Raw genomic sequence first — 52,548 nt, 5'->3', positions numbered from 1 at the left:
TTACAAGCAGCGTGATAGTCTAGTTATTTTTGCTACTTGAAATGGGGGGATTACATAACGACGATAAAACAAGTCGTTCAAGGCATGCCTGCTTCTGATGGTGCAGGTGTGAAACTCAAACGAGTCCTAGGCCAGCCTTTATTAAAACGTTTAGATCCTTTTTTGATGTTGGATGAATTTGGCTCAGAAGATGCCCAAGATTACATTGCTGGCTTTCCTGCTCACCCGCATCGTGGCTTCCAAACCGTTACATACATGCTAAATGGTAAAATGGGCCACAAAGACTCAGTGGGTAATGAGGGGATCATTGAGGATGGTGGCTTGCAGTGGATGAATGCTGGCAAAGGCATTATCCATGAAGAAATGCCAAAACAAACCGAAGGGAAGATGAGGGGCTTTCAGCTTTGGGTAAACTTGCCAGCCAGTGAAAAAATGTCTGAACCAGGTTACGAGGACATCAAAAGCGCACAAATCAACGAGACAAAACTGACAAAACATGCACATGCACGTGTGTTAGCTGGTGAACTCAATGGAGTAGCCGGGGCGGTCACTACCAAAGCCGTACAACCGCAGTTTTATGATATTCATGTCCAGCAAAATGATGATATTGCGTTATCTGTTGATCATGAACACAATGGATTTTTATATGTCTATGAGGGGCAAATTGAATTCGGTAAACATACCATAAAAAAAGGCCAGTTAGCCGTTTTGGACTTGGTGGATACGTTGGCATTTTCAGCAGCTGCTCAAACCAAATTGATTTTTATCAGTGGCAAACCTATTGGTGAGCCGGTTGTGCAATATGGCCCATTTGTCATGAATACCCAAGCAGAAATCAACCAGGCTGTACAGGATTACCAGCAGAACCGTTTGACCAGCTAAGCTGTGAGGCAAACTCACTAGTATAGTGTCAAAAATAGAGCCTAAATGGACGAATCGAGGGTTTAGCGCTTAGCTCGTGTAGTCCATTTTAGCGCTTTGTGCTTATCATTTCTTTTTTAATAATTCGCACAAACTCGCTATATGTGTGGGTCCTACTTCACAACACCCACCAATAATACTTGCGCCTTGCTTTGCCCAGTCAGCGCAGATCTGCGCATAAGCCGATGGACCTAAGTCATCTCGCGCAGCCAAGCTTGCGACAGTGGTTCCAGGATACAGACTATCAATACTCGTAAAACCGTTGGCATAAACACCTACGGGCACCTCTAGGTTTTGTAATTCAGGCCAAACTGCATTAATAGACTCAGGACGACTACAATTTAATAAAATAGCATCGGGGGCGAAGGTGAGTATTTCAGCAACAGCGTCTTGCAAAGATTCGCCACCACGTAAATTTTTTGGTTCATCATCAGACACGCTAAACGCAACCCACACCGGGACTTTTGCTTCTTTAGCGGCTAAACATGCGGCTTTGGCTTCGATGGTTGAAGACATGGTTTCACAAATAAATAAATCTGCATCTGAACGTTGTAGTGCTACGAGCTTACGGTAACTCTCGACACAATCAGCAAACTCAGGTGAAACTTCAGGGTGATAGCTCGCAACTAACGGGGGTAAACAGCCTGCGATTTGAATATTCCGCGCAGGTCCTTCACTGGCATAATGATAATCACTGATCGCATCGACAGCAGCTTGTTTAGCTGATTCGTGTAATTGTTCCATGAGATGCAACGCGTTATTGTTGGCTAAACGCTCTGGAGTCGCAGTATAGGTATTCAGAGTAATAATATCCGCACCTGCACAAATAAATTCACAATGCAGCTCCCGTACTAGCTCAGGCTCGTGGAGCATAACGTCTGCAGACCACATAGTGGTGACTTCGCGTTGGCTACGAGCGAGTAACTCTTGGCCCATGCCTCCATCTAAAATAATTATTTTGTTATGCATTAATTTAAGCCTTTATGTGCTGGCAAAAAGCAGTTTTCTAAAACAGTACGATGCACTAGAAAATTTGCTTTTACAACAAGTGTTCTTTTTTACATATTTTCACATATATAAAAGGGTGTGACGAGGATTATAAATATGCCAAGAAGAACGAACTTGCAAGATGCACAAAAAATTGAAGTTGCGAGTGATGTAGATGAAATAGTAACTGACAAACGTGAACAATGGCGGGCAAATTCAGCCAAAGCTAGACGTCGCCAACGCCGCTATAAAAAGCGTATGACAGACCAATTAATACATTACTCTAGTATTGCCGATGGCGGTGATGACTTTTCTGCTGATGGATATGACGATGAGTAGGTATTGGTCTTTGGATGTTTGTCATACGTTGTCCACAAGTCCTTAATATTTTCAAATCTGCCACTGTAAATTATTGACAAAAATTGTTACTTTAACTTGGTGTTAACAAATAGTTTCTTAACGAATAGTTTCGACAGAAAATATGTATATAACAATAACTAAAGGAGTTTCGTATGCAACTAAAACGTTTAGTCATGGGCTTAGCTATGGCCGGTGTTTGTATGACTGGGAGTTATGCGCTAGCAGATGGGCATGGTGATCACAGTCACGCCGCTAAAGACAACCATTTTTCCATAGAGCATTTACCTCATGTAAAACATGCTGGAAATATCACAGTCGCCCCTAATGGCGATGTATCCGCTTATACTTTGTCAGTGCCAAGAAATATGCTCGATGGCGATAAGGATGGTCGAGCGGATACTCACCTATATGTCATTAATGACAAAGGTCAGAACCAAAGTTTTATCGCACGTGATGGCAGTATTTCTGCTTTACAATTTGCCTCTGATAGCAACACTTTATATTTCAAAACCAAACGAGATAATGACAAAAATACCAGTTTGTACAGTATTTCGATGACGGGTGGTGAAGCGACCAAAGTCTTTGAGTACGAGACAAGTATTGGCGATTACGTGGTACAAGGCTCACATCTGTATTTTGTGGCAAAGCCAAAAGATGATGCAGAAGATCTAAAAGATAAAGGTTTTAAAGCACATGTATATGAAGAAGATACCCGCTTAGCAAATATATATAAAGTCGATTTAGCACAAGCAGAGCCAGAGGCCGAAGTCTTTTTTAGTCAAGGACATACCTCAGCCATTGAGCTCGCATCGGATGGTTCCTTTATTGTTGCTGCAGTGGCACCGACTAATCTGATTGATGATTTTTATATGTTACGTGATTTACATGTTATCTCTACTGAGACCGCAGAAGTCACAAACACGATTGATATGCCAGGTAAGCTAGGCACATTCGTTATCTCGGACAATAACAAGCATATTGCTATGCATGCCGGTACAGATAAGCATGATTCTTCTGATGGTGTGTTGATGGTTGCCAAAGTCGATAGCCCTGAACTCACTCAGCTAACTGCAGATAAAATTCAACATATCCAAGATGTAGATTGGTATAAAGGAGATATTTTGGCGGTGGCTCATCGCGGTGTAGAAAGTGCCTTGGTCTTGTATTCACCTAAAGGTAAGGTTGAGAAAACATTTAAGACACCTGATGATATTGTGGTACGTAGTGCGGATGTAGGTAAAAGCACCATTCATTTGATTGCAGATAGCCCAAAGCATCCTAGAGAAGTCTTCACCGTACGTCGCGGTAAAGCCCAAAAAGTCACCAATAATAATGCTTGGTTAGCTGATATAGACTTGGCAGCGCAAACAACATTTACCTATACCGCTCGTGATAATGCTTCGATTGAAGGCTTATTATTAACACCAAATGGAACAGCGCCTGAGAAGGGTTGGCCACTGATTCTGATGGTACACGGTGGCCCTGAAGCACATTATAGTGATGGCTGGAATACTGCTTACTCAGTACCTGGACAATACGCTGCAGCCGCTGGTTATGCCGTATATTATCCGAATTATCGTGGCTCAACAGGTCGTGGGGTTGCGTTTGCTAAACAGCACCAAAACGATTACGCAGGTAAAGAATTCAATGATTTAGTTGATGGCGTACAAGCACTTGCCGCTGCCGGGATCATTGATAAAGACAGAGTAGGGATCACTGGTGGTTCGTATGGTGGTTATGCTTCTATGTGGGGAGCGACAGCACTGACTGAGCATTTTAAAGCCGCCGTGGCTTTTGTTGGTATCTCTAACCAAGTATCCAAGTTCGGTACTTCTGATATACCTAATGAAATGCACTTAGTCCATTCATTGAAATGGCCTTGGGAAGACAATTGGATGAATTTAATTGAGCGTTCTCCGATATTCCATGCGGGTAAAGCGAACACGCCTATTCTGATCATGCACGGTGAAGAAGATACACGCGTGCATCCTAGTCAATCTATGGAGCTATACCGCTCGATTAAAGTACGGACTGAAACACCCGTGCGTTTAGTCTTTTATCCTGGCGAAGGACATGGTAATCGTAAGGCTGCTGCCCAATATGATTATGCACTTCGTTTATTAAGATGGATGGATACATATTTAGCTGAAGATGCAACGCGTCAAACTGAAAAACCCCCATTTAGCTTAGATATGAAAGCGCGTTTAGATGCAGCCAAAGAAAAAGGCGACACATCAGATAATTAACGGTTAAGTAAATAACGGTTAAGACCAAAAAAATAAAGCCCCATTGTCTCTTAACAGTGGGGCTTTTTCGTTTATTTAGCTCATCGTTGATATGGCATGTCATTGGTATGGCATATCGTTTGTATTAACGTTGAGATGTTGCTATACCAATAGTGCAATAAGACCTATTCAAACCCTATTTAAACGCATACATAAAGCGTACCATGAAATCATGTTTTGGCGCAGCACGACCTACACCAGCCAGATAACGTGCATGATATTTAAACTCACCAATTTTCCCTGAAATACCTGGACCTACTTGGTGCTTCATTTGCCCTGAATTATCAAGGTTACTCAAACGGCCATATGAATTAAACATCTCTAACCCCAGACGATAACCTGCCATTTTTTTGCTCAACCCCATATTCGAGGATAATTTCAACTGACCCGTTGGTGCGCCATTAAAATCACTGGCTCCTTTTAATGCTGCACGTAAACGGTATTGTTCAGGCAGTTTCCATTCATTTGCCCAGACAACCGCAAACTCTTCCGCTTTGGAACCGCGACGTTGGCGCAGATCAAAGCGCAGTGCAGTTGACCACAAACCTTGAGTTTTATCACGCAGGTTAACCAGCATTTCTAAGCGTGAAAAATTATATTCAAAGCTATTTGTATCCTTGAACGCAGTGACGATACGCCCACGTACACTATCCGTGAAAGCATGTTGATACATCAAAGCATATGCATAAGTATCTTCTTCCATTGAGTTGTCACCCGGTGCCAGAGCCATGCGCACCTGCATGGAGCGATCGCCTGGTGTAATATTAGGACCCGTTGGCGCACCTAAATTACCCGCTTTTACTGTGCTCACAAAGAGTAGTGTACTCGCGACTGCTAATGGTATCATTTTGCAAAATATGGTAGATAAAAAACGCATGGTGTCCTTCCCTGATGTGTTGTGATTGTCAAACTGGTGAGAATGTTGTGTAGAACAAGCAACCAGCAGAACATCACTATTTGGATTATTAATAGCTATAAGGCTTTATCGACCGAGGGAATTAAATTTTAATACCAATAAATAGTAGGGTGTCAAAATGGCAGCTTGTTGTATAAACTGCCATTTGGGCTTTACAAATTAGCGACGATTTTACTCACACCGTGACGCAATGGATCGACGCAAGGTAAGCCTGTTTCAATGGCGATCATTTGGCACGTTTCTAAGGCTGTTTGTTCGTCTACCGCACTGGTATTGACACAGATCCCTACTACCTTACATTCCGGATTAGTGCGTCTAGCATGCAGTAAGTTGACTGTCAGAGTTTCATCAATACTCGGTAATCTATAACCGGGCATACCGCGCATAAATTCACGGCGAAGCGTATGACAAATAACTAAAGCATCTGGCTGGGCGCCATGGATCAAACCGATAGTAACTCCAGCATAAGCCGGTTGAAACAGTGAACCTTGGCCTTCAATCACATCCCAATGTTCAGCATTGTTATCTGGGGTTAACTGTTCTACTGAGCCTGAGATAAAATCAGCCACTACACAGTCTACAGCAACACCTTCACCGGCGACTAAAATGCCGCACTGGCCGGTAGCTCGAAATGTAGCCGACATACCTTGTTCTTGCATTTCTTTATGGATGGCAAGTGTTGAATACATTTTGCCGACAGAACAGTCTGTCCCCACCGTTAATAAACGTTTGCCGCTACGTTTTTGTCCATTGCCAGTTTTAAAACGCGTCGTTGGATGACGAATATCTATTAAACGTACGCCATACTGTTCCGCTAAATTCACCAGCTCTGGTATGTCTGTCAGTTTATCATGCAAGCCATTGATGATATCTAAACCAGCAGCAACGGCGGCTTTAATTTCTGGAAGGTATTTTTCATCTATATGACCACCCGCATTGTTAAAACCTAGCACAAAAGACTTCGCTCCTTGGTTCACTGCCTCCTCTAACGAAACCTTGGGTAAACCTACTGTTGTTGAGCAACTGGGTAACGCAATTTCCCCGACACACAATTCAGGGCGCCAATAAGCAATACTACAAGCCATTTTCAAGCCTAGCGGATCGGTAGCATCACCGATAAAAACGGCGTAAGGGGGAGTTAAAAGCATAATAAAAAGTCTTTTATGAGTTAATGAGATTCGTAGTGCATGTTAGCAAATATTAGGCAAAAAAAAAGGCGCTAAGCATGTGCATTAGCGCCACAACTAGGGAAAGTGTTTAAAAAAGTTCGATATCTGGAGTGTTTTTCTTGTTTCCTGTGCCACCATTTGCGACTTTGCTATGGATTTGACGCTGCTCTTCCATTACATAATTTTCTTTTAAGGTATTTGCATCAAATGGTTTGATGCGTTGTAACTCGTGGTAATCGGGTAAAGCATTTTCTACCCCTTGTTGATACTTTTCTAAATGCTCAAAGGCCTGTTGAATCTGTTCTAGACGCTGTCTTGTGATATCTTGGAACTGTACAGCTGAGAAGGTTTCTAACACTTTATCTTTGGCGATTGCGGAACTGTTTTCCATCTCATTTAGGATCGTAGAGTTTAAGTTTTCTAGATCTGTATACGTTTCAGAAAGTTTTGTCAGTTCATTAGCATATTTCTGTAAACGCACATTTTCACTTTCAATCTTGTTTTGATCGAGCATATGCGCCATCTGTGCTTCGACCATATTAATCGCTTTATCGATCCCCATATCAATCTGATTTGCTGCGTTTTCTGATTGACCAGATAAGGTTCGGACTTCATCAGCAACTACCGCAAACCCTCGGCCATGTTCACCGGCACGAGCTGCTTCAATTGCCGCATTCAAAGCTAACAAATTAGTTTGTGCTGCAATGTTTTTGACTAATCCTGTTAATTCTGTCAATTGATTAATTTCAGCAAGGACCTGTTGCACACGTTGCGAATGTTCTACACCTTCTTCTTTGCGATCATCAATATAGCGTTGTAACTCTACAATTTGGTCTTTTACACCATCGACACGAGCAGATGAGCTAGATTTTAGAGAATCCGTTTCAGCTATAGAGGAATGAATGGTATTCATAGTGTTTTCGATAGCGGCTTCGATAGATTGTAATTTATCTAAAATATTGACAGCGGCCTCTTGAGTCACATTATTGATACCAGATACTTGGTCATTGAGAATACTGTGTACATTTGCAACATCATGTTGAGCAATGATGAGCTTATTGATGGCCGTCGCAATATAAGGTAAACCATGGTCATCATATGCATTCGAGATTTCAGCGGAACAATCTATACCAGAAAGTTTTTGTTGGTCATTTTGTGCAACTAATTTATTGACTCGCCAAATAAATAAGCCCAGTGTCGATACCACGGTAGTCGTGGTAAATAAACCGACGGTTAATACCGTACCAAGTGCTCCAAAAGTTTGTGTTAGCCAACTTGCTATTGGACTTGCTATAGCCGCTGTTACAGCAATAACACCCACCAAACTCAATACAGAAAACTTCACAATGAGGGGTTTCATTTTTACTAAATCAATAGTAAAAAACTTTTTATTATCATTATTGCCTTGGGCAATCATAATTGCATCCTTTCTCGTTTTATCCTAATACTAGTAACGGCAAAACTTCCTAACTCAATAGAAAAAAATTAGAAAAATTTGCCAAACTAGCCACACTGAAAATATCCTAAAAATAAAAAAAGAATACTGTTAAGCGGGTAAGACTTTTTTCACAACACCCGTCAGTTCATCGGGTTGCACTGGTTTCACTAACCAACCCGTTGCACCGGCACGTTTGGCTTCGTCACGTTTGGCTTGTTGTGATTCTGTCGTCAACATCAGCATAGGTTTAAAGCGCATAGCGGGTGTGCGTTTGAGTTCTTTGATTAATTCAATACCGTTCATTTCTGGCATGTTTAAATCTGTAATCATAAGGTCAGGTTTGAAATTAGGTGCTTTAGAAATAGCTTGTTTAGCACTTGTAGCCGTTTCGACTGCGTAGCCATTGCGTTTTAATACACCTTCCATGCTCATTAACATAGTTGGAGAGTCATCAACGATTAATATTCTTTTCATAGTTTGTTTTCCTTAATTCAAATGCTGTCGTAAAAGTTGGACTAACGGTCCTGATTGTGGCCAGTTGGTCACGGTTGGTTTAAAAGCTAATAATAATTGGATGACAGCCGTATGCGCGTGTTCTAATCCTTTTAGATTCACCTTTGCTTTTGGTTTATCAATAAGCCATGTTAACAAGCTCTCAGCGTCCTCAATCGAGCAGCTATCGGTAAATACCGCTACGGTCTTTTTATATTCAATACTCATACGAGTAACTCCTCCGTGTTTAAAACTAATAGTACTCGACCATCACCGAGTAACGCTGTCCCAGAGTAGAATGGGTAACTTGCCATAATCCCCTCGAGTGGTTTTTGGATCGTGTCAATTCCTTCGTGGAATTCATCTACTACTAAGCCTATTTCCTCACCATGGTGCATCACGACTAGCACGCATAATTCATCACTTTCTTTGCGTTCACTATGGGTTTGGAGTAAATCATGTAAGTGAAAAATCGGTACAACACGACCTCGTAAAATCAACGTTTCAGACTGTTTGATACGATGGATTGTGTTGCTAGGTACTTTGACCGTCTCGACAATACTTTGCATGTTGATGCCATAACACTGTGTCCCTGACTCAATCATCATAATGCGGGTCACTGCCATCGATAACGGTAAAGACAAACGAATAGTGGTGCCTTTACCTAATTCAGACTCAATCCCTACAGTACCACCAGCTTCTTGGATAACAGTGCGTACAACATCCATACCGACACCGCGACCTGAGAGGTCAGATATGGCTTCTGCCGTTGAAAACCCTGCCGCAAAAATTAAATTGAGTGACTCATTATCGGTGATCGTATCTAGGCGTTGTTCGTCAATAATCCCTTTTTCATAGGCTTTACGTTTAATTACATCTGGATCAATGCCTTTGCCATCATCCACAATCTCAATCAGCACTTGATCATCATGCGGTATAGCTCGTAAAGTTAATGTACCTTGTTCCGATTTTCCCTTGGCAACCCGTTCTTCTGGTGTCTCTAAACCATGATCTAAACTATTGCGGACCAAGTGTATGAGAGGGTCAGACAGTTCCTCTACCACGTTTTTATCTGCTTCGGTTTCTTCACCTTCCAACACCAAATTAATATTTTTTCCTAATTTGCGTGAAAGATCACGTACGAGGCGAGGGAAGCGTTGGAATACCGTCGATAAGGGCACCATCCGAACTTGCATCATAGCGGATTGCATTTCGTCACTCAGTCGGTTAATGACGGAGTATTGACTTTGGATTTCTTTTGCTAGCGCTTTGACACCAAACTCTTCCTCAGCTTTTTTCGCTAAAAACGGCAGAGCGTTTTTAGCGACGACTAATTCACCTACTAAATCCATCAGCGCATCAATACGATATTGGTCAACGCGGAGTGTTTTTTGCATCGACGAGGTATCTTTTTTCGCTTTTTTCTCAGCGACTTTTTCTGGCTGTGCAGGGTTAGCTTCTTGCGCATTGGTATTGGCGGCCAAGGTCTGTGCAATATCGGGATTTGTCTGGCGTTTGGGGGCTTTTTGCTTTTCGCTATCGTTAGCACAAACCGCAACGGTTTTATCAAGTACTGGCTTAAACATACCATCTAATAATACCAATAAAACCGATACATCATTTTGCTTGATTGCATTTTGTGCAATCGCATCAATATCGCCAACGTCTTTGTTTAACACCGCACAAACATTTTTAATCGTTTGTACAGTGGATAAAATTTTGCCGGCAAAAACTTGTTCGGGATATTCTTGATTTAAAATCAAACTTTGCACTTGGATAATGGCATCGGCCCAATGTAAATCTGGATTTTGCACCGTGGTATTTTCAGTCACCATGTCATGCGCAATATCATTATTCCAGTCTGCATCACTAGCTTGAGTATCCGAGCCGAATTCGGAGCTTGGAGCATTTGGCAAGCTATCTAGTGAATTATTATGTACATTCACATGATTCGTTGTGTGACCGGATTGGGTCGCATTATTAGCTGCATCTGCAGTTTCCAACACACCGGACTCCTGACCTGCAAAAATCAGATCATCCATGGCTGCTTGTATGGGGGTAAATTGATCTGCAGCGACTTTCTGTGCAACGGTTTGGGAGTTTTCTAAAACAAACTGACCATCTTTGAGTGCATTCAAAAGTGCTTTAATCACCCGTGCATTCGGCTCTAGTTCGGTCGCCAAGAATGCTAACCATTCAATCAAGTTTTGTTGATAAGGTGCATTAGCTTTAATACTGGCCATTTCATTGACTTGTCGAGACAGTTTATCCCAATCAGCGTTAATCGCACTAAAGTTAACGTCATCAATGAATAATTTATATGCATCAGTAGGGGCGTAATCACCCTCTGGAACAGCTAAAAATGAGCGGTCCATGGTAAAAAATTCACACTGGTCAGACACATATTTTAAATGATTGTGACACGTATCGTAATCACCAGAAGATAACGCATGGCACTTTAATTGGCACAAAAATGGGTCAAGTGTAGAAAGGTCATCGGGTAAATCCGACGTCGTCTCCAGTACCAGTGTTTCCATACCTGGCATTAATTGCATTAGGCGAATGGGGTCATCACCGTTAAAGAAACAGCTTTCGTCAGGTGTATAAGCAACGACTAATAAATGCTGATCTGCCTGCTGTAACTGACGAAATAGACCAATTCGTGCTTCATGACTCAGTTGCATTAACCAGTTTGGAGCGGCTGTTAATTCAACCACAGTAACCATGTCTTCTTCAGCAGTCATTGGTGCACCAGTGCTACCTATAATGGCGCGTAGTTGACTACTGAGCTGATCAGAAATACTAGAAGCATTCGTCTCTAATTCTGCATCCTCTTCCAGGGCATCGAGCCATGCTGATACTTGGTCCATACTGTCTAAAAACAAATCGATATGCTCTGAAGTCAAGGTGACTTCACCATCACGAACTTGGTCAAGCACATCCTCGGCAGCGTGCACTACTTTAGTAAACGGGACAATGTCAAATAGACCAGAAGAACCCTTCATGGTGTGAACTGAACGAAATAACTCATCCAAGGTATTGGCATTTTGCGGGTCGTTTTCCAAAGCAAGAAAACAGTTCGAAATCACCTCTAAGCTATCACGTGACTCTGTGATAAACGCATTTAACATACTATCCATGTTATGCTGCTCCTGCGATCAAACGGCTGATATTTTGTAACTCATCAACCTTTGCTGGTTTTACAATATAAAAATTCGCTCCGGCGGCATACGCCTTTTCTTTGTCATGCTGTTCAGCTTCCGTGCTGATCATGATACAAGGAATATGTCGTAATGCTTCATCGTTACGCAACTCCTTGATAAAGCGATAGCCGTCCATTTTGGGCATGTTGACATCTACTAGGCATGCATCAGGCTGGAAATCTTGAATCTTTTCCAATGCTTCTAGACCATTTACGGCTTCTTCAACTACAAAGCCTAATTGTTCCATTAATTGTTTGTGATACATGCGCACTGTGAGTGCGTCATCTATGATTAATATTTTCTTCATCCTTGACTCCATCATGCCGGCTTTTGGTAAACCATCGCTTTGGGAAATTTTCTTACTTTGTACAGTGATGAGATTCTACTCATCGACTCCGAATGCCCCAAAAACACAAATCCGTTGGGTAATAAGGCATCATAAAATACATCTGCCGCATTGCGCCGAGAAGCATCGTCAAAGTAGATCAATAAATTACGGCAAAACACGACATCAAAACCGCGATATGCTCGGGTCTGAGTCGGTTGTGCTAAGTTTACTTGGGTAAATTTAACGGCTTCGCGTAAATCAATAGAGATTTGGTATTTCCCAACACCAATCTGAGTGAAGTATTTCTTTAATACTCGCGCCGGTAAGCCACTTACTGAGCGCTCGTTATAAATACCTTGTGCGCACTTATCGAGTACATTGCTATCAATATCTGAAGAGACAATCTCTACCTCAAAGTTATCGAGCTGTGGCCATTTTTCTAGCAGGTATAGACCAATTGAATAGGGCTCTTCACCTGTACTTGAAGGAATAGACCATATGCGAATAGTATCTCCTGGACGTTTGCTAGCTGCGATCTCGTTCATGACATTTTCGACTAGACACTCAAATTGATACTCTTCTCGATAAAAGTACGTCTCATTGACGGTCATTGCATTAATCAAGGCCTGTTGTTCATGGCCGCTAGCTTGAAAACGCATAAACGAAAAGTATTGACGAAAAGACTCAGTTTCGGTCGCGGTAATTCGGTCAATTAATCGCTTATCAACGAAATAGCGTTTCGAATTTTCGAATTTAATACCCGTTTTACGATAAAAAAAGTCTCTAAACTTTTCAAAGTCGCTATCTGTAATGACCAGCTTATCAGCAACAGCTGACTTCTGATCCAGTTCACTAAGCATAAGTATCTTCCTTGATTCTTTCGATAGCGGTATTCACGGCAAATTGAATATAGTCGTGCTGTGCAAAACGCTGAGCAACTCTCTCTAATGTTGGTAAGATAGAGCTGTCACCAATTTCGACGATGCGATCAACTGCTGTGGCAACGACATTCACATGGGTTTCGTCTAATAAAACAGACTTCAACCACTCAGGTGCATTTTGGTGGACAAGCTGCTGTAAAATATCAATCGCAAAGATACGTACGTCAGAGTCTGGATGGTTTAACAAACTCAATATATGCGTTTCTAGTGCATTGGGCATAGATTGTAAGACTTCTATAGCATTGTTGCGAACAGATGCATCCTCGCTACTTAAAAAGCGAATCAGTCCATTGACACATTCATGTGTCGGATGTTTTTGTAAACTGGTAAAAATAGCATCTAATACCGGAACAACCGTTTCTGTTTCTAACGTTTCTAATAAAATCGGCACGCCCTCAGGATGATTACCGAGGTCACGAGCAGCCCAACGACGTTCACTTGGTTCAAGACTAAGAATTTGAAATTTTAATTGAGTAAAATCTCGTGGGACTTCTCGATTTTCATTTTCAACATTTTCGTCCGGTAATGCTATATTGGTACTGGTTTTCCGTAACCCCATGATCTTCCCTTATTTTTTCATTGACCAATTGCGTAACGTTTTCGCAATTTCGGTGTTGGGTAGCACTTTATCGGCTCCCCCTAATTGCACAAGTTCTCTTGGCATACCATAGACAACCGCAGTGGATTCGGCTTCTGCGATGGTTTTGGCTCCTGCTTGGTTGAGTGCCGCCATGGTTTTCGCTCCATCATTACCCATGCCTGTAAGCTGCACACAAATGATCTGAGATGCGGGCAATAGTTCTTGTGCAGATGCTGCTAATTTTTCTACACTTGGATGCCACAAATAATTTGGATCGGCTGGTATATTGGTTAACATAAGTCGACCAGCGCGACGGATAATCTTGATATCCGCATCACCACGAGCTATGTAAACATTACCAGCTTGTAAATCACATGGTTTACTCACTTCCAAGACGTTCAAATCACATTCTTTGTTTAAGCGCTCAGCAAATACCTGCGTAAAGCGTGAGGGCATATGTTGTGCAACCACAATGGGGATCGGGAAATCGGCAGGAAGTTCAGATAATACTGTCTGCAAAGTCCCCGGTCCGCCTGTTGATACCCCGACAACGACAACTTTGTAAGCTGACTCTGCAGAGATATTAACGATGTTATCTTTCATAACTTTAGGTGTCGCAATCGATTTTTCACGTTGGACGCGTAAACGATTGCGTAAACCTAATTTGTTACCCATGCGAACCCGGCAAGCTGCTTTTACTTTTTCGATTAAGTCGAGTTCGATATCTCGAATATTTATCGATACAGTACCGCCGGGTTTGGCTACATAATCAACGGCACCTAGTTCAAGTGCTTCAAATGTTGCCATAGCGCCTTTCTCGGTTAATGATGAAACCATCACAACCGGAGTAGGGCGCTTTTGCATGATTAAACTCAGACAGGTAATGCCATCCATTACGGGCATATTAATGTCTAACGTAATTGCATCGGGTTCAAATGAAACTGTTTTTTCAACACCTTCTTCGCCGTTTCTTGCTGTTTCTACGGTATAACCTTGACCCTCTAAAATACTGCGTATATGTTTACGCATGAGTGCGGAGTCTTCGATAATAAGAACCTTTTTGCTCATATTTATGCAGCCTCTTCCAATAAGTTTTCTATTTCGTCTTCACTCAATAAAGCCGGCACGTTCAATACCTGAATCATGCGTTTTTCTTCTTTGAGGTTAACCACATTACCCATGACCTTACTTTGGTCATCAGATAAGTGCGGTGATTGCTCAATTTGGCTTTGTGGAATACGGATGACTTGCGCCACTGAATCAACAATAAATCCAGTGCGATTATTGTTCACGTTCATCACGATAATACGTTGACGGTCACTTCCTTCACATTTTGCAATGTTAAAACGTGTACGCATATCAATGACTGGCATGACAGTACCGCGAAGATTCACCATACCTTCGATAAACTCAGGTGTTTTAGGTACACGGTCAAGTTTCTCTGGGATACGAGTAATCTCTTGGACGTCGTCAATGGTGACGGCAAATTCTTGATTGTTTAGATGAAAGACGACCAATTGGGCAATATCATCATCTGAAGTCTGATTTTGAAGGTCATTATCCACATCATTCTCCTGTTGTTCATTGGCTTTTTCCAACGCTTGTCTGATTTCACTTTGATTAAACAGCGCACAAGCAGATAGCACTGAAACTAAGCGTTTACCGTCTTCTAGGCGGCACACATGCTCAATCTCACCATTGTTATCTTGCTGTAAAATACTCGGTACTTCATCTTTGACGTTTGAATTAACGCGTAATACTTCGCGCACTTGGTCTACGACTAAACCCACAAATGATTTGGGGGCATTGGGTTGTTTAATACTGACGACTAAGATGCGAGTATTATCATTGACTTCTGTTTCGTTCAGTGCAAACAAACGACGCAGGTCAACCAAAGGAAGTAGGCGATTGCGCAACTCAATCAATCCTAAGATATGTTGTGCTGTTTTCGGTACCGCTGATACACGTTCTGGCATGCGCACGATTTCTTCAACATCCATGAGATCAAATGCATACTCTTGGTTGTCTAACAAAAAACTCACCAGTTGGTTATCATCATCTTGCTCATCTTCATTAAATTCATGCATTGCATGTACATTGCTAGATTGACTAGTAGCACGCGCTAAGACTTGTTTAAAATCATGATTAATGATTTGTGCAACATTTAATAACTGGGTCATTGCACGACCACTGTGTTCTTTGATAACACCATCTAACAAAGCCGTATCAACCGAACCTGTCACATGCGAATTCTTATCAATCAGTGATTCGTCTGCTTGCATGACTTGGAGTACTTTATCGACAATTAAGCCAACAGGAGTACCAATATCTGTGACGATAACACGCTGTGCTTCTGATGCTTCAGCCGCAGGCAAACCCAAAATCGTCCGCAGATCTAAAATAGGCAACACAGCACCACGGAGGTTAGCTAGTCCCACTAACGCACTTGGCGTTAATGGCACATCTACCGTGTTCGGTATGCGAATAATTTCACGTACCGATTGCATCGTAAAACCGAAGGCTTCATCACCTACAGCAAACGTAACGTATTGACTATTTACTTCGTCATCCACTACATCTGTGTTTGTATCTTCCACTATTTGTATATTACTCATATACAAACCTCCTTGTTTTACAGGGCTTATGCTGATTGTAATTCGTCTGCAATAGAGGCGATTTCTTCAATAGCCGCTGCTAATTCTTCAGCACTTGATGCTTGTTGACGTGACGCTGTTGCTGCTTCTTGACTGTTGCTTGATGCTTGTTCATTAGCTGCAGCAATTTGTTCCATACCACGTTTAGCTTGTGTTACAGCTGTCACAACTTCTTGTGCTGCTTCACGGATCTCGTTGTTACCTGAGACCAACGCAACAGTTTCAGATTCCACTTTCACAAGGCTTTCCGTAGTCGCCGTTGCTTTGCGTGCTTCTGTTTCAGCCATGTTAGCTACATCTGATAAGTCATTGCGTACTAATAGCGCTTGGTCTTGGATAGACTTAACAAGATCTTTAATTTGCTCAACATTCTCAGCTGCATCATCTGCTAAATTTTGGATATCATCGGACACAACTGCGAAACCTTTGCCATATTCACCAGCTCGAGCCGCTTCAACCGCGCCATTGACGGCTAACATTGCTGTTTTGATTGCGACGGTACCAATCGCTTCTGATACTTTGTCAATTTGACGAGCCACACTGACTACTTCATCAATAGCATTTAAATTTTTGCGACCTACTTCAACGGATTCAGAAATACCGGCAATCATCTCATCTACACCTGTTTTGTTTGCTGCAAGATTAGCTTGTAACTTTTGACCTAGTTCAACGGCTTTTGATGCACGACTTTCGGCAACATTTACACCTTGTTCGATTTGGGTAATACCAGAAACTGCTTGCTCAACCGCGGTTGATGCTTGTTCTGCACCTAGCGAAATTTGATCAATCGCAGTCATAATTTCTGTCGCAGAGCGGTTGATTTCTTCAACACTTGCCGATAATTCTTCTGCAGTCGCAGCCACTTCTTCTGAAGACTTAGCAATATCGGTACTGTTTTTAAGCTCATCCGTAAGAAGCTCTAAACCTTGTGATGCTTCTTCCGCACCGTTTAGTGCAATTTCTTGTTGCTCCAAACTTTTCATGACCTGCTCAACAGCAGCAGATTGTTCTTCAGCCGCCGCAGCAATTGCTTCAGAACCTTTTTGTGCATCACCAGCAGCAACGTTCATTTGGTTCGCAGCAACGCCTAACTCTTTGGCTCCGTCATAGATTTCTTCCATGTCGGTTTTCATACCTTCAAGTTGTTTAGAAATATCACGGCCTTTTGCCGCTTCTTCTAAAGCGGCTTGAGCAGATGTTTTAACAGAGTCTGTTAACGTCTTGGCTCTTGCTTGGATTTGTTCAATTTGCTGGGCAATATTCGTAGCATTGCGCTCTGATGATTCCGCTAAGGTGCGCACAGTATCAGCTACCACGGCAAAACCTTTACCATGCTTACCAGCACGGCCAGCTTCAATTGCTGCATTTAATGCAAGTAAGTTGGTTTGGTCAGCGATACGCATGACTTGTTTAACCGCTTCATTGATGCGGTCAGCTTGTTCACTCAACGAGTTAACCATCGAGATAGAGGCGCTTTGACGTTCTGACGCGGTACTAACGTTTTCCACAAGTGCATTGATGTCAGAACTAACCGTTCCCACCATATCTTGTAATTCCAGAGTTTTGTTCGTAGAAAGTTCTGCAATTTCACCCTGGCGCGCGATACGGCCAGAGATTTGAGTCATCGCTGCCAAACTTTCTTGACTAGCGCCACTTGATTGTTCGGCACCAGTTGCAATTTCGTTCGTAGCGGTTGCAAGTTGGTCTCGAGCGGTTGAAGCTTCGGTAATTCCACTTGCCAGCTGTACGGCTGCAGATGCAATTTTTTCAGCAGCTTGTTGCTGCTTAGCTAACGTTCTAGCGCGACGTCGATGCTCTTCGGCTTCGCGTTTAGCACGGGCATCATTTTTTGATGACAATGCTGTGATGTTGTCCTGTTCACTTGGTGCGTTCTTCTTTAAAGCCATGATCCGATCTCCTTGAAATGGCGGTGCACATCGAAAATAACGTACTTGCTGTTAAGTTTGTCCTTAGTGTTATCCCCAATGTGAAAATACATTTGTGGGCAAGTATTTATGTATCGGAACGCTTTTGTGGAAAATTAAATGAAAGGTGTGTAGTTTTTTTTTCATACCGTTGTCCCCTTTGTGATATCAAGGGTGTAGGAAAAAGCGGATTGGCAGTATATATATATTTTGTATCACCAATTTTTATTGTTTAGTAATGGAAAAATTAATGACGTTATTGCGATGATATGTCTGCTAAGAGGATGCGCTTAGCAGAATGAAAGGGAACAACAACTCATAAAAAAGTCCCCCTAGGCTCCAGCTGTAAACTAGGGGGACTGTTGCTGTTGTGCTTTTATGCTTTTTGCAAAGCTTTCACTTTGTCTGCTATTTATGAGTTTTGAGTAATGGCTCGTTTCTTATTCATTAGTCCTGAGACAAATTTTGTCGTAACTGAGAAGGGGACTTTTAGATCCAACAATATCAGATACAAACAAGGTACCAAGACTAACGTGACGAGTGTGGCATACAAAACAGCAAAACCTAGAGCGACTGCCATTGGAATGACAAATGAGGCCTGTAAACTCGTTTCAAACATGATGGGTAGGACACCAGCAAAAGTGGTAATCGATGTTAGTGTGATAGCTCTGAAACGTGCACAACCGGCCTCAACAACTGCATCTTTGATGGCATAGCCTTGTTGTATGCGCTGATTGATAAAGTCGGTCATGACCAGCGAGTCGTTGATCACAACCCCAGCGGCCGCAATAAGCCCAAACGTTGACATCATGGATAAATCAATACCTAGGAAGAAGTGTCCCCATATCGCCCCAGTTAAACTAAATGGAATAACTGACATGATGATAAGTGGCTGGCCGTAACTTTTTAATGGCACTGCCAACAAGATAAAGACCATCAGCATACCTGCAATAAAGAACATAATCTGTTCGTTTTGCTGCGCTTGTTGTTCTTCAATCGTACCACCTAATTGCGTTCTCACATCAGGGAAGCGCTCTTTCATTTTTGGCATTAACTCGTCTTTGATTTGTTCAATGACAGTGTTTGGTTCGACAGCTTCTTCATCAATTGCCCCCCAAACATATACACTGCGATACCCACCTTCGCGACGGATATAGGAAATACCTGGCTCTTCGGATAGCGTCACAACATCCCCTAGTAAAACTTCATCACCGCTAGGCGTTTGGATTGTAGTGTATTTTAAGTCAGAAAAGCGCTCACGGGTTAATTTGGGGTAACGCACCATGACCTTTACTTCTTCGCCATTGCGAATAAACCGTTGTGCTTCACCGCCATAGAAACTGGCACCTACTTGACGTGCTATGGTTGATAAATTGAGTCCCAACGAATCCGCGACAGGTAATAATTCCATGCGGATTTCTTTGCTCGCTGGGTCGATGGTTGAGCTGACATCAAACAAGCCATCTGTTTGTTGTAATAGCGAGATTAGGTAACGACCCGCTGCATTTAATGTTTCTAAGTCGCTGCCAAATATGGCATAACCAAACTCACCGTTGTCGCCACCACCGTTAACATCATCTTGGATGGTGATAGATTTCATACCGGCAATTTCTGGCATTCTCTCGCGCCATTTACGCGCCAGTTCAAAGGTATCGAAGTGACGTAGTTCTTCATCCACCAAAGGAATCACGATCCGCGCATTCGTGCGACCTTGATTAAATGCCAAGATGTCACGGATCATACCTGAACCATATTCATCAATCGTTTCTTGTTCTACATCCAAGATGACTTTTTCAACTGTTTTGAGCGCAGTGATGGTGGCCATATCAGATACCGCCTCACTCATTTCTATACGTACAGAAGGGAAGTCATGTGGGACTTTTGGGTTGGGTACGGTGCGCACATAATCAGCTTGGATCAGACCAATACTGAGCATTAGCATTGCTATAAATGTTGCAAATACCGCCCAACGCCATTCTGTACAACGTGCGATAAAACGCTTGTATTTGCCGTTAACGAAACCGAAGAAAGCTTTGTTAAAACGATCACGCCAGCTATTTTCCTTGATCGGCGTCATTTTGATATGGGCAATATGGGACGGTAAAATCAGTTTTGATTCAACCAAACTAAAAGCCAAACACAGAATAACGACCATCGCAATATTAAAGAAAAATGCACCTTCTGGACCACTAGATAGGGTAAATGGTGCAAAGACCGCAATCGTCGTTAAAACACCAAAAGTAGCTGGTGTGGCAACTCGTTTTGCCCCTCGGATAACGTTATTGACACTCATTCCTTTTTGTTCGACTTCGGTGTAGGCCGCCTCCCCAATCACAATGGCATCGTCGACCACGATCCCTAGTACCATGATGAATGCAAATAAGGACATGATATTAATGGTCACACCAAAAACAGGCATCATCATAATTGCCCCAAGGAAGCTCACAAAAAGTCCCACCACGACCCATGCCGCTAAACGGAAGCGTAAAAACAAGGTAAGCATCAATGCGACCAATACGGCACCTTGTGCTAAATTACTCAGCATCATGTTCAGGCGAGCGTTCAAATAATAGGTCATATCAACCAAAATTTTTATTTGTAGGCCATCGGGTAAGGTTTGGTTTTTTTGTTCGATATACGCTTTAACGGATTCAGCAACGGGCACAGTATCTTGTGTTTTAGTTGCTTTTACATTCATGAAAATAGCGTTTTGCCCAGAATATTTGAAATAACGTTCGCCTTCGGTAAATCCGTCTTTTATGTTAGCGACTTCTTTAAGTAAAACACGTGCACCACCGGCACCGATAATCACTGGAATATTCCGAAATTCTTCACCATCGTAATACTGATTTTCAACACGCACAGCAATCGTACCGGAATCGGTTCTAAGCTGACCGGCAGAGTAGTTTGCTGAGTAGCGTCGGATCGCACTGGAGATATCACTGATGGTTAAATTGTATTGTTTTAACGTTTCAGGACGTACCTCAATAGCGATTTCATCACCAGGTGCTTGTTGATTTGCTAGCGAGACATTATTGAGTTGCAGTAACTCGTTTTCGATTTGTTGTGCAATCGGTTTGAGTTGTTCTAATGGCACATCACCCACTAAAGACATTTCTATGACGTCTTGTTGAAACTCCGCTTGGGTGACTTGGATAGGTTCCATATCAGCAGGGAAGGTACCGATAGAATCGACACGTTGTTTGACTTTATCTAAGGTTTCTTGGATATCGGCATCTGCATGTAAACGCAAAGAAATACGTCCACCGTTGCGAAAAGAACGAGAAATACTTTGTTTGATTTCAGTAATATCTTTGATGTTTTCTTCAATTTTCACCAAGATACTTTCTTCAATTTCTCTGGGTGCAGCACCAGGATAAGACGCTTGGATGTTGATAAAATTAATTTCAATATTGGGAAACATTTGGCGTTGGATAGTCAAGGCGCTGACAATACCCATAGCAATAATGAAAAACATCATTAAGTTCGCAGCGACAGGGTTACGTGCAAAATAGGCAATAATCCCAGTTTCTTGTTTTTCAGCTATATTTTGCGCTGCTGAGTTGGATAATAACTCGGCATCATTTGAGTTAACCGAATTAGGATTTGTTGGTTCAGTCATACTGGGCAATCCTTACTCTGATTCGTTCGCAATGACATCAATGTCATCTTTAATTAATTTTACTTCCATACCGTTTTGCGGGTACTCAGGTAGGCTTGTGACAATGCGGTCGGTTGGTAAAATCCCCTCATTGACCAAGAAAAATTTACCTTCTTCACGGATGACTGAAACAGGTCTTGAGCGCATTTTATTTTCATCATCTAGCGTCCAAATGATGCGGCGGTTAATCAACGCTTGAGGGATCTTATACACGTTTTGTAAAGTAATACCCGTAAATTGGACGTCGACATACTCCCCAAATTTCACTTCAGGTCCTGCGGTATTCATACTGTATGGGTCATTAATTTCTACCACGATATGGGACATGCGTGTCCGTTGGTCGACGACCCCTAAGTCACGTGTGATAGTACCCTGACGCGTAACAGGCGTTTGACCACTCGTTTTAATAGTGGCGCGTAACCCCGCTATTTCTTCAGGTAAAAACGGTGTATCAAAACCCGCAATAGGGATGATCACCTCGGCCGTTTCGATGTTGTTTATCATCCCAATTTTGACCCCCCGGTTCACGAACTGGCCTACACCGATGTCACGAGACACTATTAATGCATCATAAGGGGCTTTCACAGTCGTATCACGTAAGTTCTTTTGAGCGATCTTTAGACTAGATTGGGCTGATTTAAGATTCGCTTCAGCCGATAACAGTTGCGGTTTACGTAAATACAAGTCACTGACTTTGTTTTTAGGTAAGTTTTTTGCTTCTCGAGCGGCAACGTCTGCTCTAGCTTGCTCTTCGATAAGGGCTGCTTGAGCGCGAGCGAGTTCCGATTCTGCTTGTAATACCGCAGCTTCGTAGTTATCTGCTTCAATGGTAAATAAAATGTCACCACGTTGCACGACACCACCAGCAACAAATGCTGGATGTATACTGGTGACTTCACCAGTTACCTGAGCGGAAAGGGCAGTTGCTTCTTTGGGAGCTATTTCACCATTGGTGCTGATCACAACAGGGTGATTTAATGTTGTTACTGTTTGCACACTGACAGTGGGGCGTGTATCTACCTTATCCTTTTCTTTTTCTTCTTCTGCGGTTGCTTTGATACCAATCATTCCGGCAACACCAAAACCAAAAATGAGGACGGTCGCGAGTAATTTATAGCGCTTTTTTTGCATTTTTTCTTGCATGATAGAAACCCTTTCAATATGCACTGGATAATAAAACAAAATACTTTGTGCAAAGTAAACTTTTTGATGATGTGATCATAACTGACCTATAGGCAAGAAACAGTGACGAAATGTAACGAGTTGTAATCGACGTAACAAAGTACCTAAGATAGGGCTGAAAACATAAGAAAAGATATATATTTTCAAGGGTTTAGTGAGTTTAAGTGGGTTTTGACGTGTTACATCTTTTTTGCTCGACATAGCTGTCCAGTGACGGCTGAATAGGTGGGTGTTGTACGAATAAAAAAAGTCCGATAACAAATGAATGAAATCGGACTTTCCAATGACTTATTTGGGCACTGCGTAATGCTTTATCAGCCCCAAACTACAATATTTAACGACTAGTAATTCGCATTACCCGGTGTTCTTGGGAATGGAATAACATCACGAACGTTTTGCATACCTGTAACATAAGCAACTAAACGCTCAAAACCTAAGCCAAAACCAGAGTGAGGAACCGTACCGTAACGACGTAAATCGCGATACCAAGAGTAATCTTCTTTATCTAGTCCCATCTCAGCAAGACGTGCATCAAATACATCTAAGCGTTCTTCACGTTGTGAACCACCAATGATTTCACCAATACCTGGTGCCAATACATCCATAGCGGCAACAGTTTTGCCATCATCATTGATACGCATGTAAAAAGCTTTGATATCTTTGGGATAATTTTGCATGATAATCGGTGCGCCAACGTGCTCTTCAGCCAAATAACGCTCATGCTCTGAAGATAAATCCACTCCCCATTCGACCGGGAATTCAAACTTCTTACCCGATTTTTGTAAGATCTCGATAGCATCTGTGTAATCCATGCGAACAAACTCAGAATCCACAACTTGTTCTAGTCGAGTAATAGCGTCTTTGTTAATACGCTGGGCAAAGAAAGCCATATCATCAGCACGTTCTTCTAGCACTGCTTTGAAAACGTATTTCAACAAATCTTCTGCCAATTGCGCAACCGTTGCTAGATCAGCAAATGCCACTTCTGGCTCAATCATCCAAAATTCTGCAAGGTGGCGCGAAGTGTTTGAATTTTCTGCGCGGAAAGTCGGACCAAACGTATAAACCTTAGACATTGCTGTACAGTATGTTTCAACGTTCAACTGACCAGATACCGTCAAATAGGTTTCCTTACCGAAAAAGTCTTGGCTGTAATCCACTTGACCTTTGTCATCCATTGGTAGGTTCATCATGTCCAAAGTCGATACTTGGAACATTTCACCTGCGCCTTCCGTATCACTAGCTGTGAGGATAGGGGTTGAGATCCAATAATAACCACGCTCGTGAAAGAAGCGGTGCACGGCTTGGGATAAGCAGTTACGAACACGCGTGACGGCACCAATAACATTTGTACGTGGACGTAAATGGGCGTGTTCACGCAAAAATTCTATTGAGTGACGCTTTGCTGCCATAGGGTAAGTATCAGGGTTTTCGACCAAACCCACAACCACCACACTAGTCGCTTCAATTTCAATTGCTTGGCCTTGACCTTCAGAGGCTTTTACTGTGCCAGTAACAGCAACAGAACAACCCGCGGTGAGAGACGTAATTTCAGAATAATTTTCTAGCGTATTTAATGCGATGACTTGAACAGGATCAAAACAACTACCATCGTGAACTGCAACAAATGATAAACCTGCTTTTGAATCACGACGGGTTCTCACCCAACCTTTGATTTCAACTGTGTCTCCAATAGCAAATGCGCCTTTTAACACATCAACAATCGCGGCATGCGCCATAAAAAATTCTCCAATAATTAGATATGCGCTGAATTATACGCATTTTCAAAGGGATAAACCAAGTAAAAAGCCATGATTTACACGAATTAGTCAGGTCAAATAAGGATTATTCTAACCAGCGACTCCGACGGGTTATTTCAGTGCCGTGTAAATCGCGTTGGCGAGTTGTTTTATATGGTGTTCTTTACTGATAAAGGGTGGCATGACATACACTAATTTACCAAACGGACGGATCCACACACCGGCTTGAACAAAATGTGCCTGAATTTTCGCCACATCCACCGGTGTCTTGGTTTCGACGACACCAATCGCGCCTAACACTCTGACATCGGCAACTGCGCTTAACTCTGCGCATGGAGCTAGGTAATGGTTGAGCCAGCGTTCGATATTTGGGACTTGAGTCTGCCAATCACCTTGTTCGATGAGCGATAAACTCGCTGAGGCTACTGCGCAAGCTAGAGGGTTGCCCATGTAGGTTGGCCCATGCATGAAGACGCCAGGTGCACCTTGGCACACACCTAATGCCACATCTTCAGTACAAATCGTGGTAGCCATTGTCATATAACCACCTGTGAGCGCTTTGCCCAAGCACATGATATCGGGTGTGATTTGTGCATGGTCACAACCAAATAGTTTTCCGGTACGCCCAAATCCAGTCGCGATTTCATCAACAATCAATAATACATCGTACTCATCACATAACTGTCTGGCCCGACGTAAAAACTCAGGATGGTACATACGCATCCCACCAGCGCCCTGGACGATAGGCTCCAAGATTAATGCAGCAAGCTCATGTTGGTGTTTCTCCAAGAGTTCTTGCAAAGGCAATATGTCATCTTCATTCCACGTTTGTCCGAAGCGTGTTTGCGGTGCGGGGGCAAAAACTTGTTCTGCTAAGACATTTTTAAATAACGAATGCATGCCATTGATAGGATCACAAACTGACATCGCGGCAAAGGTATCACCGTGATAACCGTTGCGCGGAGATAAAATTTTATGTTTATTGGGCTGTCCCTGACAGGCAAAGTATTGCAAGGCCATTTTGATCGCCACTTCGACTGACACCGAACCGGAGTCGGCCAAAAACACGCGATTCAGTCCTGCAGGGACCATGTTTAATAGTTGTTTGGTCAACGTAATTGCAGGTTGGTGAGTAATCCCACCAAACATGACGTGAGCAAAATCATCGAGCTGTTGTTTTGCGGCATTGTTCAATACGGGATGATTATACCCATGAATAGCCGCCCACCACGATGACATCCCATCGACTAATACTTCACCAGTCGCTAACGTTAATTCAACACCAGCTGCTCCGGTCACTTCATAACAAGGCAACGGTTCAGTTGCTGATGTGTAGGGGTGCCAGATATGACGTTTGTCGAATTCAATGTTATTCACAGGCAGTATTTCCAATAATTTGCTTGAATTTTAATCAATAGTTAACTGTGCGCACTGGTCAGGGTTGACAACTCAGGTGCTAGGCATAGACTAAGCTACATATTTTGACCTGTAAAGATGATTTTAATGAGTACGACAACTGTAGCTAATCCAACGACTTCTCCTTCTGTAGCCCCATTATCGGGAGCTGTACCAAGTGAATCTCATTCTGGAGTGCGTCACAATTGGACACTAGCAGAAGTAAATGCTTTATTTGCTTTGCCATTTAATGACTTATTATTTCAAGCACAGACGGTGCATCGTACACATTTTGACCCAAATCATGTGCAAGTCAGTACCTTGTTATCGATTAAAACGGGTGCGTGCCCTGAGGATTGTAAGTATTGTCCGCAAAGTGCTCGTTATGATACCGGTCTAGAAAAAGAACGTTTATTAGAAATCGAAAAAGTTATCCAACGAGCCAAAGAAGCCAAAGCTGCTGGTTCGACGCGATTTTGTATGGGGGCCGCATGGCGCAACCCACGTGACCGAGATATGCCTTATGTGATCAATATGGTCAAGGAAGTGAAATCTCTTGGCTTAGAAACCTGTATGACACTAGGTATGTTGTCTTCTGATCAAGCATTGGCTCTCAAGCAGGCAGGGTTAGATTATTACAATCATAACCTAGATACTTCGCCAGAGTTTTATGGGGACATCATTACGACACGGACTTACCAAGACCGCCTAGATACTTTACAAAATGTTCGAGATGCAGGTATGCATGTCTGTTCAGGTGGGATAGTCGGTATGGGTGAAACAGGAGATGATCGCTCTGGTCTACTCATTGCTTTGGCCAATTTGGAAAAACATCCAGAAAGTGTTCCTATCAACATGCTGGTAAAAGTGGAAGGGACACCTTTAGATAAAGTAGAAGATTTAGATAGTTTTGAATTTATCCGCACCATCGCGGTAGCACGGATTATGATGCCACAGTCATATGTGCGTTTATCAGCCGGACGTGAGGCAATGAACGAACAAATGCAAGCTTTGTGTTTCATGGCTGGTGCCAACTCGATATTTTATGGTTGTAAACTACTGACAACATCTAACCCTGATACCCATGAAGATGTCATGTTGTTCAAGAAGCTGGGGATTAATCGCGAACAAACCAAGTCATTTTCTGATGAAGCCTATGAGGCTGTTCTTCATGATGAGATCGCAGCTCAGAAAAATGCGGATTTGTTTTACGATGCTAGTAAATAACGCGCGATTATAGGTAAGCTCATGTCCTTTGGCTCTCGTTTCCAAGAACGCTTAACAGCGCAAAAAGAACAACATTTGTTGCGTGAGCATACCTTAATTTCAGAAGATTATGACGGTGTTATCCAAGTCAATGGGCAGCACTATCTGAATTTTGCGAGCAATGATTACTTAGGCTTACGACAAAATCAAAATGTCTTGCAAAGTTTTGTTGAAGGGCTAGCAAAATATGGTGCGGGTTCAGGTTCGGCGTCCTTAGTGACAGGGCATACCCAAGCACACGCAGAGTTGAGTGATACCCTAGCTACAGCGTTAAATCGAGATGCGGTGTTATTATTTTCGTCTGGTTTTGCGGCAAATCAAGCTATATGCCACGCTTTACTCCAAAAAAATGATGCCGTAGTGTGCGACAAATTAATGCATGCTTCGTTTATCGAAGGCGCCCTAACGAGTCCTGCGACATTAACACGTTTTCGTCATAACGATATGTCACACGCTGAGTCAACCATCCTCAAAGCACAACAAAAACACCATTCTTCAGGGGAATTACTCCTGGCGTCTGAGGGGGTTTTTAGTATGGATGGAGACCAAGCATATTTACCTGAATTAGTGGCTTTGAGTAAGCAGTATTCAGCTTATTTACTCATCGATGACGCCCATGGTTTTGGTGTCCTTGGTGAACAGGGTTTAGGTTCTGTAGAGGTTCATCAACTCAGCCAAACGGATTGTCCAGTACTTATGGGGACATTTGGTAAAGCGGTCGGGACCTCAGGTGCTTTTGTGGCTGGCTCTCAAGATTTTATTGATTATTTAAAGAACTCTGCGCGTCATTATATCTATTCTACGGCAATGTCAGCGGCTAATGCTTGTGCGACACTAGAAAGTTTGCGTTGTATTGTAGCAGGTGCAGAAAGACAGCGTCTGCAAGCAAACATCCACCAGTTCAAAACGGCAGCTAGTAGCAAAGGTTTAACATTAATGGCATCGGATACCGCCATTCAGCCTTTGTTGATTGGTGATCCCGCTTTAGCATTGCAAGCATCTGCATACATGAAAAAATTAGGTCTGTGGGTGACTGCGATTCGGACACCTACAGTACCTCCAGGGACAGATCGTTTACGGATCACGTTAAGTGCGTTGCACCAAGCCAAAGATATTGAAGCTTTGGTCGATGGTTTGGCGCTCATGCGTGATACTTTGCTAGTAAACGAGGCATAATGTGAGCCCTCTACACGCCTCTAACAAAGCCAAAGTCGCTGAACAGTTTTCCAAATATGCGACCCAATACAACGACATTGCTATGGTGCAACAACAGATTGCCCAATATTCATTGTCTGAAATGGCAAAAATGGGTACTTTGCCACAAAGTCATATGTGGTTAGATTTGGGGTGTGGTACAGGTAACAACGTCACAGCATTAGCGCAGCATACTAGAACGCCTGTTATCGGGCTCGATCTTGCAGCGGGAATGCTGACTACAGCACAACGACACAATGTCACTCAGCCATTTGTTCAGGCTGATTTTGAGAGCTTGCCATTACACAATTCCAGTATTGATGTGGTGTTTTCTTCCATGGCTCTCCAATGGTCGAGTTCTCCCAATGTTGTGGCACAAGAGATTGAAAGAATCTTAGCACCTGGCGGACACGCTTTTTTAAATGTAATGGTATCGCCTAGTTTTATGCAGTTGCGAAAAGCGTTCAGTGCTATCGGACATGCTGAATCCGTTAACGACTTTGCTGAGCCAGCACTCTGGACAAATGCGTTTTCAGAACAGGTATTAGTCACAGCGAAAAGCAAAACCTTTACTGCTGAATTTACTGATTTTAAAACTATGATGCAAAGTATTAAACGAGTTGGCGCCGGTGTGGTTCAAGCCAATCATGATTTAGCTAAGCGTGAACGTCATAATAGTACTCTTCTTAAAAATACCCTGCATCAAAGTACCCTATATCAAAGTACTAGCAAAGAGAAGTCACATCCTCAAGCGATGACCAAATCCCAATACCAAACATTAGTCGCGTTTTTTTCAGGTTGCTTTGAGCTGAACTATCATGTTTTGTTTTTGCATTTACACAAACCCATCCAAGCAGATTAAATTTTATTAAAAGGTTTTATAGACTATGCCAACACGTTCTTTTTTTATTACAGGGACTGACACCGATGTGGGTAAAACGATTATCACATGTGGTTTGATGGCCGCCTTTAAACAAGCCGGTTATTCGGTATTGGGGCATAAACCGATTGCGGCGGGTTGTACTACTGTTATTGAACAGGGGAAGGCGAGTTTACGCAACGAAGATGCCGAAGCGATGCAAGCGTTAGCGAGCCTCGATGTTCCTTATGCACAGGTCAATCCTATTGCCTTTACGCCGGCCATTGCTCCGCATATAGCAGCCGAACAAGCTCACCAACATATTGATACCCAAGTCTTGGATGAAAATTATACATTGTTACAAACGCATCCAGCGGATGTGTTATTGGTCGAGGGAGCCGGTGGCTGGCTGTTGCCAATTAGCCAAACTCAGACACTTGCACCATGGGTCGCACAACATAAGCTTCCAGTAATCATGGTGGTCGCGATGCGTTTAGGTTGTCTTAATCATGCGTTATTGACCGCGCAGGCTATCAAATCAGCAGGATGTGAGTTGGTGGGTTGGGTCGCAAATTCTTTTTGTGAGCAACCTTTTGTTGCTGAGAATATAGCCACCTTAGAAACGATGATTAACGCACCGTTACTCGGCATTGTACCGAGTGTTTCGGAAAGTCAGGATACGCAAGACTCTCCCCAGCAAAAGACGCAAAAACAAGCTGAGCAAGTCGCTCAATATCTTGATATTACGCCCTTGCTGAATCATTAAAAACGTTGAGTTGAGTTAAGATATAGATAAACAGTATGTTAGGTCGGCCCCAGCAGGGATCTGAGTTTTCTTACCGTTGAGCATTTGTATGCCATCGTTGACAGGAGCCAATGTGAGTGTGTCACCTTGTCTAATCAGCGCTCCGCCTTCACGGATCCCAATAACCGGAATATCGGGGTTCAGTGCTGAAAACTCACTGAGTCTTTCATCTCTGGTTTCCCCATGAAACCCCTCTGGGTGCTCATCGGTGTAGTGTGGATTTAATTGGCATGGAACAAAGCCAAGTGCGGTAAATGAAGGAGGTTCGATGATTGGCATGTCATTGGTCGTACGAATACTACTGCCACAAATATTAGAGCCTGCGCTCCAACCAATATACGGAGTGTGTTTGGCGACTGCTGCTTGAATAGCGGGTATGAGATCTTGGGTTTGTAATTGGTACAACAAATGAAAAGTGTTGCCACCGCCGACTAATATCGATTGAGCCTCGCTGATGGCCTTAATGGGATCTGCATATTGATGGATCCCAGTGATCGTATATTCAGGTAAAGCGTCTTGGACTTTTTGCGTGTATGCATCATATGTCATGGTGATACCTGCAAAAGGGATAAATAAACAGGATGTTACTTCACCCAAGTGTGCTTGAATCATTTCCCGACAAGGTGCAAGATATTCTGAATTATTGGCTTTGGAACTACTGAGCATTAAAATTTGCATAGTTTTTACTATCTGTTGTCGATAAGAAACGATAGTATAAACAAAAATAAAGACGTTGAATAATATGAAAATTCTATTTGTATGCCTGGGTAATATATGTCGTTCCCCGACTGCCGAAGCAGTGTTTCGGCAGCAGGTCGCAACTGCAGGGATCACCAATATTTCGGTAGACTCAGCTGGCACGGCAGGCTATCACGTTGGAGCTCGTCCTGACAAACGCTCTATGGCCGTTGCTGTCGAACGAGGCTATGATTTCACGGGCATTGCCTGTCGTAAAGTCAGCAAAAGCGATTTTGTGTTGTTTGATTTAATTATCCCGATGGATAAAGATAATGAAAGACAACTCCTTAAACACTGCCCTGAACAATATCGTCATAAAATTCAGTTGATGATGTCTTTTGCAGAGCTAGACGTTGATGAAGTCCCCGATCCTTATTACGGTGGAGCAAAAGGTTTTAGTTTAGTCTTGGACTTTATAGAAGAAGCCAGTCGAGGCCTGCTGAATAAACTTCAGAACGAGGCTGTAGATACAGGTTCTGCGGATATAAAATCAGAACAAGATGTCACACGTACAGTATAAATTTCCCCAAACTTATTTAGTGTTGCTGTGCTGCAGTTTGGTGTTGATCAATCTGCTACATCCTGTGTGGTCTTTCGAACCAGCTATCGCTTGGCAAGTATTTTGGCACTTACAAGTCCCCCAAGTGTTAACCGCCTTGATAGTCGGGAGTGCGCTCTCTGCAAGTGCTGCGATATTGCAAGTTTTACTGCGCAACCCTTTAGCTGATCCAGGTATGATAGGCATCAGTAGTGGAGCTAGCTTAATGGCCGCTGTGTTACTACTTAGCTCTTTGTCCCAGTGGAGTTATGTAACCTATTTGTTGCCGTTTGCGTGTTTTACAGGCGCATTGGGTTCGACATGGCTGATGTTTCATTTGGCTCGGAAACTCGCTTTCACACCAGTGGCCGTTATTCTTGCGGGTATTGCACTATCAACGATAAGTAGCGCTATTGTTGCTTGGTTATATCTTTACGCGTCTCCAAACCAACTGCGTGATTTAACATTTTGGCTAATGGGCAGTCTCCAACATACCGATATCTGGTTGCTTCTGGTAGCCGGCGTTATTTTAGTGCCTTGTGCGCTGGTGTTACGTGGCTTATTACCTCAGTTAAACCGTCTATACCTCGGTCCGCAACAAGCATCTTTACTCGGTGTGAACGTACGTCAAACCACCCAAGTAGCCCTGTTGGTCTGTGCGGTGATGGTTGGACTCAGTGTGGCTATAGCCGGAGCAATCGCATTTATTGGTTTGTTAGTGCCGCATATAGTGCGTCAGTTAATCGGCCATGATAACCGTAAAGTTGTGCCTGTTGCTGCTTTGGTCGGTGGGATTTTGTTGTTGTGTATTGTGACGTTTAATACGTTTTCAGGTGCTATTGCACTTCCCGTATCCTTACTCACTGCGACAATCGGTGGTCCATTTTTTATTTATATTTTGTTTCATCGACAGCACCATCTAGCGGGAGTGAGACAGTAAATGCTCGTGCACTCTCTACATGTCACTTTACAAGCTTGTGCTGCTGAGCCGCGCTATCACTTTCCCGAACTTACGCTATCTGGTGGTAAGTTCATTCATATCCTTGGACCTAATGGCGCTGGCAAATCTACTTTTTTGTCATTACTCGCTGGTATGCTAGCGCCACAAAGCGTGGCGTTGTGTCGTACCTATTTAGCCTCCAAAGATGGTGTGCTTAGCGATAATCGCTGCCAAGTTAAACTCTCAGAGGGATCTGCCCCCTCAGTCACGCAACCTAAGCCTCAGACAAACGAAGTTATAACACCTAATGACACCGTATGGCATGCTCATAGAGGGTATTACTCGGCACAGTACGAGCCGAGCTTTGCGCTCAAAGTCGCCGACATTATGCAGTTTTTTGTTTTAGAAGCCACTGAAACAGCCGTTTCAGACGGTTTAGCTCCTGAAATCGAAAAGGTGTTTGCGATTCGCCAATTTTGGGATAGGCAGATTACGGAACTTTCTACCGGACAACAAAACCGAGTTCATTTGGCACGTGTTTGCCAGCAAATTTATCCTGCTTTGCAACGTGGAGAGGGGATGCTCTTACTTGATGAGGCGTTCACTGGTTTGGATATTTACTACCAACAACAATTAATGCAGCTCCTGCGACGCTGGGTGGGTTTAGGAAATATCATAGTGCATGCTCATCATGAGCTGCATAGCTTACCAAAGTACACTAATGATGAAGCAATCATCATCACCGATGGTAAACTGGTCCATCAGGGGCAAATTGGGGTTTTGGATTGGTCAAACATTCACCAAACTATATTCCATGTTGATACAATATAAATAAAATATATAAGCATTATACTGATTTACTAATGAGGCCTACGCAGTGCTGTGCTAGCATTAGTACTAATTGACATTCATTTCTAAATTTAAAGGATATCTCAGTGAGCCAATGGAGCATTGACAGCTGGCGTAATAAGCCAATTCTACAACAACCGACTTACCCAAATCAGGCTGAACTTGAGTCTGTAGAAAAACAACTAGCAACGAATCCACCATTGGTTTTTGCTGCTGAAACCAGAGATTTACGTGCTCAGTTGGCAAACGTATCACAAGGGAAGGGGTTCTTGCTACAAGGTGGTGACTGCGCGGAATCCTTTGCTGAATTTAATGCACCAAAGATTAGAGATACCTTTAAAGTTATGCTACAAATGGCGATTGTCATGACGTATTCAGGTCGTTGTCCAGTCACCAAAGTGGCACGTATGGCAGGCCAATACGCCAAACCACGCTCGGGGGATATGGAAACCATTGATGGTGTGTCATTGCCAAGTTATCGTGGGGATATTATCAATAGCTTTGAGTTTACTGAAGCTGCGCGTGTGCCAGATCCAAAAAGAATGCTCCACGCTTATAATAATTCTGCCGCGACACTGAATCTTTTGCGTGCTTTTGCCCAAGGTGGTTTAGCAGATCTCAAAGAAGTGAATCGTTGGAATATGGGCTTTCTTGAAGGCAACCCTTTGGCTGCTCGTTACGAAAATCTATGTAATCAGATTCAAAATGCTTTGGAATTTATGGATGTCATTGGCATTAACAAAACCACACATTCGACATTACATGAAACATCATTATTTACGTCTCATGAAGCATTGCTTCTAAATTATGAGCAAGCATTAACTCGTATTGATACATTGACTGGTAAGCCTTATAACTGTTCGGCGCACATGTTGTGGATTGGTGAGCGTACTCGCCAGTTAGATCATGCACACGTTGAATTCTTCAGTGGGATCCACAATCCTATCGGGGTGAAGATTGGCCCTAGCATGGATGGTGATGAGTTAATCCGTTTAATTGACGCCTTGAATCCGCACAATGATCATGGTCGTTTGACGCTCATTACGCGTATGGGCGCAGACACTCTTGCGGATAAATTACCCGCACTATTAAGACGTGTTAAAGCAGAAGGTCGTAATGTCGTATGGTCATCTGACCCTATGCATGGCAATACATTTAAAGCGTCAAGTGGCTTTAAGACACGCAACTTTGATGCAATCCTAAGCGAAATTCAGCAGTTTTTCACTGCTCACGAACAAGAGGGCACCCATGCCGGTGGTGTGCACTTAGAAATGACGGGACAGCATGTCACCGAGTGTACAGGTGGTGCTTATCAAATTTCTGACGATGACCTAGCTCAAGCCTACCAAACTCAGTGTGACCCTCGTTTGAATGCAGATCAAGTATTAGAAATGGCATTTTTAATTGCTGATCATATCAAACCTAAATAAGTTCTTGTTTATCTGCTTTTTGACACTGGGCCTGATACTTCAGACTCAGTGTCACAGCCTTGCCTTATTCACGTAAAAATCGCGCTACCGCAGCAGTGGTTTTAACATCCCCTCTAAACCATTTAATTTAATTTCATAAATCAATGCGAGTTGTTCCCCGAGTGTTCCTTTGGGAAAACCTTGTTTGTGAAACCACACCAAATACGGTTCGGGTAATTCTAATAAACGAAAGCCTGCATATTTGCCAAAAGGCATCGTAGTATTTATTGCCTTAATAAGTGCCTCTTGATGCGAGTCAGGTTTGTTCTGTGAGTGATTATTATCCATTGTTATTTATCGTGTTGGGTATTTTGTTGAGCCTGCCATAAGCCACTATAAACCTGATTAAGCATTAATAGTTCTGTATGGGTACCTTGTTCTGCAATCTGGCCATCTTTTAAAACGACGATGATGTCGGCATCTTTAATGGTTGATAAGCGATGCGCAATAACAATGCTGGTATGTTGTTGGGCTAGGGCGTTTAGCGCATTCAAGATCCCTTGTTCTGATGCACTATCTAATGAGGAAGTGGCTTCATCAAAAATCACAATCGGTGGATTTTTCAAAATAGTCCGAGCAATCGCAACGCGTTGTTTCTCCCCACCAGACAATTTTAAACCTCGTTCACCGACTTGGGTCGACAACCCATCTGGGAGTTTGGCAACAAACTGACTTAATTGGGCCATCTCAATCGCTTGGTCTAAGTCTGCAGGATCTGAAGTGACGTCACCGTATTGGATATTTGCAGCTAATGTATCATTAAACAAAACCGTATCTTGCGGGACCATGCCTATATGCTCACGCAGCGACAGCTGGGTCACTTGCTTAATGTCTTGTCCATCAATGCGAATACTGCCAACCTGTGGGTCATAAAAACGAAACAACAACTTGGCCATGGTAGATTTACCACTGCCACTGGGTCCAACAATGGCTACTTTGGCTCCAGCAGGAACCGTCAATGAGATATTTTGCAAAATAGGACGCTCACTGTCATAAGCAAATGACACGTTGGTAAACACAATTTCACCTTGAGGAACCCGTAACTGATGCGCAGAATCAATATCAGATATGCCTGATGGTGTTTTTAACAGTGTGAACAGATTTTCGATATTGGCTAATGCACCACGGATTTCTCGGTACACGAAGCCCAAAAAGTTAAGAGGCATGAATATCTGCATCGTAAATGCGTTGATTAATACAAAATCTCCGATCGTCATCGTACCGGCTTTAACTTCATAAGCGGCCAACACCATCATACTTGTCATCGCGCTAGCGATAATCAATGCTTGGCCACCATTTAAAGCAAATAAAGAGAGTCTATTTTGGCGCCGTGCTCCTTCCCACTTTGCTAAATTACTATCATATAAATTCGCTTCATAGGCTTCATTGTTAAAGTATTTAACGGTCTCATAATTTAATAAACTATCAATGGCTCGGGTATTTGTTCGGTTGTCTGCTTGATTCACTTCGCGCACAAACTGGGTGCGCCAATCAGTTGCTTTCATCGAGAACAAGATATACAAAACTACTGATACCAAAATGATACCCGCAAAGGTAAAACCATACTGGACAAATAAAATAACAACGACAAAACCAATCTCTAGTAATGTAGGACCGATATTAAAGACCATAAAACGCATCAAAAAACTGATGCCATTAGTGCCTCTGTCGATGTCACGTGAAAGACCACCGGTTTGGCGATTTAAATGAAAGGTTAAATCAAGTGCATGTAAGTGTTGAAACACCTCTAATCCTAAACGGCGCATAGCACGTTCGGTTACCCGACCAAATAATGTATCGCGTATTTCTCCTAAAATAACATTAAAAAAGCGCAGTGCTCCATATGCAACAACTAACGCCAAAGCGCTTAGTAGAAAGGGGGTTACCGTGTTCGGTTCGTTCAGACTATCTACAGAATATTTCAGGACAAAAGGCAATCCAACACTGGCAACTTTGGCTAGGATCAAACAGAGAATAGCGAGTGCGACCCGCTCTTTAAATTCACCTAAATAAGGGAGTAATTTATAAAATACAGACCAAGATACAGTTTGATTATCTTTGAGTTCAAAACGGCTGGAGCGCATAAATACCTGGGGAAATATTGTGTTTTGATAGTTTAGATGAAGCATTCGCTTTAACCAAGCGATTATCCACTGTATTTGCGCAAGTTTTTGTTCTATTCTTAAATACAATGATTACATGATTACTTTAAACTGAAGGGAAAAAAATGGATTTTTGGCAGTTTTATGCACAGTATGAGCTTTGGATTATTAGTTCAAGCGCGGCTTTTATCACCTTTTTGATTTGTTATCTCGTTGCCAATTCACACATACAAAACTATCAAAAAATCTTAATTGAAAAAAATAAATCGATTACCTTATTAGAAACTGATCTAAAGAAACAAGAAGCTGAAAATAAGGCATTGGCTGTAGAAAAATCTCAGTTAATCACTGACAAAGTGGAGTTACATGCAGACAATGTCCATATTCTGGATCGCAATGATGAACTACGCCAAGACATTCACCAATTGCAAGAAAGTATCAAAACTCAACAAGCCCACATTTTAAAACTACAAACACAGAATACCGAAATTACTACGCAGGCAAGAGAAAAAGAACAAAGCTTTAAAGAACAACTGCAACTACTTCAAGACAATAAAATCGCATTAAAGACCGAGTTTGAAAATCTGTCTACTCAGATCCTAGAGAAGAAAACAGAGTCGTTTAAAGCAACCAATACCGAAGCTATGAAGCACTTGTTGACGCCGATGCAATCTGAGTTAAAGGCATTTAAAGAAAAAGTTGAAACCATCCATACCCAAGAAACAGCACAAAGAGCGTCACTCAAAAATGAGTTGGAAAACTTACAAAAGCTTAATACACAGATCACCGACCAAGCCAAAAAGTTAACGACAGCCCTGAAAGGTGAGAAAAAAGTACAGGGGAATTGGGGCGAGTTGATGCTAGAAAATATCCTCGATAATGCAGGACTGCGTCTAGGAAAAGATTATAAACGCGAAGTGACATTAGTCGGAGAAGAAGGCAAGTTTAGACCTGATGCAGTGGTTTATCTGCCACAAGGTAAGCATTTGGTGATTGATGCTAAAACTTCTTTTAATGCGTATACCACTTATGTAAATGCTGAAGAACCGATGAGTCGACAAGACGCTTTAGCTGAACACGTCAAAGCCGTTAGAGCCCGTTTGACAGAGTTATCTGATAAAGACTACTTTAAATTAGAAGGGATAAACTCACCAGAAGTGGTAGTGATGTTTTTACCAATCGAGTCAGCCTATGTCGAAGCATTAAAAGCGGATGAGCAACTATTTCAATTGGCGTTAGATAAAAATATATTGATTGCCACACCGACCACACTTTTGACTAGTCTCAATATTGTGCGTCAATTATGGCGTTTCGAAGAACAAAATAAACATACGGCAGAGTTAGCCAGTCGAGCAGAGAAATTTTATGCCAAATTAAATACGTTCCTTGGCAGTATGGATGCAGTAGGTAAACAATTAGAAAAAGCGCAAGACACCTATGTGAAAGCTTATGGACAATTATACAGCGGCAAAGCGAACTTGATTAAGCAAGCTGCTGAATTTAAAGAGTTAGGTGTATCGGTGCAAAAAGAATTACCTGAAGCGCTCGTCGAAAAAGCTAATTTGGAATTAGGCAGTACGGCGCTTGAAAATCAAGAACAAGCTTCTGAAAACCATGAAGGTAATCTCACACATCTCACTGATTCTGAGTCTGAGAGTGATGCTGAAAGTGCTTAATCGCATACTCACTTAGTGACTGGATGCTTAGGTGCTTGCTCAGTAAGTAAATTTGTCCCGTTCTTTTATATGCACTGCAGTGTTGAACTGCTGCTTATTGTCAATATATTTCATCAATGCTGCGTTTTGTTCCGCACTCAAATGCTATTTGCTCACTCGTCTGGTCCATATGGCTCCGGCCATCGCCAAAATCATGCCTGGAATTGCGCTGAGTGGGACGGTTTCTCCAGCTACCGGCCAGGCTATAAGCGCAGCGACGGCAGGTACCAAAAACATAATTGATGTTGCTTGAGCTAGTGAACCTGTGCGAACCATAGCAAACATCAGCATTATGCCCACTACAGTGTTGACGATACTCAAATGCGCAGTAGCCAAAAAGAATGTCGGTTCAGGGGTAAACGCAAAACCTTCAACAAACCATGCTAGTGGAATACTTACTAGCATCGCAAAAACATACTGCACACCAGTTGCCATCAGAGGGTGTATATGCATTTTTCTCTGCTTTTCAATCACTTGACCCACTGACATACCTAACACCGCTAAAAAGCCGAGTAAGGCACCTAATAAATAGCCCTGCTGTCCTTGCATATCGATACCGATGACCCAAGCAGCGCCAGATAAACCTAGAAATAGCCCCAGCCAAACTCGCCATGAGGGCCATTGTTTAATGAATGCTGCACTTGCCAAAATAATGAGAACCGGTTGTGACGCTGCAAACAACGCCATAATGTTGGCACTAGCACCGAGTTTCATACCTACATACAAAGTACCAAAGTGCCCGATGTGAAGAAACAAGCCAGTGGCCATTAAGCCTTTAATTTGGCTCCATTTGGGTAGTGATAAACGCAAATACCAGATGATAGGAAGGACAAATAACGATGCTCCTATGTAGCGATACGCCAGTAGATTTAGTGGTTCGGTATATTCTAGGGCGAGTTTGGCAACAGCATAACCAGAGCTCCAGACACATAAAAATAACCAGGGTAGCATACGTTGTAATAGTGGGGACATAAACGGTTTTGGTTGGCTTATAAAAACTGCAGTCTAAACGTTTTATGGTTTCATGGTGTACGCCTTTAGTCTTAGGTTGTCCTATTTACAGTTTCCTCATCTGGGATAAGTTGGGTAATTTTTCATCGTTTTACAATAAAACCGAGGATTAACCTGAATTTGCCGTTTTGCAATGGTTCACACCTTAGCTTAGGTTTGCTATTCTGAAGGTATTGTTGGATGAATTAGTAAGAAGTATGTGTCAGTTAATGGGAATGTCGGCAAACGTGCCGACCGATGCGCGATTTAGTTTTACGGGGCTAGTAGAACGAGCAGGGCGTACAGATATTCACAAAGATGGTTGGGGTTTACTCTTTTATATTGGTAAAGGTGTCCAAGAGTTCCGTGATCTAAAAGCGGGTTCGGAGTGCGACGTAGCCAATTTTTTAAAACAACAATGTATCAAAAGTAATATCGTGGTTAGCCATATCCGACAAGCCAATGTAGGGGCGCTTACGCTAGAGAATACCCATCCTTTTCGCCGCGAATTATGGGGACAAAATTGGGGGTTTGCCCACAATGGGCAACTAGAAGGCATCCACGATAAATTACCTTTAGGGCGCTATTTACCTGTTGGGACCACGGATTCTGAGCACATTTTTTGTTGGCTGCTAGATCAAATTCATCAAGCATTTCCTCATCCACCAAGTGATCCTCAGACACTGTATGCTTTTATCTATGAAAAGAGACAATATCTGCATGATTTTGGTGTCTGTAACTTTTTATTATCTGATGGCGATGTACTTATCGCGCATTGTTCTAATAAACTGCAATGGGTAACTCGCAGAGCCCCATTTGGTCCTGCTTTGTTAAAAGACTTGGATTTTTCAGTCGATTTTTCTGCAGAAACAACGCCCAATGATGTTGTGACAGTATTAGCTACTGAGCCATTGACGACCAACGAGATTTGGACGAAGATGACTCCTGGTGATATGTTGGTATTTAAAGCGGGTGAAATCATTGGCGAATTTGTCAGCCGATAAATAATATCTATACCCACGTATGATGAGCAAAGTGGTAACTTTACCAATACCGATTAAACTTAACTAAAGTGCGTCAGTGGGTATAGGTGTCGAGATGAACAAAAACAATATATGGTCTGCGGTTTTAATTTTAGTGACCGTTACATTAACTGCATGTGGAGGAGGCTCTGACTCAGCACAAACCAGTGCAAATCCTTCGCCAGTTCAACCCACACCGACTACACCGACCACACCGACTACACCGACCACACCGTCTACACCTACCGCCCCAACCACGCCTTCTACCCCAACCGTGCCAACAGTCCCTTCTGTTGAATTAACAGAAAATGCTGCTGCTCGCTTTTTAACACAGGCGACTTTTGGGCCTACTTTAGCGGAGATACAGGCGTTAACTGAACAAGGTTTCGATGATTGGTTAGATGAGCAGATCACTCTGCCAATGAGTTCCCATCGAACACGTACCGAGTCTATTTTTTTAGCCGATACCAATGCTCAGGAGCGAGAAGCAGAAAGACCTTGGAGTGGACATCGCTACAGTGCATGGCTTGACATTGCTTATCACGGTGAAGACCAACTGCGCCAAAGAGTCGCATTTGCTTTGAGTCAACTTTTCGTTGTTTCGGATAAAAGTATGTTGGATAACGAACATTATGCGCTTGCTGCGTATTATGATGGTTTAGCTGAACATGCTTTTGGTTCGTATCGAGATTTGTTGGAATACGTCACCTTGTCACCGGTTATGGGGTTGTATTTAAACATGCTCGGTAATGAAAAGCCCGATCTTGAAAATAATATTAGGCCAGATGAAAATTACGCTCGTGAAGTGATGCAATTATTTACGATTGGGTTGGATGAACTCAATATCGATGGCACTTTAAAACAAGCGAATGGCAGACCCATACCCACTTATGACATTGCTGATGTAAAGGCTTATGCACATGTGTTTACGGGGTGGCATTTTGCAGGGACAACCGCTGCAACATGGCATAGGTGGTGGCAAAATCGCAACTTTTTTGAGCCGATGGAACTGGTCGCAGAGTACCATGCGAACACCGCTGAGCAGCAACTATTGTCTAATATGACTGTTCCTGCAGGCGTCTCAGGAGAGCAGGCTATGCAGATAGCTTTAGATAGTCTGTTTTTACATCCAAACGTAGCTCCTTTTGTTGCACAACATTTAATCCAACGTTTGGTCACATCGAATCCATCTCCGGCATACGTAGCTAGGGTTGCCACCGTTTTTAATAGTAATCAAAATGGTGAGCGCGGTCAGTTAGCTGATGTGGTGAAAGCAATACTCCTAGATCCAGAAGCTAGAGCTGAACCGTCAGAACAGTCGCCACAGTTTGGTAAAATCAAAGAACCGCTTTTACGAGGAGTACAAATGGTTCGGGCTTTTGGGATCCAGACCGTTGCCACGCTGGAGCCCCAATGGCCTGAGTATCAACATAACCAAGCCCCTTTATCAGCACCATCGGTATTTAATTTCTTTGCAGCGGACTTCTCACCCGTAGGGAGTTTGAGTGATGCAAACTTGGTCGCACCTGAGTTGGAAATCATTAATGACACATTTATGGTGCGCAATGCTAATCATGCTGCATGGTGGTCTTTGTGGGCCCCGACTGTCGCTGAGTTAGACAGTGCTGATGGTCGCACAATGACGATTGATTACAGTGTCTACACCCCAATGCTTGCCACCGGACCAGAACCCTATATTGATTTTTTAAATACCGTGTTATTGAGTGGCACCATGCCAGAGGAAATGCGCCAAACCTTGATTGATTACGATACTGCAACGCGTAGTTGGCAAGAAGACATTGCACGCATCAAAGAGTTAACATTTCTGGTGACGAGTTCACCCCAGTTTGCAGTGCAGCGCTAGGAGAATATCATGAACCGAAGACATTTTTTACAAGCCTCTTTGGCTGCTATTGGTGCACTCAGTACGAGTAGTACTCTTGGGGCTCAACTACAGCTAGCTTCTGCACTCTCTGCAGCTCGATTTACTGATTACAAGGCCATCATTTGTATCTTTTTGTACGGTGGTCATGACAGCTTTAATTTAGTGATACCCACTGACGGTCAGCAATATACTGACTATGCTAATACTCGGCAAAGTTTGGCATATGCTCAGGAACATCTGGTCAGTTTAAGTCAAGCCGATACCATGCCTTTAGGTATGCATGAAAATGCGGCACCCTTAGCCGAGTTGTTTAATACTGGACAAGCTTCTGTGATCAGTAATATTGGACCGATGGTCGCTCCTGCGCAAAAATCCGAATTGCTGGCCAATGATGCGTTATTACCTCCTCAACTTTTTTCACACAATGACCAACAAGCACTGTGGCAAAATGGCGTGATGGACACCGGTACCACATCAGGGTGGGGCGGGCGTATGGCGGATTTACTCATGGATAGCTCCAGCAATTTACCACTGAGCTTTAGTTTAGGTGGGACCAATTTGTTTCAAAGTGGTCGCTTGGCACAACACTATGTTATGAATACAGACGGCGTAGAGCAATTTGGGGGCTTAAACCCTGAGCACGATTGGAATGATCGCCGAATAGCACATCACTTGCGGATCTTAGCTGCGAGTGAAGATATCTTTAGCCAAAGTTACGCTAGTAAAATGACAGCAGTTAGAGAAAATAATGCGTTATTAAGTGCGGCTTTGGCCAATGTCCCAGACGCAGAAACCAATTATTGGTCTGACAATAAACTAGCCCGTCAGCTAAAAACGATAGCTAAAGTCATGTCAGCTCAAGCAGCCTTGGGACAAAATCGGCAGATCTTTTTTGCATCTTTAGGTGGGTTTGATACCCATGATGATCAGGCCACACAATTACCACTCTTGCAAAAAACACTCGCCGAGGCTATGGCTGGTTTTCAGGCGGATATTACCGCTCGTGGCTTAGCTAATAGCGCGGTGACATTTACACAGTCAGAGTTTGGACGGACGTTGACATCCAATGGTGATGGCACGGATCACGGTTGGGCTGGGCACCAAATCATCATGGGTAACCCGATCCAAGGCGGACGTATCTTTGGTCACATGCCAGAGCAAGTGATTGGCAATTATGATGATTATGGCGATGGCCGAATTATCCCTACGACCTCGATTGAGCAGTTTGGCAGTCAGGTGGCACAATGGTTTGGTTTAGGTAATAACGAAATATTAGATATATTTCCTCACTTAAACCGTTTTGATGAATTAGATTTTAGGATTTTTGGTTAAGAATTATTCTTATATAATGTAAGAATAATACTCATAGCACTTTTCAGGATGAATTGTTAAATTACACAAAAAAGGAACTTTGTTTACTATGACTGTGCTTAATCATTTAATAATCCCACCTAATATTATGTTTTCAGATTTGTATCTGTTTAAAAATTATAAAAATGAGGTGCGCTATAACCAATACGTGTTAGAACGTGTTTGTGATGCCAGTGGTATTCCTCTGAGCACCCATGAGGTTTGCTTAAATCAGCAAAACATTGAAGTGATCAACCTTTGGTATCAACAACACCTGCAGCAAGGGGGGAAACGAGAACCTATTGCTGAAGAAATAGCCCAATTAGCCGTTGGTGACCAATAAACGTATTATTTATCATTATTAATACTATTGTAATAAATAGATTATTATAAATACTATTTTGTGTTGCAGTTTATATTTTCCAAACGGTCTTCCCAAACATACTGTTTATTTAGGTTCAGCATATCCGACATTTTCGTACTCGATGATTTACCAAATCCTTCAAGATCCCAATATCTCGCCCGATACGTTCTTTACCAGTGATGTTTGCTTATGAACGTATAGAAATGACTAAAAGTGTTTCATTTTTTTTATATTCTCTGTAATCTTAAAGATATAAGACTAACGTGTAAGACGTTAATAATAAGAACAATATTCCTTGAAAAAGGGGTAAGGATACTAGATGAGTTTGTTTTTGATTGTTGCTTTGTTGTTGATCGGGGTGTTGGTTCCCATATATACCGAGCGGTTTGGCCGCAAAATCAATACCTTTGCCACAATGCTTGCTCCCGGTATAGCATTCGCCTACATCATCTCATTAATTGATAATATTTTTGCTGGTGAGCATATTATTGAGTATTTGCAGTGGATACCCTCTGTAGGTCTGACACTATCACTACACCTTGACGGTTTGGCCTTAATGTTTGCCTTACTCATCTTGGGAATTGGTCTGCTAGTCATTTTTTATGCAAATTACTACCTTTCCGACAAAGAAGATGCAGGGCGATTCTATGCCTACTTAATCCTCTTTATGACAGCTATGCTGTCCATCGTTTTATCCAATAATGTGCTCCAAATGTGGATGGCATGGGAAGTCACTAGTATTAGTTCTTTCTTGTTGATTAGTTTTTGGGGGCACAAGTCCGAGTCTCGCAAAGGGGCACGCATGGCGCTTACAGTGACGGGTGCTGGCGGCTTAGCTTTATTAGCGGGTTTATTATTAATCGGTGATATTGTTGGTTCTTATGAGTTAAGTGTGATTCTCGGCAGTGGTGAGACCATCATTAATCATGCGTTGTATCCTGTCGTACTCACATTGGTATTGTTAGGTGCGTTTACTAAATCTGCGCAATTTCCGTTTCATTTTTGGCTACCGCATGCCATGGCTGCGCCCACTCCTGTAAGCGCTTATCTACATTCAGCCACCATGGTAAAAGCGGGTATCTTTTTGATGGCGCGTTTTTATCCGGTTCTGGCCGGTACTGAAATGTGGTTTTTGATTGTGACTACTGCAGGTTTGATGACCCTATTACTCGGGGCCTATGTTGCTTTATTTAAACACGATCTGAAAGGGTTGTTGGCATATTCGACGATCAGCCATTTGGGCTTGATCACATTACTACTGGGTCTAGATACCCGACTTGCCGCAGTCGCTGCTTTGTTTCATATTATGAATCACGCTGTTTTCAAAGCCTCTTTATTTATGGCTGCCGGTATAATTGACCATGAGTCAGGCAGTCGTGATATGCGCAAACTCAACGGTTTATGGCAGTTTATGCCTTATACCGCGACCCTCGCGATGGTCGCCGCCGCGTCAATGGCTGGGGTGCCCTTGTTTAATGGTTTCTTATCCAAAGAAATGTTCCTAGCTGAGACGTTACATCAACACGCTTTTGGTTTCTTGTCATGGATGATCCCTGTCTTAGCTACGCTAGCTGGCGTATTTTCCGTAGCATATTCACTGCGTTTTATTCACGATGTTTTCTTTAACGGAGAACCTGTTGATCTGCCTAAAACGCCACATGAGCCACCTCGGTTTATGAAGTTACCGATTGAGGTATTGGTCGTAATTTGTATTTTAGTGGGGCTTTTTCCTGTCATGATGATCGGAGATTTCTTGGCTGTGGCATCCAAAGCAGTGCTTCGTACAACAGACTTACCCTATTATAGCTTATCTATTTGGCATGGATTTAATTTGCCACTAATGATGAGCGGCATTGCGATTCTAGGTGGGATTATTGTGTATGCTTATCGCAGTAAACTTTATCGTTTCCAATCCCAGTTTATGCAAACGGATGCCAAGTTAATCTTTGAAGGTGTCGTGCAAACTGTGATTAGTCGTTTAAGCCAAGCACATGAACGTTTTGATACAGGCTCTTTACAAAGATATGTTGCCGCGATGTTAGTGTTTACCATTGCATTAATCGGCTTACCTCTATTTGAATTTGATGTAGGTTTTGAGCCGGTCAATATGCAAGATGTTTCTGGGATTGAGATTTCACTGGGGGTTATTATGTGCCTAAGTGCCATTGCCACTATGATTTTTCATCGTCAACGTCTGGTTGCGCTGATCGCTATTTCGGTTGTTGGTTTAGTGTTATCCATCGCATTTGCCCGTTTTTCTGCGCCAGATTTAGCATTAACCCAGTTAGCGGTTGAAGTCGCGACCGTGATTTTATTGATGTTAGCGTTATTTTTCTTGCCAAAGAAAACCGCATCTGAAAGTGCACCTTCCCGCGTGGTACGTGATTTGGGGATAGCGGCGGCGTTTGGTGGTTTAGTTGCGACGATAAACTACATTTTTATTACTCAGCCATTGGCTAGTATTTCAGAATTTTATTTGGCAAACAGTAAAACCGGTGGCGGTGGTACCAATGCAGTTAACGTTATCTTGGTAGATTTTCGTGGACTCGATACGTTAGGTGAAATCCTTGTATTAGGCATTGCAGCATTGGGTATTTTTAAAATGCTGGCACGTATTCGTTTAGCGATGCCATCGTCTGATGAAAAAGGCCGTCCTTGGTCGACCGACCGTTATCCACCTATTGTATCAATGGTCTCACAGGCATTGTTACCACTGGCGTTATTGGTTTCATTCTATATTTTCTTGCGTGGGCATAATATGCCAGGTGGAGGGTTTATTGCTGGATTAATTACAGCAGTGGCAATGATTCAACAGTACATCGCACATGGTGTGGAATGGATCAAACCCAGAGTGAAGGTGGATTATCAGAATCTGATTGGTTTGGGTGTCCTAATTGCTGCTTTTACAGGAGTGGCGAGCTGGGGCTTTGGCTATCCATTCATGACAACGTGGTTCGATTATTTTGATATTCCATTTATTGGTGAAATTGAACTTGCTAGTGCATTGGTATTTGATTTAGGTGTATACCTTACAGTTGTGGGGGCGACCTTAATGATCCTCGCTCACTTAGGTAAATTATCAACACCGGAACGTCCTAAGGTAGAAGCGTAATGGAATTATTATATGTCATTTGTGTAGGTGTCTTGACCTTTAGCGGGATCTTCTTGTGTTTGCGGGGGAGAACATTCCCTGTAGTCGTGGGTTTAACGATGCTAGGCTATGCTGTCAATATGTTCTTATTTTCCAGTGGCCGTTTAAACTTGGAAGGTGCGGCTATTTTGGGCATGGCCGAACAATATGCCGATCCATTACCACAGGCGTTGGTATTGACGGCTATTGTCATTGGTTTTGCGATGATTGCGTTTGTAGTGATTCTGTCTATGCGTGCTCGAGCTGATTTGGGGTCTGATTTTGTGGATGGTCGAGAACCTGTGGATGCCAGAAAATTGGTGGAACGTAACTCAAGAGGGCAGGCAGAATGAATTTTCTAGATCATATGCCAATCTGGCCAATCTTGATCCCCATGATCGGCGGTTTGCTAATGTTATTACCGCCTTTTGCTGGGATTGAGCGGTACCAATCAAGGCGTTATTTTGCTGCCATCTTAGTCGTTTTACAGCTTGTTTGTGGCATGTTTCTGTTGAACTCGGTCATATCCAGTGAAAATTTGCTGTATGCCGTGGGTAATTGGCAACCGCCATTTGGCATTATTCTGTATGTTGACCCGTTAGCTGCTCTGTTGGTCTGTTTAACAAGCTTTTTGGGTATAGGCGTCGTCTTGTACTCATTTTCTGGTGAAGATAGAGCAGGGCGTTATTATCACCCATTAATTCAATTTCAAATTTTGGGTATTAACGGTGCGTTTCTCACTAATGACTTGTTTAATTTATTTGTGTTTTTTGAGGTGCTGTTAATCGCTTCATACAGTTTGTTGATTCACGCTGGCGCCAAACAAAAAACCGAAGCTGCGGTCCATTATGTTATTTTAAATTTGATTGGTTCTAGTATCTTCTTGTTTGCCTTGGGCACGATGTATGGTGCTGTAGGGAGTTTAAATATTGCGGATATCGCAATGAAACTACCCTCGTTATCTGATTCAGATACCTTACTTGCAAACATTGCAGGGGCACTGTTATTAGTTGTGTTTGGTTTAAAATCGGCGATGCTGCCATTACATTTTTGGTTACCCAAAACATATTCAGCTGCCAGTGCACCTATTGCAGCCCTGTTTGCGATTATGACCAAAGTTGGTATCTATTGTATTTTCCGCGTATACACCATTATCTATGGTGAGTTTGCGGGCAGTTTGAGTGATTTTGTCATACCTATTATTTGGCCTCTTGCACTAGCCAGTATTGTCGCGGGCACAGTTGGGGTCATAGTTAGTCCTACCTTGCGGGGCATGACCGGTAATTTAGTTGTGGTATCGGTAGGTACTTTACTACTAGGTTTCGCTCTGCGCACACCAGAAGCTAGTGGTGCCGCTTTTTATTATCTCATTCACAGTACATTGGCCAGTGCGGCGCTTTTCTTGCTGGCCGAGATGATTGGTCAGCAGCGTGGTAAAGCATTGGACCGTTTCGTCATTTCTAGAAAGCTCAAAAACCAAACCTTTCTAGGGTTTTGTTTTTTTGTCGCCGCAATGATGGCTGCCGGATTACCGCCTTTTTCAGGGTTCTTAGGGAAATTAGTCATTTTACAATCAGCAGTGACAACACAAGAAAAAATTTGGGTCTATAGTGCTTTACTTATTTCGAGTTTAGTGACCATTATTGCTTTTTCACGAGCTGGAACTACTTTATTTTGGCGCCACGCTGGGAACAAAGATGTCAGTGATTCACCTGATCTCACGAGCTGGCAAAAAGTAGGGGTGTTGATCTTGCTTGCTGCGGGTCCATTACTGGCGTTAGGTGGAGAGCATATGCTGGCATTGACCGGTGTGGCAGCGAATGAGTTACACAACGTCAATGCTTTGATTGAGTTGATGGGGTTAAGGGGAGAGCAATAGCTATGTTAAAACGTATATTTCCGTTACCACATCACAGTATTCTTATTTTTGCGGTTTGGCTGATGTTGAATAATTCACTTAGTCCAGGCCATATTTTATTGGGTATTGTATTAGGGATACTCATCCCTTATCTCAGTGCGCCTTTGCGGATCCCTCAACCCAGCATAGCGAAACCTTTGAAGCTGTTTCCGTATGTGTTGATGGTGTTAAAAGATATTATCGTGGCCAATATTCAAGTCGCTTTGCTAGTGTTAGGACCGACTAAAAACATTAAACCAGGCTTTATTGCAGTACCGCTGGATATTAAAGACGACTTACCATTGACGGTTCTTGCCAGTACCGTAACGATGACACCGGGTACAGTCAGTGCTGAAGTCTCCCAAGAAAATGAATATTTGTACGTGCATGTGCTGCATTTGCCAGAAGATGAACAAGAGATCATTTCGTACATTAAAACGCATTACGAAGCTAAAATTAAGGAGATATTTGGATGTTAAATATCGCAGTTATTTTTGTTGGAGTGATTTTGTGTATCGCACTCATTCTAAACCTTATTCGCTTATTTTTGGGGCCTAATACAGCGGATCGTATTTTAGCGTTGGACACAATGTACATAAACAGTATTGCATTGATCCTAGTGTATGGAATGCATTCGGAGACACCGTTATACTTTGAAGCTGCATTATTGATTGCGATGCTTGGGTTTGTCAGTAGTGTGGCATTTTCTAAATATTTATTGCGCGGCGATATCATCGAATAGGAGAGTCCCATGGTGTTTGAAATAATTATTTCAGTGCTACTGATTATTGGTGGCTTGTTTATTCTGATTGGTTCGTTGGGGTTATTGCGGTTACCTGATTTTTATACGCGTTTACATGCACCGACCAAAGCGACCACTTTAGGGCTTGGTAGTGTGTTGTTAGCGTCTATGGTTTTCACCTATAAAATCGAGGGTTATATTAGTGTAAATGAACTTTTGATTACTTTATTTTTAGTGATCACGGCCCCTGTTGTTGCCCATATACTCGCCAAGGTTGGATTTCATCATCAGGTCAAAATGACAGCGAATACACGCAACCAAGAACTAGTGAAAGTCGCTAGAGTGAGAGGCAAACCTCAAAATAAGATTGAGGAATAATCACTACCTTATTTTTTAGATGTTCGGAGTAGCATTATTTCTCAGTTTTATATTGCCTTAGTTGCGGTTTGTGCTGGATATCTACTGGCACCTATGGGGATGGCCGCAGTTAACGTCGCTATTCCTGCGCTCGCTCAAGACTTGCAAGCTTCAGCGGTCAAAGTCGCTTGGCTACCGACGGTTTATATTTTAAGTAATGTAGCATTCTTACTGCCTGTAGGAAAGTTAGCAGATATGTACGGTAGAAAGCGTATGTATGTTGGCGGCCTTATCTTAAACTGTATTGCTGCTTTGTTTTGTACTTTTTCATCCAATATTGATGTCATTTTATTCTGGCGCTTTGTTCAAGGTATTGCTGCAGCTATGATATTTGGCACCGGTGTCGCTATTGTCAGTTCCATTGTCCCGGATCAAAAACGGGGAATGGCCTTGGGCATTGTAGCATCGTGCGTGTATTTTGGTCTGACTTTAGCACCAGCTTTGGGTGGCTATCTTACTGAGCTTTATGGCTGGCGAGCAGTGTTTTTCTTCCAAGTTCCCCCAATTGTTTTGCTGATTGGATTTATTTTATTGTATTTAAAAGGGGAGTGGCGTCATGCGGTGAAAGGTCGTTATGATGTTTACGGTACATTCATATTTGTCGCATTTACGACGTCTTTAGTGTTTGGCTTAAGCTTTATCACTGAACTACAAGGCTTTCTAATGTTTGTGCTCTCATTGCTATTGTTAGCCGCGTTCATTTATCACCAAAGTCAGCAGTCACATCCTTTGATCCGTGTGCAGTTGTTTAGAGAAAATAGATTGTTTTCTTTGAGCCTACTTACTTCATTTTTTATGTATGGCAGTAACTTCGCGTTATTGTTTTTACTTAGTTTATATCTTCAATTTATTTTAGGTTATTCCCCTTCTCATGCTGGTAACATTTTACTTTTACAAGCCCTAGCAATGGCGATTATAGCGCCATTTGCTGGTAAGTTAGCCGACCGTTTTAATTCACGTATAGTTGCAACACTTGGGTGCTTGGGTGTCGCACTAGGTTTAGTCGTGCTTAATTTTCTGGATATGCACAGCCAGGCAGAGCAGGTAGGGGTGGGGCTTGTGGTGGTGGGAATTGGTTTTGGTTTATTTTCTACGCCAAACAATAAAGCGATTATGAGTTCTGTTAGTAGCGATAATGTGGGCATTGCTTCAGCGGCAATGAATCTTGGACGAACGCTGGGCAATTTAGTGGGTATGAGTCTCGTTAATGTGATGGTGATTTACTTTATTGGGGATGCAATTATCTCAGAGTTAGTCAAAAACGAGTTGATGTTGACTGTAAGTATGGCTCTGAAAATGTCACTGTTGATGGTGTGTTTAGCTTGTGTGGGTTCGTCGATGCGTGGCAAAAACGTACTTTAACTTCAAGATTTTTAGAGAGTAAATGAGGTCCATATAGCGTGAAAATGGCATGTTACAATAGTGGGATAACATGTTATGCCCCAATTGTTTTTACCAGTAGCCCCCACTTTTTTTGAGTACACAAAATTAGACATCTTTTTTTTCCGTTTTTTGCCGATACAAGGTTACTTTTACAGCAGATTCATGGAAGAAAAATGCTCGCAAACCAATTAATCCAACGTTTTAATCCTTCAATAAAGCAACTCCTATTTATTTCTGCAGCTTTAGGTATTGCGGTTTGTGTGATTTTGGGAACCAAACAAATTATCAACATGAACGAAAATGTTACCCGCTACCAGCAAAATGAGGTGGTAGTGAATATCATGTCTGTATTGGATAACGTTGCTCACCAACACGCTTTAGAACGAGGCTTAAGTGCAGGATTTGTTGGTTCAGGTAATAAAGCTGTATTCAAAAGACTAGAGGCACAACGTAAATTAGCAGACGAATCCGTGTTGAACCTAGAGAGGTTTTTACTGACCGTAGACAAATCAAAACTCAATCTTTCGTTTATTGATATGTTGTATGGTCGGCTCTCGAAAAAAAGCATGATCCGCCAGCAAGTCGATGCACGAAATGGTAGTCAATTTTTTATATATTACTCGTCAATAAATCGCAAAGTGAGTAAGCGTACGGCCATTACACCTAGTATCTTTATTTAAGTGTCCACTTGTTTTT

At 42.5% G+C, this 52,548-nt stretch carries 45 protein-coding genes; 24 read left to right on the top strand and 21 right to left on the bottom strand.

The annotated features are described in order from the left end of the window. Positions 1-84 precede the first annotated feature (84 nt). Positions 85-882 carry a pirin family protein gene (locus NLF92_RS10905; RefSeq protein WP_254101799.1) on the top strand — a complete coding sequence of 266 codons (798 nt, stop codon included), beginning with the start codon at positions 85-87 and terminating at the stop codon, positions 880-882. Positions 883-987: 105 nt separating this feature from the next. Here the strand turns inward: NLF92_RS10905 and NLF92_RS10900 are convergent, their stop codons facing one another. After that, complete coding sequence (locus NLF92_RS10900) at positions 988-1,890, bottom strand: homocysteine S-methyltransferase family protein (protein ID WP_254101797.1); 903 nt, start codon at positions 1,888-1,890, stop codon at positions 988-990. Between the two features lie 135 nt (positions 1,891-2,025). Here NLF92_RS10900 and NLF92_RS10895 point away from each other — a divergent pair, with 135 nt between their 5' ends. Further along, positions 2,026-2,247 (top strand): hypothetical protein, encoded by a 222-nt coding sequence (locus NLF92_RS10895; protein WP_254101796.1) that lies wholly within the window; start codon positions 2,026-2,028, stop codon positions 2,245-2,247. A gap of 173 nt (positions 2,248-2,420) precedes the next feature. Beyond that, on the top strand, positions 2,421-4,514 hold the full coding sequence (locus NLF92_RS10890; RefSeq protein ID WP_254101794.1) for a S9 family peptidase: 2,094 nt from the start codon (positions 2,421-2,423) through the stop codon (positions 4,512-4,514). Positions 4,515-4,689: 175 nt separating this feature from the next. On the opposite strand, the gene NLF92_RS10885 is transcribed toward NLF92_RS10890, so the two are convergent. From NLF92_RS10885 to bioA, 16 genes are all read right to left on the bottom strand, one after another. After that, on the bottom strand, positions 4,690-5,430 hold the full coding sequence (locus NLF92_RS10885; RefSeq protein WP_254101792.1) for a hypothetical protein: 741 nt from the start codon (positions 5,428-5,430) through the stop codon (positions 4,690-4,692). A gap of 191 nt (positions 5,431-5,621) precedes the next feature. Next, positions 5,622-6,617 carry an N-acetyltransferase DgcN gene (gene dgcN / locus NLF92_RS10880; RefSeq protein WP_254101790.1) on the bottom strand — a complete coding sequence of 332 codons (996 nt, stop codon included), beginning with the start codon at positions 6,615-6,617 and terminating at the stop codon, positions 5,622-5,624. Positions 6,618-6,726: 109 nt separating this feature from the next. Further along, positions 6,727-8,055, bottom strand: coding sequence for a methyl-accepting chemotaxis protein (locus tag NLF92_RS10875; RefSeq protein ID WP_254101788.1), 1,329 nt, complete (start codon positions 8,053-8,055; stop codon positions 6,727-6,729). A gap of 129 nt (positions 8,056-8,184) precedes the next feature. Further along, on the bottom strand, positions 8,185-8,550 hold the full coding sequence (locus NLF92_RS10870; protein ID WP_254101786.1) for a response regulator: 366 nt from the start codon (positions 8,548-8,550) through the stop codon (positions 8,185-8,187). A 12-nt stretch (positions 8,551-8,562) separates the two neighbouring features. Next, the gene (locus tag NLF92_RS10865; RefSeq protein ID WP_254101784.1) at positions 8,563-8,796 is read right to left on the bottom strand and encodes a hypothetical protein; all 234 of its coding nucleotides are present in this window, start codon (positions 8,794-8,796) and stop codon (positions 8,563-8,565) included. After that, positions 8,793-11,708, bottom strand: coding sequence for a chemotaxis protein CheA (locus tag NLF92_RS10860; protein ID WP_254101782.1), 2,916 nt, complete (start codon positions 11,706-11,708; stop codon positions 8,793-8,795). Before NLF92_RS10860 ends, NLF92_RS10865 begins: the two co-directional genes overlap by 4 nt. 1 nt (position 11,709) lies before the next feature. Further along, on the bottom strand, positions 11,710-12,078 hold the full coding sequence (locus NLF92_RS10855) for a response regulator (RefSeq protein WP_254101781.1): 369 nt from the start codon (positions 12,076-12,078) through the stop codon (positions 11,710-11,712). Positions 12,079-12,089: 11 nt separating this feature from the next. After that, complete coding sequence (locus NLF92_RS10850) at positions 12,090-12,959, bottom strand: CheR family methyltransferase (protein ID WP_254101779.1); 870 nt, start codon at positions 12,957-12,959, stop codon at positions 12,090-12,092. After that, positions 12,952-13,599 (bottom strand): HEAT repeat domain-containing protein, encoded by a 648-nt coding sequence (locus tag NLF92_RS10845; protein ID WP_254101777.1) that lies wholly within the window; start codon positions 13,597-13,599, stop codon positions 12,952-12,954. The genes NLF92_RS10850 and NLF92_RS10845 overlap by 8 nt, the downstream gene beginning before the upstream one ends. Before the next feature lie 9 nt (positions 13,600-13,608). Beyond that, the gene (gene cheB, locus NLF92_RS10840; RefSeq protein WP_254101775.1) at positions 13,609-14,688 is read right to left on the bottom strand and encodes a chemotaxis-specific protein-glutamate methyltransferase CheB; all 1,080 of its coding nucleotides are present in this window, start codon (positions 14,686-14,688) and stop codon (positions 13,609-13,611) included. A gap of 2 nt (positions 14,689-14,690) precedes the next feature. Further along, positions 14,691-16,235, bottom strand: coding sequence for a chemotaxis protein CheW (locus NLF92_RS10835; protein ID WP_254101773.1), 1,545 nt, complete (start codon positions 16,233-16,235; stop codon positions 14,691-14,693). A gap of 26 nt (positions 16,236-16,261) precedes the next feature. Further along, the gene (locus NLF92_RS10830) at positions 16,262-18,181 is read right to left on the bottom strand and encodes a methyl-accepting chemotaxis protein (protein WP_254101771.1); all 1,920 of its coding nucleotides are present in this window, start codon (positions 18,179-18,181) and stop codon (positions 16,262-16,264) included. Positions 18,182-18,611: 430 nt separating this feature from the next. Then, complete coding sequence (locus tag NLF92_RS10825; protein ID WP_254101769.1) at positions 18,612-21,821, bottom strand: efflux RND transporter permease subunit; 3,210 nt, start codon at positions 21,819-21,821, stop codon at positions 18,612-18,614. 12 nt (positions 21,822-21,833) lie between these two features. After that, positions 21,834-23,003: an efflux RND transporter periplasmic adaptor subunit gene (locus NLF92_RS10820; RefSeq protein ID WP_254101766.1), complete on the bottom strand. Its 1,170-nt coding sequence runs from the start codon at positions 23,001-23,003 to the stop codon at positions 21,834-21,836. A 380-nt stretch (positions 23,004-23,383) separates the two neighbouring features. Beyond that, the gene (asnS, locus tag NLF92_RS10815) at positions 23,384-24,781 is read right to left on the bottom strand and encodes an asparagine--tRNA ligase (RefSeq protein WP_254101764.1); all 1,398 of its coding nucleotides are present in this window, start codon (positions 24,779-24,781) and stop codon (positions 23,384-23,386) included. 132 nt (positions 24,782-24,913) lie between these two features. Further along, positions 24,914-26,179 (bottom strand): adenosylmethionine--8-amino-7-oxononanoate transaminase, encoded by a 1,266-nt coding sequence (gene bioA, locus NLF92_RS10810; RefSeq protein WP_254101762.1) that lies wholly within the window; start codon positions 26,177-26,179, stop codon positions 24,914-24,916. 126 nt (positions 26,180-26,305) lie between these two features. Between bioA and bioB the strand changes: the two genes are divergently transcribed. From bioB to bioD, 4 genes are read left to right on the top strand one after another with little or no spacing between them, the layout of a single operon-like run. Continuing rightward, complete coding sequence (gene bioB, locus NLF92_RS10805; protein ID WP_254101760.1) at positions 26,306-27,424, top strand: biotin synthase BioB; 1,119 nt, start codon at positions 26,306-26,308, stop codon at positions 27,422-27,424. 21 nt (positions 27,425-27,445) lie between these two features. Next, a complete protein-coding gene (locus NLF92_RS10800; protein WP_254101758.1) occupies positions 27,446-28,639 on the top strand; it encodes an aminotransferase class I/II-fold pyridoxal phosphate-dependent enzyme in 1,194 nt (397 codons plus the stop codon). Between the two features lies 1 nt (position 28,640). Beyond that, positions 28,641-29,519, top strand: coding sequence for a methyltransferase domain-containing protein (locus NLF92_RS10795; protein ID WP_254101756.1), 879 nt, complete (start codon positions 28,641-28,643; stop codon positions 29,517-29,519). 25 nt (positions 29,520-29,544) lie between these two features. Next, the gene (gene bioD, locus NLF92_RS10790) at positions 29,545-30,282 is read left to right on the top strand and encodes a dethiobiotin synthase (RefSeq protein ID WP_254101754.1); all 738 of its coding nucleotides are present in this window, start codon (positions 29,545-29,547) and stop codon (positions 30,280-30,282) included. A 15-nt stretch (positions 30,283-30,297) separates the two neighbouring features. Here bioD and pepE read toward each other — a convergent pair whose 3' ends face one another. After that, complete coding sequence (gene pepE, locus NLF92_RS10785; protein ID WP_254101752.1) at positions 30,298-30,999, bottom strand: dipeptidase PepE; 702 nt, start codon at positions 30,997-30,999, stop codon at positions 30,298-30,300. Positions 31,000-31,063: 64 nt separating this feature from the next. Between pepE and NLF92_RS10780 the strand changes: the two genes are divergently transcribed. From NLF92_RS10780 to NLF92_RS10765, 4 genes are all read left to right on the top strand, one after another. After that, the gene (locus NLF92_RS10780) at positions 31,064-31,579 is read left to right on the top strand and encodes a low molecular weight protein-tyrosine-phosphatase (RefSeq protein WP_254101750.1); all 516 of its coding nucleotides are present in this window, start codon (positions 31,064-31,066) and stop codon (positions 31,577-31,579) included. 64 nt (positions 31,580-31,643) lie between these two features. After that, a complete protein-coding gene (locus NLF92_RS10775; RefSeq protein WP_254101748.1) occupies positions 31,644-32,537 on the top strand; it encodes a FecCD family ABC transporter permease in 894 nt (297 codons plus the stop codon). Then, positions 32,538-33,368 carry an ATP-binding cassette domain-containing protein gene (locus NLF92_RS10770; RefSeq protein ID WP_254101746.1) on the top strand — a complete coding sequence of 277 codons (831 nt, stop codon included), beginning with the start codon at positions 32,538-32,540 and terminating at the stop codon, positions 33,366-33,368. Between the two features lie 104 nt (positions 33,369-33,472). Continuing rightward, entirely contained in the window at positions 33,473-34,816 is a 1,344-nt protein-coding gene (locus NLF92_RS10765) for a class II 3-deoxy-7-phosphoheptulonate synthase (protein WP_254101744.1), read from the top strand. Between the two features lie 84 nt (positions 34,817-34,900). Here NLF92_RS10765 and NLF92_RS10760 read toward each other — a convergent pair whose 3' ends face one another. Beyond that, entirely contained in the window at positions 34,901-35,143 is a 243-nt protein-coding gene (locus tag NLF92_RS10760) for a DUF3820 family protein (protein WP_254101742.1), read from the bottom strand. Positions 35,144-35,145: 2 nt separating this feature from the next. After that, positions 35,146-36,939, bottom strand: coding sequence for an ABCB family ABC transporter ATP-binding protein/permease (locus tag NLF92_RS10755; protein WP_254101803.1), 1,794 nt, complete (start codon positions 36,937-36,939; stop codon positions 35,146-35,148). Between the two features lie 143 nt (positions 36,940-37,082). Between NLF92_RS10755 and NLF92_RS10750 the strand changes: the two genes are divergently transcribed. After that, positions 37,083-38,633, top strand: coding sequence for a DNA recombination protein RmuC (locus NLF92_RS10750; RefSeq protein ID WP_254101740.1), 1,551 nt, complete (start codon positions 37,083-37,085; stop codon positions 38,631-38,633). Between the two features lie 144 nt (positions 38,634-38,777). Here the strand turns inward: NLF92_RS10750 and NLF92_RS10745 are convergent, their stop codons facing one another. Continuing rightward, the gene (locus NLF92_RS10745; RefSeq protein ID WP_254101738.1) at positions 38,778-39,644 is read right to left on the bottom strand and encodes a DMT family transporter; all 867 of its coding nucleotides are present in this window, start codon (positions 39,642-39,644) and stop codon (positions 38,778-38,780) included. A gap of 236 nt (positions 39,645-39,880) precedes the next feature. Here NLF92_RS10745 and NLF92_RS10740 point away from each other — a divergent pair, with 236 nt between their 5' ends. The 12 genes from NLF92_RS10740 to NLF92_RS10685 all read left to right on the top strand — a co-directional run bounded on the left by NLF92_RS10740 (position 39,881) and on the right by NLF92_RS10685 (position 52,532). Then, entirely contained in the window at positions 39,881-40,666 is a 786-nt protein-coding gene (locus NLF92_RS10740; protein ID WP_254101801.1) for a class II glutamine amidotransferase, read from the top strand. Between the two features lie 94 nt (positions 40,667-40,760). Then, positions 40,761-42,548: a DUF1800 domain-containing protein gene (locus NLF92_RS10735; RefSeq protein WP_254101736.1), complete on the top strand. Its 1,788-nt coding sequence runs from the start codon at positions 40,761-40,763 to the stop codon at positions 42,546-42,548. Positions 42,549-42,557: 9 nt separating this feature from the next. Beyond that, positions 42,558-43,901, top strand: a complete 1,344-nt coding sequence (locus NLF92_RS10730; protein WP_254101734.1) for a DUF1501 domain-containing protein — start codon at positions 42,558-42,560, stop codon at positions 43,899-43,901. Positions 43,902-43,989: 88 nt separating this feature from the next. Continuing rightward, positions 43,990-44,262 carry a hypothetical protein gene (locus tag NLF92_RS10725; RefSeq protein WP_254101732.1) on the top strand — a complete coding sequence of 91 codons (273 nt, stop codon included), beginning with the start codon at positions 43,990-43,992 and terminating at the stop codon, positions 44,260-44,262. A 340-nt stretch (positions 44,263-44,602) separates the two neighbouring features. Beyond that, positions 44,603-47,395: a monovalent cation/H+ antiporter subunit A gene (locus NLF92_RS10720; protein ID WP_254101730.1), complete on the top strand. Its 2,793-nt coding sequence runs from the start codon at positions 44,603-44,605 to the stop codon at positions 47,393-47,395. Next, entirely contained in the window at positions 47,395-47,766 is a 372-nt protein-coding gene (locus NLF92_RS10715) for a Na+/H+ antiporter subunit C (RefSeq protein WP_254101728.1), read from the top strand. Before NLF92_RS10720 ends, NLF92_RS10715 begins: the two co-directional genes overlap by 1 nt. Beyond that, positions 47,763-49,292 carry a monovalent cation/H+ antiporter subunit D gene (locus NLF92_RS10710; protein ID WP_254101727.1) on the top strand — a complete coding sequence of 510 codons (1,530 nt, stop codon included), beginning with the start codon at positions 47,763-47,765 and terminating at the stop codon, positions 49,290-49,292. Before NLF92_RS10715 ends, NLF92_RS10710 begins: the two co-directional genes overlap by 4 nt. 2 nt (positions 49,293-49,294) lie before the next feature. Next, positions 49,295-49,789: a Na+/H+ antiporter subunit E gene (locus NLF92_RS10705; RefSeq protein WP_254101725.1), complete on the top strand. Its 495-nt coding sequence runs from the start codon at positions 49,295-49,297 to the stop codon at positions 49,787-49,789. Next, on the top strand, positions 49,783-50,052 hold the full coding sequence (locus NLF92_RS10700) for a K+/H+ antiporter subunit F (protein WP_254101723.1): 270 nt from the start codon (positions 49,783-49,785) through the stop codon (positions 50,050-50,052). Before NLF92_RS10705 ends, NLF92_RS10700 begins: the two co-directional genes overlap by 7 nt. A gap of 9 nt (positions 50,053-50,061) precedes the next feature. Further along, entirely contained in the window at positions 50,062-50,430 is a 369-nt protein-coding gene (locus tag NLF92_RS10695; protein WP_254101716.1) for a Na+/H+ antiporter subunit G, read from the top strand. A gap of 51 nt (positions 50,431-50,481) precedes the next feature. Further along, positions 50,482-51,831, top strand: a complete 1,350-nt coding sequence (locus NLF92_RS10690) for an MFS transporter (protein ID WP_349293225.1) — start codon at positions 50,482-50,484, stop codon at positions 51,829-51,831. A 194-nt stretch (positions 51,832-52,025) separates the two neighbouring features. Next, entirely contained in the window at positions 52,026-52,532 is a 507-nt protein-coding gene (locus NLF92_RS10685; RefSeq protein WP_254101712.1) for a nitrate- and nitrite sensing domain-containing protein, read from the top strand. Positions 52,533-52,548: the final 16 nt, after the last annotated feature.

Source organism: Opacimonas viscosa (assembly GCF_024199005.1).
GTDB lineage: Bacteria > Pseudomonadota > Gammaproteobacteria > Enterobacterales > Alteromonadaceae > Opacimonas > Opacimonas viscosa.
This window is presented reverse-complemented; position numbering and strand designations above follow the sequence as displayed.

What these genes read in the sequence shown, in the direction of transcription:
- NLF92_RS10905 (WP_254101799.1), top strand. Translation starts at nt 85, where the DNA reads ATGCCTGCTTCTGATGGTGCAGGTGTGAAACTCAAACGAGTCCTAGGC.
- NLF92_RS10900 (WP_254101797.1), bottom strand. Translation starts at nt 1,890, where the DNA reads ATGCATAACAAAATAATTATTTTAGATGGAGGCATGGGCCAAGAGTTA.
- NLF92_RS10895 (WP_254101796.1), top strand. Translation starts at nt 2,026, where the DNA reads ATGCCAAGAAGAACGAACTTGCAAGATGCACAAAAAATTGAAGTTGCG.
- NLF92_RS10890 (WP_254101794.1), top strand. Translation starts at nt 2,421, where the DNA reads ATGCAACTAAAACGTTTAGTCATGGGCTTAGCTATGGCCGGTGTTTGT.
- NLF92_RS10885 (WP_254101792.1), bottom strand. Translation starts at nt 5,430, where the DNA reads ATGCGTTTTTTATCTACCATATTTTGCAAAATGATACCATTAGCAGTC.
- dgcN (WP_254101790.1), bottom strand. Translation starts at nt 6,617, where the DNA reads ATGCTTTTAACTCCCCCTTACGCCGTTTTTATCGGTGATGCTACCGAT.
- NLF92_RS10875 (WP_254101788.1), bottom strand. Translation starts at nt 8,055, where the DNA reads ATGATTGCCCAAGGCAATAATGATAATAAAAAGTTTTTTACTATTGAT.
- NLF92_RS10870 (WP_254101786.1), bottom strand. Translation starts at nt 8,550, where the DNA reads ATGAAAAGAATATTAATCGTTGATGACTCTCCAACTATGTTAATGAGC.
- NLF92_RS10865 (WP_254101784.1), bottom strand. Translation starts at nt 8,796, where the DNA reads ATGAGTATTGAATATAAAAAGACCGTAGCGGTATTTACCGATAGCTGC.
- NLF92_RS10860 (WP_254101782.1), bottom strand. Translation starts at nt 11,708, where the DNA reads ATGGATAGTATGTTAAATGCGTTTATCACAGAGTCACGTGATAGCTTA.
- NLF92_RS10855 (WP_254101781.1), bottom strand. Translation starts at nt 12,078, where the DNA reads ATGAAGAAAATATTAATCATAGATGACGCACTCACAGTGCGCATGTAT.
- NLF92_RS10850 (WP_254101779.1), bottom strand. Translation starts at nt 12,959, where the DNA reads ATGCTTAGTGAACTGGATCAGAAGTCAGCTGTTGCTGATAAGCTGGTC.
- NLF92_RS10845 (WP_254101777.1), bottom strand. Translation starts at nt 13,599, where the DNA reads ATGGGGTTACGGAAAACCAGTACCAATATAGCATTACCGGACGAAAAT.
- cheB (WP_254101775.1), bottom strand. Translation starts at nt 14,688, where the DNA reads ATGAGCAAAAAGGTTCTTATTATCGAAGACTCCGCACTCATGCGTAAA.
- NLF92_RS10835 (WP_254101773.1), bottom strand. Translation starts at nt 16,235, where the DNA reads ATGAGTAATATACAAATAGTGGAAGATACAAACACAGATGTAGTGGAT.
- NLF92_RS10830 (WP_254101771.1), bottom strand. Translation starts at nt 18,181, where the DNA reads ATGGCTTTAAAGAAGAACGCACCAAGTGAACAGGACAACATCACAGCA.
- NLF92_RS10825 (WP_254101769.1), bottom strand. Translation starts at nt 21,821, where the DNA reads ATGACTGAACCAACAAATCCTAATTCGGTTAACTCAAATGATGCCGAG.
- NLF92_RS10820 (WP_254101766.1), bottom strand. Translation starts at nt 23,003, where the DNA reads ATGCAAGAAAAAATGCAAAAAAAGCGCTATAAATTACTCGCGACCGTC.
- asnS (WP_254101764.1), bottom strand. Translation starts at nt 24,781, where the DNA reads ATGGCGCATGCCGCGATTGTTGATGTGTTAAAAGGCGCATTTGCTATT.
- bioB (WP_254101760.1), top strand. Translation starts at nt 26,306, where the DNA reads ATGAGTACGACAACTGTAGCTAATCCAACGACTTCTCCTTCTGTAGCC.
- NLF92_RS10800 (WP_254101758.1), top strand. Translation starts at nt 27,446, where the DNA reads ATGTCCTTTGGCTCTCGTTTCCAAGAACGCTTAACAGCGCAAAAAGAA.
- bioD (WP_254101754.1), top strand. Translation starts at nt 29,545, where the DNA reads ATGCCAACACGTTCTTTTTTTATTACAGGGACTGACACCGATGTGGGT.
- pepE (WP_254101752.1), bottom strand. Translation starts at nt 30,999, where the DNA reads ATGCAAATTTTAATGCTCAGTAGTTCCAAAGCCAATAATTCAGAATAT.
- NLF92_RS10780 (WP_254101750.1), top strand. Translation starts at nt 31,064, where the DNA reads ATGAAAATTCTATTTGTATGCCTGGGTAATATATGTCGTTCCCCGACT.
- NLF92_RS10770 (WP_254101746.1), top strand. Translation starts at nt 32,538, where the DNA reads ATGCTCGTGCACTCTCTACATGTCACTTTACAAGCTTGTGCTGCTGAG.
- NLF92_RS10760 (WP_254101742.1), bottom strand. Translation starts at nt 35,143, where the DNA reads ATGGATAATAATCACTCACAGAACAAACCTGACTCGCATCAAGAGGCA.
- NLF92_RS10755 (WP_254101803.1), bottom strand. Translation starts at nt 36,939, where the DNA reads ATGCGCTCCAGCCGTTTTGAACTCAAAGATAATCAAACTGTATCTTGG.
- NLF92_RS10750 (WP_254101740.1), top strand. Translation starts at nt 37,083, where the DNA reads ATGGATTTTTGGCAGTTTTATGCACAGTATGAGCTTTGGATTATTAGT.
- NLF92_RS10745 (WP_254101738.1), bottom strand. Translation starts at nt 39,644, where the DNA reads ATGTCCCCACTATTACAACGTATGCTACCCTGGTTATTTTTATGTGTC.
- NLF92_RS10740 (WP_254101801.1), top strand. Translation starts at nt 39,881, where the DNA reads ATGTGTCAGTTAATGGGAATGTCGGCAAACGTGCCGACCGATGCGCGA.
- NLF92_RS10735 (WP_254101736.1), top strand. Translation starts at nt 40,761, where the DNA reads ATGAACAAAAACAATATATGGTCTGCGGTTTTAATTTTAGTGACCGTT.
- NLF92_RS10730 (WP_254101734.1), top strand. Translation starts at nt 42,558, where the DNA reads ATGAACCGAAGACATTTTTTACAAGCCTCTTTGGCTGCTATTGGTGCA.
- NLF92_RS10725 (WP_254101732.1), top strand. Translation starts at nt 43,990, where the DNA reads ATGACTGTGCTTAATCATTTAATAATCCCACCTAATATTATGTTTTCA.
- NLF92_RS10720 (WP_254101730.1), top strand. Translation starts at nt 44,603, where the DNA reads ATGAGTTTGTTTTTGATTGTTGCTTTGTTGTTGATCGGGGTGTTGGTT.
- NLF92_RS10715 (WP_254101728.1), top strand. Translation starts at nt 47,395, where the DNA reads ATGGAATTATTATATGTCATTTGTGTAGGTGTCTTGACCTTTAGCGGG.
- NLF92_RS10710 (WP_254101727.1), top strand. Translation starts at nt 47,763, where the DNA reads ATGAATTTTCTAGATCATATGCCAATCTGGCCAATCTTGATCCCCATG.
- NLF92_RS10705 (WP_254101725.1), top strand. Translation starts at nt 49,295, where the DNA reads ATGTTAAAACGTATATTTCCGTTACCACATCACAGTATTCTTATTTTT.
- NLF92_RS10700 (WP_254101723.1), top strand. Translation starts at nt 49,783, where the DNA reads ATGTTAAATATCGCAGTTATTTTTGTTGGAGTGATTTTGTGTATCGCA.
- NLF92_RS10695 (WP_254101716.1), top strand. Translation starts at nt 50,062, where the DNA reads ATGGTGTTTGAAATAATTATTTCAGTGCTACTGATTATTGGTGGCTTG.
- NLF92_RS10685 (WP_254101712.1), top strand. Translation starts at nt 52,026, where the DNA reads ATGCTCGCAAACCAATTAATCCAACGTTTTAATCCTTCAATAAAGCAA.